This window comes from Thalassolituus alkanivorans, from assembly GCF_020447205.1.
Classification (GTDB): Bacteria; Pseudomonadota; Gammaproteobacteria; order Pseudomonadales; family Oceanobacteraceae; genus Venatoribacter; species Venatoribacter alkanivorans.
In genome coordinates, this window is sequence record NZ_JAJAEL010000035.1 from 273,471 (window position 1) to 331,141 (window position 57,671).

A 57,671-nucleotide genomic window follows, 5' to 3' on the forward strand; every position below is an offset into this window, starting at 1 on the left:
ACGCCACTGATCTCTGGGCTTCAGCTGAATAAAGGTTTCGATCATGGTTAATGGTGCCGGGTCGGTCGCCGTTTCCGCACGGCCGATTTTTCCCATAACAGTTTCCACTTCCGGAACACTGCGGATTAATTTATCGGTTTGCTGCAATATCTGCCGCGCTTCACCGATAGACAAACCCGGATAGGTAGTCGGCATATACATTAAATCGCCTTCATCCAGTGGCGGCATAAATTCGCTGCCGATTTTTGTCAGCGGATACAGGCTGGAAAGCGCCACCAGCAGCACCAGTGCCAGCAGTGTTTTCGGACGCGCAAGAACCCGTTGCAACAGCGGCAGATACAGTGCCTGCAGAGCACGGTTAAGCGGGTTTTTATCTTCCGGCTGAATATGGCCGCGAACAAAATAGCCCATTAATACCGGCACCAGGGTAATGGCCAGAATAGCAGCCGCCCCCATGGCATAGGTTTTGGTAAAGGCCAGCGGGGCAAACATCCGCCCTTCCTGCGCTTCGAGGGCAAACACCGGCAGAAAACTCAGGGTAATAATCAGCAGACTGAAAAACAGCGCCGGGCCAACTTCCTGCGCCGAGCGGCTGATCAGTGCCCAGCGTTCACTGCGTTCGGCGGGTGACTTTTGTTCTTCGGCTTCCAGATGTTTGTGCAGGTTTTCAATCATCACAATGGCACCATCGACCATGGCACCAATGGCAATGGCTATACCGCCAAGGGACATAATATTGGCGTTAATTCCCTGCCATTTCATCAGTACAAAGGCGGCCAGAATACCCACAGGTAAACTCAGTACGATGACCAGCGACGAACGCAGATGAAATAAAAACAACGCACAGACAATGGCAACCACCACAAACTCTTCGCTGAGTTTTTGCCATAAATTATCGATAGCACTATCGATCAGCCGGGTGCGGTCATACACCGTGGTAATTTCGATACCGGCCGGCAATGAGCTCTTTAAACGCTCAATACGCTGTTTAACGCCGGCAATGGTCGCTTTGGCATTTTCGCCAAAGCGCATCACCACAATACCGCCAACCACTTCGCCATCACCGTTCAGCTCGGCAATACCGCGACGCATCTGCGGGCCGGTACTGATGCTGGCAACATCTTTCAGTAATAACGGCACGCCGGCACTGTCGATACCCAACGGAATATTTTCCAGATCGATAATGCTGCGTATAAAGCCGGTGGCGCGCAGCATGGTTTCCGCTTCGGCCATTTCAATCACCGAGGCACCGCTTTCCTGATTCGATAACTGCAGCGCATTCACCACCAGCGACAGCGGAATTTTATGTGCCGCCAGCGCCACCGGATCGAGCTGAATCTGGTATTGCTTCACCATACCGCCTAATGGCGCAATTTCGGCAACACCGGGCAGACTCTGTAATTCGAATTTTAAAAACCAGTCCTGATAAGCGCGCAGATCCGCCAGCGAATGCTGTCCTGTAGGGTCGCTCAGAGCATAAATAAATACCCAGCCGACACCGGTCGCGTCCGGGCCTAACTGCGGCCGTGCCGCTTCCGGCAGGCTGGGCGCAATCTGGCTTAAGTACTCCAGCACACGTGAACGCGCCCAGTACAGATCGGTGTCGTCATTAAAAATAACGTACACATAGGAATCGCCGAAAAAAGAAAAACCGCGCACGGTTTCTGCACCCGGCACCGACATTAATGCCGAGGTCAGCGGATAGGTTACCTGCTCCTGCACAACCTCCGGTGACTGGCCGGGGTAACTGGTTTTAACAATCACCTGCACGTCGGATAAATCGGGAATAGCATCCACCGGTGTACGCGATAAGGCGTAAAAACCGCCACCAACCAGCATCAGACTGAGCAGCAGCACCAGCAGGCGGTTGCGTACCGACCAATCAATGATGGCTGTGATCATGCATCACCTCCGCTGGCTGGTTATCGCTTTCCATCTGCTCATGATTCATCTGTGAATGATCCATGTTCGAATGATCCATGTTCGAATGATCCATGTTCGAATGATCCATGTTCGAATGATCCATGTTCGAATGATCCATGTTCGAATGGTCCATCTGCGAATGATCCATCTGCGAGTGATCCATATTCGAGTGATCCATATTCGAGTGATCCATATTCGAGTGATCCATATTCGAGTGATCCATATTCGAGTGATCCATATTCGAGTGATTCATCTGCGAATGATCCACTTCATCATCAAAGCGGCTCAGGTCGGCACCGATGGCCGATTCCGAATCCAGCATAAACTGCGCACTGGTCACCACCTGCTGGCCTTCTTTCAGGCCACGCAGAATTTCGACGTTATCCTGTCCGGTGCGGCCAACCATAACCGCCTGAGAGCGGAAGCGGCCATCACCCAAAGCCAGCACAACCCGTGGCTGTACGCCGTCATCAATCAGGGCGTTACGCGGCACCTGCAGTACCGGTTCACTCTGTTTCTGCAGTTGTGCCTGGGCAAAATCCCCCGGGCGCCAGTTACCGCTCTGGTTATCCAGCTGCAGGCGCACCGTCTGGCTGCGCAGCTCGCTGTTCAGCAGTGGATACACACTGTCAGCCATAAGCTCGGCCGACACACCGTCACGCCGTTGCAGCACAACCCGATCACCAGCGCTGAGCCAGCCGGCCAGCGACCCCGGCAAACGCACGTCCACCCACAGGCGGCTTAGATCCGCGATCCGTAATAACGCCTGCTCCGGCATTACCCGTGCTCCCGGCATCAGATTCAGCTGGGTAATCACACCATCCTGCGGCGCCACGATCGCCACCTGCTGGCGCACCTTGCGATCGCGGCGCAGCTGCTGCAGCCAGCCGGCATCCACACCCAGTGCTAACAGACGGCTCTCCGCCGCGCGGATCAGCGCTGGCTGACGGGCTTCCAGTGCGCCCAAAAGTTCTTCCTGTGCGCTGATAATGCGCGGGCTGTAAAACTCAAACAGCGTCTGTCCGGCGCTGACGCGCTCGCCCACGGCAAACACCTGCTGGCGGCTGATCCAGCCTTCGCTGCGCACCTGGATCTGCTGTTCGTACTGCGGATTCACCTGAATTTCCGCCAGCGCCAGCGCCTGCTGCACCAGCGGCACCCGCTCTGCTGCAGCGCTCTGTACGCCCAGATTCTGTTCTACCGCAGGACTGATGCGGATGGTGCCCGGTGCGTCTTCGGCACCGCTGTTGTCATCGGCGTAGACCGGCACCAGCTCCATCCCCATCGGCGACAGGCCGGGTTCAGGGCGGCGATAGTTAGGGTCCATCGGCGCAACCCAGTAAAGTGGCTGCGGTTCAGCACTGGCCTGTGTTTCTGCCGCTTCTGTTTGTGGTTGCTGTACCGACATCAGGCCGGCGCCGAGACCGGTACCTACTGCCAGAGCCAGTAATAACGGCCATTGTTGTTTCATTGTCATATCGTTTTATTCCTGTTCAGTACCGTGGCCGGATGTCATGCCTGGCTGCGCAGCAGAGGCGGCAGGCGACGGTGCAGAAAATCCGGGGGCATAAAATTCAAGGCGGATTGCGGTTTTGTGCAGTTCACGCAAAAGGTTAAGGCGTTCGATATCGCCGTTGAGGCGCTCCATCACCGCACGGATCACATCGTTAAAGTCATCTCTGTCCTGGCCGTAGCTGTTCTTTACCGCCTGTAGCTGGCGGCTGATCTGCGGCAACAGAGTCTGATCGTAAAATTCCAGCCGCTGGCGCTGCAGCTGATACTGAGCCCATTCGTTGCGTACTGCGCTGAGCAGCTGGCGTAACAACAGCTGCTGCCGGGTTTGTTCGGCTTCGCGGCGGCGTACACTGGCGGCCACCTTGCGCTCGTTGCGTTCGCCGTTAAACAACGGCAGGTCGACACTGACACCAACGGAAACAAAATCCGCACGGTCGTTACCCATCGCATCATCGCCGCGATAGCCGTAGCTGGCCTGAATGCCCCACTGCGCTTTGTCTTCCTGACGCGCCAGCTCGATATCAGCGGCGGCACTGGCGACGCGGTTTTCGGTCTGTGCCCACAGCGGGTGCTGCATCAGCACGGCGGCTAACGCCTGATCGTCAGGCATTGCATTTACCAGCTCTGCTGCGGGCTCAAAGCGGGGAGCATCTTCCAGCGCCAGAGCCGTCACCGCCTCACCCGGCGGCAGCCATTCATTCAGACGCTGACGCGCAGCCTGATACTGCTGCTGCAGATTCAGCAGGCGCTCACGGATACGCTGGGTTTCCAGCTCAACGCGCAGCAAATCCTGTTGCTGTGGCCCGCTGTCAGCATTCAGCCCGCTGGCGTTACGGTAACGGCGGTTCAGTACGGCAGCCTGCTGCTGCAGGTGCTGCAGGTGTTCGGCGGTCAGCTTTTCGGCCGCCTGAGCACGGGCGGCTTCCAGCCATAACAGTGATACTTCACGGCGTAACTCACGCGCGCGCAGCGCCTGATTTTCACGGCTGAGGCCGGCCATCAGACTTTGCTTCTGCGCCTGCAGATCAAGGCTGTCACCACGCGGCAACATCTGGCTGATACCCAGCTGGATCTGGGTCATGGGTTCCTGCTCAAACGACCAGGAGTCGGTAGGAAGATTCTGCGCATTCAGCGCGATTTTCGGATTAGGCCAGTAGCGGCTGGCGGCGCTGTCCTGGCGATAGGCCTGCTCCAGCTGACGCTGACTGCGCAGCGCCGGGTCCGACTGCAGCGCGTAGCCGCGGGTCTGCTCCAGACCCAGACCCAGGCCCGGCTCCGCGGCCAGTACCCTGAGCGCAGGCCAGCACAGCAGCACAAACACAATGGCCTGCGCAGCGGGGTGGCGGCCGGTAAAAAACAACATCATGGAAATGCTCCACTTTCAGCAAATCAAAAAGACACAAAGATAGGGGGGCTGTTACCACCAATACCTGTGCGGTTCTGTAGCAATGATTCAGCTGAAAATGGGGGGACGTTGCGGCAGGGCCAGCACCACGGCAGCAGCCGGGCGTGGGTCGTAGCGGGAAAAACTCTGCTGTTTGCTGCGTATCGCACGCGGCATATCCAGCGTCATAGCAAAAGAAGAACAGGCACCGGCACAGCAGGGGCAGGATGCATCACAGTCGGCCATCGTGGCGCTACTATGTGTACCGGTGTGCATACTGCTGTTGTCTGAGACGTGCTGAGCGTCGCCGCTCATATCGCTCATCGACATCATATCGTGGCAGGCAGGCAGGCATGGTATGCATTGCTGCCGGCGCCTGAGAGTCTCCGCCCGCCGTCATCTGTACCAGCTCATTCTGCGCTGCCATTTGCCAGAGCATCAGAGCCTGACTGTTGGCACCCAGCACTACTCCAAACACCAACGACAGCACCAGCAGCCCCTGAAGAGGGCCGCGCAGCCGGCGGTTAATGGATGAAAGGCTCAGTGTCAGCAAGTTTCTGTCCTGTATTGATCAGAAATACGAAAACCAGGATACAACATTATGCGTCTTTGCCACGCCAAGAACATAGGCATAACTCAATAACGCCATAAAAAATGCACTGCGGCTGGCGCGCTTGATCGCGGCGGTGCCAAAACCGATGTACAGCAGCAGACCAATCACTTTACCGGTCAGCCAGGCATCGGTCAGCGGGTACTGAGCAATGCGGATACACAGCATAACGGCAAACACCAGCAGCAGGGTATCGAGCACATGAGGCAGTATTTTCAGCAGTTTGTTCCGGCGCCATACCGGCGCGAAATAAAACAGCATAAAGCGGCCGGCAAACAGCAGGACGGTTAAATAGGCCAGGCCTGCGTGTGAGTGTTTCAGTACAGAGTAATCCACGGCAATCTCCGTTATCGCAGCCGTTACTTGCCCGGAATCGGCAGAGGCTGGCAGCGGTCTGATAAAAAAGTGGCGGCGAGCATAGCAAGAAGTGTCCGACGATTCACCCGCACAGCCAAAGACAGAACCGATATGGCCCGATGGGCAACACAGAGCAAGCAGAAATCGCGCGCGTCTAGCAGGCTGTTGATTTTCGTTTTCGAGGCAGTCTATGCAAGGCAAAAACCGGCGAAAAAGCGCAGTTTACAGGTCGTAAATGAGCATTTTGAGTCGGTTTTTAACACTGCAGTGGCAACGCAGATAGAAAATCAACAGTCTGCTAGACCTCAAGCCAGAAGGTTACCGGGCCATCATTCGTGAGGGACACTTTCATATCGGCGCCAAAGCGGCCGCTGGCGGTGGTTACCTGTAACGCGGCCTGCCGCAGAAAATAGCGGTATAACTCTTCAGCCAGCTCCGGCGCTGCGGCGCGGGAAAAACCAGGGCGGGTGCCTTTGCCGGTATCAGCCGCTAACGTGAACTGCGACACCACCAGCAACTCATAACCACAATCAAGCAGGCTGCGGTTCATACGCCCCTGCTCGTCGGCAAAAATACGGTAGTTCAGTACTTTATTCAGCAGCTTATCGGCACTGGCGCTGCTGTCGTCACGCTGTACACCAAGCAATAACAGAATGCCTTCACCGATGGCACCAGTGGTTTCGCCATCCACCACCACGCTGGCGTTGCTGACGCGCTGAATCAATCCGATCATACAAACCCTGCCCTGCAAACAAAGGCGCAGAGAATAACCGCTCAGCCTGCGCGCGCAAACCTGCACGCGCTGGCGTCAGTGACGGCTGATGGCGTGCAGACGCTGCGCCACGGCGGTGTAATCACGGCTCATATCATTCAGATGGCTGGCATCCTGTGCATTCTGCTCCGACAAATTGCGGATACGCTCGGCCAGCTGATGAATTTCCTGCGCAACCCGCGTCTGTTCATCCACGGCGGTGGCAATGGTCGCCGTGCGGCCCTCAATATTACTGAAGGCGCTGACAATATCGGCAAAGCTGTCGCGCGCTTCCTGCGCCCGTTCGATTGACTGACGCGACAGCTCACGGCTGTTTTCAATCACCTGCACACCAGAGCCTGCGGCCTGCTGCAGCTGGGTGATCATCTGTTCGATCTCGCTGGCGGAGGCCTGGGTTTTACCGGCCAGAGTACGTACCTCATCGGCCACCACGGCAAAACCGCGCCCCTGCTCGCCGGCCCGGGCCGCCTCAATAGCAGCGTTCAGGGCCAGCAGGTTGGTCTGTTCAGAAATCGCCTTAATCACCGCCAGTACGGCTCCGACCTGCTGCGAATCGGTGGCCAGACGCTCAATCACCTGCGAAGCATTGCTCAGCGCATCGGCCAGCCGGCCAATGGCTTCACTGTTTTCGGTGACCACCCGCTGCCCCTGATCAACCACGGTGCGCGCTTCGCTGGCGGTCTGCGCGGCAGTGGCGGTGTTCTGGGCCACTTCTTTGGCGCTGGAAGCCATTTCACTGACGGCGGTTGCCAGAGTGTTATTTTCATCCAGCTGGGCATGGGCGCGGCGGGTCAGGGTATCGCTGAGACCATTCAGACCATCGGCACCTGTGCGGATACCTTCGGCTTCGGTGCTGATGTTACGGAGGATGCCGCCCAGATAATCGGCGTAATCATTTACCGCCTGACGTAAGCGCCCGACTTCGTCATCACGGCTGACGGTAAGACGGGTGCTGATCTGACCGTTCACCAGGCTGCGGACCTGCGCCGTGGTTTCTTCCAGCCAGCCGATAATCTGCCGGCCAAAGACAATCATCACCAGCACAAACAGCAGAATCAGCGGTACCAGACTGGAATACAGCATCAGCGACAGTGCACTCATGGTCTGCAGAGCAACACCCTGCGGCAACAGCATGCCCACCTGCCAATGCTGTTCCTCCAGACTGCTCAGAACCAGCAAAGCCTCGTCGTCCGGCACCACGCCGGCAGGTACAGCAACGCCACTGCGGCCGGCACTCAGCAGTGTTTTCAGCGGTGCCAGACTGCGGTCTTTGGAGGCCAGTTCATCCAGTGTTTTCATGTCCAGAGACTGCGCGCGCAGACCCGGTGCAGCGACCACGGTACCGGTCTGATCAACCACGAAGGGATAAGCCTGAGCAATTTCGCGATGCCCCTGCAGTAATTTACCCAGACCGCTGAGCATCAGATCGACAGTGGCAACACCCCAGAATTCTCCCTGACGACGAATAGCCACGGTGCAGGTGACCATTGGCGTGCCGGATACCGGATCGGCATAGGCTTCCGACCAGGCACACTGCCCCGGCGCCAGCGTGCGCCCGATGCTGTACCAGCCCTCGTTGTGATAACCCGACCCCGCCGGATCGTTATAATCGTTCAGCAGTTGCAGACGACCCTGACTGTCACGCGCCCAGAACAGCGAGGCACGCTCCCGCGCCGGGTCCAGACGTTGCGGCTCTGGCCAGATACCGCCACCGGCAATGGCACCATTACCAAATTCGTCCACCAGATCGCGTAAATGAGTGATAAATGTTGTCTCATCCAATGGCAGTGTTGCACCCAGTGCCGCCATACTGCGCGTCAGTGATGCTGTGGCCTGCAGTACGCCATGGATTTCGGCAGCAATGCCCTCGACCCGCAGCTGCGCACTATCCTGCGCTTGCTGATACAAACGTGGCTCGGCAAGATAGTGGGTAAGAAGGTAGATACAGAGAACAGCGCCCAGCAGCAAAGATGCACCGGCCAGCCAGAGTTGTTTACGAATTAACATAGAATACGCCCGGAAGGTGATTATTTTCAGTCTAGTGAGAATTCCTGACTCTTCCGGATAACCACCCTCAGCACAGCAGGATTACCATGACAAAGAAGACACTGATGTCACTCATTCTTTTATTAACAGCCTGCACCAGTCTGGCGACCGAGGTGTACATCAGCCGCGACGCTAACGGTAACGTCATCTTCAGTGATAAGCCGGGACAGAACTCCGAAAAACATGCGGTAAAAGAGCTGCCGTCCATTCCAGCCTATGTGCCTCCTCCCAGTGCGCACCAACCAGCCAAGGTGAACGAACCCAGCTTTAACTACACCAGTCTGAGTATTATCACCCCAAGCAATGGTCAGGATATTCCGACCGGTTTCGCCGGTAATGTTGAGGTGTCCGGCGTACTCAGTCCCGGCCTGCGCGAGGCCGACACACTTTATCTGCTGGATAACGGCGAAGTGTTACGTCAGGGACGCCAGACATCCTTCCAGCTCACCAACCTCAGCCGTGGCGAGCATGGCCTGCAACTGGTCGTGCGTGATAAAGCCGGCAACACCATTATCAGCAGTAACCTGGTGACCATTTATGTTCAGCGCGCTTCGGTTCTGAACCGTTCAGGCCGTTAAGGCCTGTTAACGCGGCCGGCACTGGCCTTAAAACCAAAGCACCAAATTCGAGCACAAAAATACTGCAAAGCACTGTTTTTGTGCGCTTAATTCTCCTGTATGTTCGTTCATGTTCGACTTAGCAACATGAATCGCCTACCCCGGCGCTAATATTGTGCATCCCTCCCATAACCTCTGATATATGGCTCAGTTTTTGCTGAAAGCCAGTTGCACAATGTTTTAGCGGCCTGACAGATGGCCACGACTGCCCTCTGGATAAGTACTGGTGGTGCGGTCTGACCCACGCCTCACGCGGCGTTTTTACAGGCAGCAAACGGAGACAAGCATGCTGGCCAGCCCGATCATCAATCAACGCTTACTGGAACACCTGAATACCGGTGTTCTGCTGCTGGACGCCGATCTGACCGTTCTTTATATGAACCCCGCAGCCGAAGCCCTGCTGGAAATGAGTGGCAAGCGCTGTCTGGGCGTGCCCTTTTTTGAACTGGCCATCGAATCTGAAGAAGCGACCAGCGCGCTGGAGCAGGCGATTATTACCGGCCACTCCTATACCAAACGTGAAGCCACTATTCAGCTGCACAATCAGCAACAAATGACGCTGGATTACAGTGTCAGCCCGGTATCCCATCCGGAAAGCCGCCTGCCTTCGCTGCTGATCGAGCTGCAGGGGCGTGACCGGCTGATGCGCATCAGCCGCGAAGAGCAGCTGATCGCCAAACAGGAAACCACCCGCTCTTTGGTTCGCGGGCTGGCCCACGAAATTAAGAACCCTCTCGGTGGTATCCGCGGTGCCGCGCAACTGCTGGAGCGTGAATTACCTTCGGCCGAGCTGAAGGAATACACCAACATCATTATCGAAGAAGCCGACCGCCTGCGTGATCTGGTCGACCGTCTGCTCGGCCCGCGCCAGATTCCGAAACAGGAACAGGTTAATATTCACGAAGTGCTGGAACGTGTCTGCCAGCTGATCGATGTTGAATCGGCCGGCCGCATCAATATTGAGCGCGATTACGATCCATCCATTCCGGAGCTTGAGGCCGACAAAGGTCAGCTGATTCAGGCCCTGCTGAATATCTGCCGCAACGCCATGCAGGCAATGCTCGAAGCACAGCCGCCACTGGCACAGCCACAACTGAGTTTACGCACCCGCACCGTACGCCAGTTTACCATTGGCCATCATCGTCACCGTCTGGTCGCACAGATCGATATCAGCGACAACGGCCCGGGCATTCCCGAAGAATTACGCGAAAATCTTTTCTACCCGATGGTCAGCGGCCGCGCCGACGGCACCGGGCTGGGATTATCGATTTCGCAATCCATTATCAATCAGAAGAACGGCATCATTGAGTTTGTCAGTGATGCCAGTAAAACCGTCTTCTCTATTTATTTACCTCTGGAATAACTATGAGCACTGTCTGGATTATCGACGACGACAAATCAATCCGCTGGGTTCTGGAAAAAGCTCTGGAACAGGCCAATATCACCACCCGCGTCTTTGAACAGGCGGAGCCGGCACTGGCAGCGTTAAAGCGAGAACATCCGGATGCCATTATTTCCGATATCCGGATGCCCGGCATGGATGGTCTGGCGTTATTACGTCATGCTCATGAAGCTCACCCGGATTTACCGGTGATTATTATGACCGCCCATTCCGACCTGGAAAGCGCGGTATCGTCCTATCAGCAGGGTGCGTTTGAATATTTACCCAAGCCATTCGATGTGGATGAAGCAGTCAGCCTGATTCATCGTGCGATTGCACACTTCGCCGAATTAAATGCCAATGCGCCGCAAAGCGAAGAAGAAACCGAAGAGCATGAAATTATTGGCGAAGCGCCGGCCATGCAGGAAGTTTTCCGTGCCATTGGCCGCCTGTCGCAATCCAATATTACCGTATTAATTAACGGTGAATCCGGTACCGGTAAAGAACTGGTTGCCCATGCCCTGCATAAACACAGCCCACGTTCGGCGCAGCCGTTTATTGCCCTGAATATGGCGGCTATTCCCAAAGACCTGATCGAATCAGAATTATTCGGCCACGAAAAAGGCTCCTTTACCGGTGCCGGCGGTCAGCGTCGCGGACGCTTTGAACAGGCTAATGGCGGTACTTTATTTCTCGACGAAATCGGTGATATGCCGGCCGATACCCAGACCCGTTTATTGCGTGTTCTGGCCGACGGTGAATTTTACCGCGTAGGTGGCACCACGCCGGTCAAAGTGAATGTACGGATTATTGCCGCAACTCACCAGAACCTTGAAGGCCTGGTTAAAGAAGGACGTTTCCGCGAGGATTTATTCCACCGCCTTAACGTTATCCGTATTCATCTGCCACGTCTGGCGGATCGTCGTGAAGATATTCCGAAGTTACTGTCACACTTTTTAAAGCGTGCCGCCGAAGAGCTGGAAGTCGAAGCCAAAACCCTGCGCAGTGAAACCGAAGATTATTTAAGCTCGCTTGACTGGCCGGGTAACGTGCGTCAGCTGGAAAATACCTGCCGCTGGATTACCGTCATGGCGTCCGGCCGTGAAGTATTAATCAGCGATCTGCCTCCGGAACTTTTGGAACAGCAAGGCAGTATTCATACCTCCGGCAACTGGGAACAGGCTTTACGCTACTGGGCAGATCAGCAACTGGCCAACGGTGTTACCAATCTGCTGGATACCGCCGTACCGGTGTTTGAACGCATTATGATTGAAACGGCACTTAAGCATACCGCCGGACGCCGTCGTGATGCCGCCAACCTGCTGGGCTGGGGACGCAATACGCTGACCCGTAAAATCAAAGAACTGAATATGGATGGCCACGGTTCTGATGATGACGATGACAGCGACGAATAACGTCGCTTTGCAGTCAGGCCTCAGGGCCTGACTTCGCGCCAGTAAATCACCCGGTCATGGCCACGGTAAATACCAAAGGTGGCCGTCGCCTGCGGATCGTCCAGCGAACCATTATTATCAAAATCATCCTGCAGCCATACAGGCACATTAAAGCCAACCGTTGCCGTGCCGGTATCCGGTGTACCGGCGTGTAAAACCGGTGCCTGCAGTAACACCGCATCCGTATTACGGCCACTGATTAACGTACGACTATTACCCAGCACACTGGTCAGCGTTGACGGCAAGACACTGGCATCAACGCTGCTGTCGTAACTCCAGCAACTGTCATCGCTGTTCTGCACAAAGCGTCCGCCAGAAAAATATTCTGCCCGTGCCGGTATCCGCAGAGTTTGCGTTTCCGGGCCGTAGCTGTCTTCCAGCCATAAACGCCCGTAACGCAGCTCAAAACCAGAAGAAATATTAAGCGTTAATGAACCAGTCATATTAACCTCATCGGTATCTTTAAAATCGCTCAAGGTTAAAATCGGCTTCGGTTGAAAAGGGGACACTTTTGCTCTTAGTTCTTTACTGTAGGTAAAGGTATCATTCAGCACATCAAGGGTATAATTCAGAATACCTGCCGAAGCGGTAGTCAGGTTTCCGGCATTAATCACCGCTGACAGCGAAACAGGCAAACCATCATTGGCCAACGCGCTGCTGTCTGTGGCCGGCAGAGAAAGTATGGCCGGGTTCAGCGGTAACTTCATAAATCCGGCCCGGGTATAATTCTGCGTCAGATTATTCAGCGCATTCCGGGCCTGAATTTCCAGCACTGGGGCAAGATCCCAGTGAATATCCTGGCCGCTGTAAGCAAAACCAGAAGCCGTACTGCAATAGGGCTGCAACTGTCCGGCGACCAGTTCAGTGACGTTAAAATGATGTGGATAAAAACGTCCGGTCGGAGTACTGACCGCCGCTGATAATGTTAGGCCATGATAATTACTGCCCGGTGTTAAGCGGATATTAAATACACCGACTTCTGATACATTCGCTGCCAGAATGTTTTTATTATCCGTGGCGGCACTGTGATTATATTGCGCCGGATTTAATACAGCATTAACGCCTGCCGAAGGGGCAACCAACTCCGTACTCAGAGTCATATTATTCATTGCAAAGCTTGGGGTTGGTGTATTGTTACAAAAATCAGAATCACTAGCCGTCTGCCAGCCGACGGCGGAAATATTCAGATTAAAATTATCTCCGGCTTTGGCGAAGGCATCACAGTCACTATAGACAGGAAGACCACATTCACCATTGTTGCCATTATTGTCATCTGCCTGAATACAGAAGCCCGCCGGGTAACTGACAAAACGGTCGTTGCCGCTCATGGTTAATCCGCTTTCCGTTCCCGTTCCGCTGTATTGCACGTTCAGCTGCATCAGCCCGGCATCGGCATAGTTAATCGTCAGCGGAGTCTGTCCATTGGCATCAAAACTCAATGTTAAGGTTACTGCTGGTGCAGAAATATCGGCGATATTATTTCCGTTAACACTGACCGGCCAGGACACTACACGGGAAGTATTATCAGGATCAATATATTGTGAGCTGAAAGCGATATCGCGACTGACACTGGCAAATCCTGGCACACAGGCCCTGGTCACATCGTCTTTTTTAACGGCTTTCAGCAATACATCACTGGCGCCAAGCCCTGCAGGAAAATCCGGAATATCCAGCACAAAACCAGAGTCTGCAAAGGTCATACTGCAGTTGGTCGATAATGCCCCACCGTCACGCGAGCAAAGATTAGACGTAAACGCCTGCGATACCGGTACCGATGACAACACCTGAAGATTAACCGTTGCCGCCGTATTCTGGCGTAAAGAAAGCGTGGCAGAACCACCACTGAAGGTTTGTACATCGCCCCCTTCCCAGCCGGAAGGGCCAAGTGTGACGGTCACCGGATCGGTATATAAACTGGAACAGCTGGCATTGGCGCAGGCTTTAATCTCTACTTCCTGTGGAGAACAGGTCAGTGCACTGCTGGCGTAGCTCATTTCAAAATGATGAACGATGGGGCCAATCGGATTAATGGTATTGGCACACACCCTTAGCAGATCTATTTCGTGATAATTACTGGAGGCTCCGGTTGATCCTGTAAATGAGAGTAATAAATTCTGTGGAATCGTCGCCTGGCCATTCAGGTTCGCAACATTAACCGGCGCGACCAGAGGTACAAAACCAGCACCACTGTCGCGCTCGACACTGACGATGGACTGCCCGGCGATACGGGAATCAATAACAAAACGATAACGGTGAGCCGGGCCACCAGCTGAGGATGTTGGCCGTTGATCCACTCCCGGAGATAAGCTGCTAGTGCCGGTCAGATAACGATAGCCACTGCTGCCACTGCCCGAACCACGAATGGTTACGCTGTCGGGTCTGGCACCCGGCCCCCCAATCCGGCCTTCGGTCGGATTGGAAAAGTTTCCGTACTCATCCAGACCAATCCCCAGCCAGCCACCGGCAAAACCGGGGTCACCATTATCCCGCTGGGCATACCCCAAAGAACCACCAAAGCTACCGGACTGCGGGGTAATAGTGGCATCGGAGAAGACCACCGAAATACCATCAGCACCGGTACCAAAAAAGGAAGTTGACCAGGCGTAATGGGTGAATTCAATCACCACTATATTATCTGCCGCCGGAAATAAACGCTGTAATGTCGATGCTGTGGATTGGTAGGTAACATCCTGCGTCAGACGCAGACGGTTATTCACTAATGAGGGGGTAAAACCACCGGCCACCGCTGATGTGATCCAATCGCTGCCATTGCCGGTGCGATCAAAATCATCATTAAAACAGGTTAAAGCAGCACTGTCTGAGGTGATACGCAGGTCATCCAGATGGAAGTAATCATTTCCTCCGCTGCTGCCGCCGGTCTGGCGAAAACGGAACTGAAAATTACTGCTCAATGCCCCGGAAGGGAGAGCAAAAATACTGTTACCGCTCGCACCCGCGGTACCATTTCCGCTAATAGTCTCCAGTGGCGTCCAGCCTCCGGAACCGGTACGGAATTCTGCAACCAGATCCTCGCCGATATCAGGGTCTTCGCTGAAAGAATCAGCTCCCCGCCGCCACCAGTACTCAAGAGTAACGCCACTGTACACACTTAAATCCAGGGTTTTTAGCTGTACATTGACCACACCACTGCTGGTATAGAGTGAGCGCGTCGGACTACTGGCTGTCGCAGAAGAAATTCCGGCATCACCACCAGAAGACGTCGTCACACTCCAGTCGCTACCAAGAAAATTGCGCTCAAAATCGTCGCAGAAAATAATATTACTGCCACCACAATAACCTGCAGTCTCCGTCAGTTTAACGTCATCGATATGCCAATAGTCGTTATCCGGACCATTTCCCCGGTCAAGCTGAAAGCGGACGCGTAAACCGGTATACATAGCCGCTTCGGGTAATTCGTATTCAGCCAGCCCTGATTCTCCGGGAGTACCATTACCGTCAAAGCGCTCCAGCTCTACCCAGGTAGTATTATTTAATAAAATCTGTACTGTCAGATCTTCATTACTGTCAGGGTCTTCACTGAAACTGTCATCGCCACGCCGCCACCAGAAGGATAACGTAGCACCGGCTTTACCCGCCAAATCAAACGCCAGCGTATCGACCGTTACCGTATCCCAACGCAGGAATAAACTGCGGGAAGGTGAATTTGCTGTTGCATTGCTGATGCCGGTGTTCGTGCCGCTGCTGGCAGCCCAATTGCCACCCAAAGTGGTACGTTCAAAATCATCACTGAAAATAACATCGCCGGGAGCAGCATAAACTCCGGCACTGCACAGTAAAAAAAACAGCCGTAAAATAATCTGCATTATTTCACTCTCACTTCAGTGGTACGTTGTGCGCTGTCAGTGCTACTGCCACAAGTTCCCGTCGAGGTCAGCGTAAAATATACCTCACTGTCAACCGTAACCGGCTGGCATTCAACACGAACACTGCAGTTGCTCAATCCGTACAAAGAATTCGTTGAAGAAAAATCATGAGCATAGAACGGTACTGATGCACAGCTTCTGCCTGCACTCCCATCCGGAGGCAGAAGTAAATTAAGGCTGAGCTGTAACCCGGATTCGGCCGCATAAAACGCACGCTGCGACTGTAACTGCAGGCTGCTGCCCTCACTGCTGCTTTGCTGTAATTGCGCCATAGCAGCGATAACCAATGCCAGCACCGTGATTACAAACACAGCCATTGGTAAGCCAAAACCCGACTGCCTGGCCGTTATTCGGGCATTTAATATTCGCTCAGGGCACATTACGGAGCTGTACCTCCTGTGTCTGTTGCAACTGGTCATCAGAGGATGGGTTTTCCAGAATATAAGAAAAGGCAACCAGACCATTGCGCCGCAGTGTCGGGGGTAAATAACGGAAATTCAGCGAGTTATTTTGCAGGGGATAAGCCAGAACATCCCGCCCGGCGGCCTGCGATGCTGGCAGCGACGACTCCAGCGAGGCGATATTGGCAATAAAACCGTAATTCCGGAAATGATAAAGAAAGCTGCCCTGCTGACAAACCGCTTCCGGCGTAGTAACCAGATAAAAGCGCCTGACGGGCGAATCCGATAAAAATTCGTGAGCTGACGACAGGCTTACCGTTACCGCAGCAGTGCCAGCCGGCAAGGTAGCAATGGCCTGCGTTAATGCACCACTGGCAGACGGACTGTAAAGTTCGTTCTGATTGATAGGATAAATAACTGCGTAGCCACTGTTAACTTCTGATGCCGAAACCGGCACGGCAGAAAAATCGGTAATTGCCATATTCAGGGCAAGACTTGTGTAAACGGAGGCAACCTTTACCGGAATAAACTCAATACAGCGGCCATTGGCTGTTACCCGGATACTCCCGGGCAACGCCGGGCGTAATAACCGGCTGATCTTTTCATTGATGACACTGCCTGTCGCAGCCAACTGCTGACGCGCGCCACTGTCGAGCAGCATGCGACCACTTTCGCTGATAAAACGTACAGAAATAATGGCCAGAACACTGCCGACAACAAGTACAATCAGCAATTCAATCAGAGTAAACGCCTGTAATCTTGATCTGGCCGGAAGCAGCATCAGAAATTACCTTTATAAGCGGTAAAACGGCTTACCTGCCCATTGGGTGCCATAATACTCAGATCAATTCTTTTTGCGCCTTCAGCATTAATACCCAACGAATTATCGCAATGAACCTCAATGCTGACGCTATAGCCGTTATACAAACCTGCCAGGCTCTGGTCCATTAATGCCGGATCTTCGGCATTAATACCGTTGTAGTCATCCACATCATCGTATTGAGCACGGCTTTCGCTATCATCGGTGATACGACATACGCCATTATAAGGCGGTACACCGGCAGGCCCGGTTGTTTCGTCAAACTGACGGGCGAGTATTTCGTCCAGATAAATTTGCGCCAGATTGGTTACACGGCTTTGCAACAGCGCATCAGCACTACGGCCGGATAGCAGCGAAAATACCCGCAAGCTACCCACCAGTGCCACGCTGATAATAATCAGCATGATCACCAGCTCGACCAATGTCAGTCCCTGTTGCCTGTTCATATTATCGCGCCTGAAATATTAGGGCCTGTTAACACTGAAACTACCTTCTAAGTTTAGCTGATCAGGGCTGACAGGTTGCCGGATAAGCAAAACCACTGGCAGCCAGGCACAATAGATGAGTCGTTTCGGAAGAGAAGACAAACTGATAGTTGCTGCCTACAGAGGTATCGCTGGCAAAGGTAAAGCTGCTGGTCTGACCATTGCTGAAGGCCGAGCCATTAAGGCTGAGAGTAGCGTTATGACGGGGAGCCTGACGCTCCTTAAATGACACCGTTCCCTGACTGAGATTAAACCGCCAGTTCGCATTGTCCTGCATCACGCTAAGAACAACCGCAGAATTACTGGTATTGGCCAGTGCACGCTGCTGGGCCAGTAAAATCATAGCCTGTAATTGATCACGCGCACTTAACGCAGAAAAACTATCCGGGCGGGCAAAAAGACTGCTGCCAATCGCACTGAGCACCCCCAGCAGAACCAGTACCATCACCAGTTCTACCAGGGTAAAGCCCGAGACATGCGGCTTCATTGCAGAAGCGGATTAGCAACCACTGGCAGTAACCACGACTACCGGAGAGGCGGTAATCGGGGCGGTATTATCGGTTGCTGCAGTTGCTGCGGTATAGGCAGCGGTGCAGTTTGCACGCAAAGTATATGTCAGGGTACTGCCACCTGTTGCACCACCACCGCTGACCACATAATCCACAGTGCCAGCATCAAAAGCAGCCTGAAGACCCGCCGAAACCTGAGCAGCTACCGTAATACCGGCGGCATCGGCAGTCGGATAACCGTTCACCATAGTAATGGCACTGCCTTCCAGTGTAACGCTGGCGCCCAGTGCTGCCCCATTCGCCAGTTGCTGAGCGTGGGCAATATTTGCTGCCGAGCGCAGTGCACCTGCCAGCGCATTAACACTGGCCGTACGCGCGTCACCGCCAAAATCTGCGAAGCGGGGCAAAGCAAAAGCCGACAGCACGCCGAGAATCACAATTACCATGATCAGTTCGATCAGTGTAAAACCTGCTTGTTTCTTCATATTCCGACTCCTGCTTGCTTATCGGATAAACCAAGTGACCCGGCCATTGGCCGCGTTATATTCAATGTAAGACTGACTTCCGTTTTCTTCCTGCCCGCCGGCGTCTTTGCCTGCGGTTTTTCCACTGTTTGCCGCCGTTACTTTTACGTAGCGACAAACACCGGAGATCCAATACACACGATAGCTGTCTGCCGGCGCGTGCTCATAAGCGGTATACAACGGTGGTACCGGGTCCTGCAGCAATGCCCGCCAAAGGCGGATACAAGGTGCTGTTGCGGCCACCACATCTGACGATACCGGCGTATTCTGCTGTTCATCAAAACCCGCGTCCGCTGAGGTTACTGCTGCATCCACCGGCCAGCCGGAAACCGATACGGCAATATCATTACGTCCAAAACCGCTCAGCCGTTCGACAGCTCCGGGCTGACCATCCAGAAACCAACGTTCATGCACTTTCATGACGGCTGCTTTTAAGCTACTTCCCTGGGCAATAACTTCTGCCCTTCTGGCATCATCCAGCAAACGGTTATAACGCGGTAACAACAGCGCAGGCAGTAGTGCCAACAGAGCGACCGCCGCCGCAAATTCCAGTTTGGTATAAGCATGTAAAGAACAGATGCGGCCATCATTCATAAGCCTACTGAAACCTTAGCTCAGTGATTTTTTTTTGCCGTTTATATTTACGAAACAAAACATAAATCCGCCTGTTTTCAGTAATTTAATGCGCCGGATCAAAGAATCCTAACGCCCTGTCGCCACACGGCTGAGATCCCAGATAGGCAGGAAAACCCCCAACGCCAGAACCAGCACCATTAAGCCGAGAAAAACCAGCAGAACCGGCTCAATCGCATCAGCCAGGCGCTTCAGATCGTAATCAATTTCCTGCTCATAAAAATCCGCAACCTCATCGAGCAAACTATCAACCGAACCGGTTTCTTCTCCCACCGACATCATCTGTAAAACCAGTGGGGTAAACAGCCCGGTCGCAATTGCTGTATTCGTCAGGCGATCGCCGCGCTCAATACCATGCTGCATACTCTTAACCGCTGCACCGATAAAGCGATTACCGACACTCTCGGCAACAATGGAAAGTCCCTGCAGAATTGGCACCCCCGCCGCCATCAGCATGGCGAAAGAGCGGGAAAACCGCGCCAGAGCAATACGCTCGAAGATGCCGCCCAATATCGGAATTTTCAGCTTTTTCTCATCCCAGAACAGGGCACCCTGCGGTGTTCTTACGTAGCCCCGGAATGCCCAAAAGGAAACGCTCAGCATCACCAGTAAGAACAACCAGTAATCCTGCATAAATTGTGATGTGCCCATTAACACGCGGGTAGCCCAGGGAAGCTGGGCGCCAAGATTATTAAACACCCCACTGAAGCTGGGTATCACAAACATCGTGATCACGACCATCGCAATACTGATACTGCCAACAACCATGGTTGGGTAGCGTAATGCGGCTTTAATCCGCTTACGGGTTTCACGCTCCATTTCCAGGTGCGAAATCAGTTTCAGTAATGCATCCGCCAAATGCCCCGTAGTTTCACCAATATGCACCATACTGATAAAAATGGGAGAGAAGTACTGCGGGTATTGGCGGAAAGCAGTCACCAGATCCGACCCGGATACCAGAGAACGATTGATACCATTCAGTGTATTTTTTATGGCGGGATTTACCGATGACTCTGCCAGCCCGGTTAAAGCACGGATAATAGGAACACCTGCTTTAGTCAGCGAGTAAAGCTGCCGTGTCAGCAGAATTAATTCGTCCGCACTGATACGCTCGCGCGCCCACAACTTCATATTTAAGCCGGATGATTCCCGGACCTCTTCGGCCTCATCCAGCGCAAGTACAATGATCTGCTGTTGCTGCAGCTGATCCAGCGCCGACTGGCTGCTGCCGGCAGCAATAATTCCATTCACCGCCTGGCCACGGTTATCACGGCCACGGTAAATAAATTCAGCCATTGGCCAGATCCTCTTCCAGAGTTGCCGACACCCTGAACACCTCTTCCAGCGAAGTCACTCCGGCACGGGCATAATCCAGTGCGCACAATGCCAGGGAACGGAATCCGCTCTGGGTAGCAGCTTGTTCAGCAAACAACTGCGCATCATCATGACGCAATGATGCAACCAGCTCGGGAGTCATTTCCAACAGCTCGTAAATACCGATACGTCCCTGATAACCGGTATTGTGACAGTGATGACAACCACGGCCACTGAGGTAATTGTGAGCCGAAGATCCCGGTTCCAGTACATCCAGCCAGGCCTTTTCCTGTGCGTCCATGACATGCGGCTGCTGGCAATGGCGGCATAGCTTTTTGACCAGACGCTGAGCCACCACTGCGCGCAGCGATGATGCCACCAGATAGCGGTCTACCCCCATATCCATTAAGCGTGCGACCGTTGATACCGCATCATTGGTATGCAACGTCGATAACACCATATGGCCGGTCATGGCCGCACGCAGACCAATTTCAGCCGTTTCGTGATCGCGGATCTCCCCGACCAATACAATATCCGGGTCCTGACGTAATGCGGCACGTAATACCGTAGAAAACTCCAGGCCGACTTTACTGTTCACCTGCACCTGATTTACCCGCGGTAAGCGGTATTCAATCGGGTCTTCGGCGGTAATGATCTTTTTTTCCGGCTGATTCAGCACACTGAGAGCAGCATAGAGGGTGGTGGTTTTACCACTACCGGTCGGGCCTGTGACCAGTATCAGGCCATGGGGCCTGTGAATCAGATATTCAAAACGCTTCTGTAGTTTTTCCGGCATCCCCAGTGTTTCCATACTGAGAATTCCGGCACTCTGATCCAGCAAACGCATCACCACCGATTCACCGAACTGCACAGGCATGGTCGAGACCCGCACATCAATATTTTTATTCGACACGCGGATATTAAAACGCCCATCCTGTGGTAAACGTTTCTCAGAAATATCAAGACCAGACATAATTTTCAGGCGTGATACCAGCGCGGAGGCAACACGTTTTTCTTTCATAACCTGTTCCTGAAGTTCACCATCGACGCGCAGACGAATACGCAGCTGGTTTTCTTCCGGTTCGATATGAATATCCGATGCTTTAATCTGTACCGCATCTTCAAACAGGCTTTGCAGTAAGCGTACAACCGGCGCTTCATTAACATCGGATGACTGTGCCATCTGATCAATATCAAATTCACTGCCACGCAGCTCGCCTTCCAGCTCACCGGCGATGGTCGCCATCTGCTCCTGACGGCGGTAAACCGTGTCCAGAATAGAGAGGAGCTCCTGCTCACGGATAAACGCAGGGAAGATCGCTGTCTTGAGGATTCGCTGCAGATCATCGATCACCATCAGATCGGTAGGGTCTGCCATACCGATCAGTAAGCCATTATTTTCCTCAGACAAAACCAGACAGCGATAACGCCGGGCATGGGTTTCCGGCAGGCGCTGCACCAGATGATTATGAATACGGAAACGGGCCAGATCGATAAACGGATAATTAAAAAAATCGGCCAGTGTTCTCAGCAGTTCATCTTCTTTAACAAAACCCAGATCAGTAATCGCCCGGCCCAGCTTTTTCCCGGTTTTTTTCTGCTCTGCCAGAGCCTGATGCAACTGATCTTCGCTGATCAGGCTCTTTTCCAGCAGCAGATCTCCGACACGGACACGTTTACGACTCGGCGTTTCCATAAATTACCTTAAGCTTTTTAATTTTTGCTCAACCCAGCGCTGCTGATCAGGGGTCAGACGATTCTGCTCATAAAGACCCTCCAGCACGCTACGTGCCTGCTGATTTCGCCCGGCAGAATGCAAAGCCTGAGCTAACGCCAGTGGCCAGTTAACAACATCCGGCTGCGCAAGGATCAGCTGCTGGTAAACCCGGACAGCATCGTCATAACGGCCAAACAAATGCAGACCCGGTGCTGCAACAGCAAGCCAGTAAGAATGGAGAACAGAGGCATGCTGCGCATAAAACTGCAGAAATTGCTCCCGTTCCTTTTGTTCAAGGTAAATACGCAGCTTGATGGCGAGATAGTCTTCCCGCCCGGCCAGAGCCAGTGCCTGATTTATATGCTCCAGTGCCATGGAAAACTGCTGACTGGCAAGATCATCCAGCGCCTGCAAATAATGTTGTTGCGCTTCCTGATCGCTGCGCACCACCGAGGCAGCACCTGCTGACGCAGCCGGCTCTGCTTTCTCTTTTACAGGTTTTTCTGCAGCAGTGAGGACTGACGGCTGAGGCTGAGGCTGATTATCCTCTGCAAAAGTATTCTGCGCTCCGGCCCGAATCTCATTATTTGAAGTAATGACAGCCGTAATCTCTTCTGCTGCGGCCGGCTGAGTATTTTCAGTATTGGAATCCGCCGGAATATCTGCATTTTCCGGAATATCTGCGTTTTGTATTGCAGCAGGCGCTGCAGCCTCTGTTATAACCTTTTCAGGGCCGTTTTCTGTTAACCGCTCAGACAGATAAAAAAAGACCGGAATTAAAATCAGCAACAGCCAGAACACAGGCTGATAACGGCGAAAACGTAATTGCGCCGGGAAATAGGCTGCAGCAGGCGTTTCATGATCCAGCTGCAAAGAGGGTGGTAACACCGGCTGTACGGCGTCACGTTTATCGATATCCTGCAGAACCTGATGCAGCAAGCTCATATAAGCACCAGAACCACAGCGGCAAACAGAGTAGAAAGGCGCAGCCATGACCAGTCCGGCGCAGATGGGTAAGCACCTTCGGTATCGGCCACCGCTTTCGCCACATGACGGGATTCCAGCTGATGGCTGCCATTGCCATACCCCACCAGCAATGTTTTTGCCGCAAGAATATTAACCAGTCGCGGAATTCCGCGGCTGGCCTGCCACAGATGCTTAAGCGCCGATGCCTGAAACAGCGGCATGCCACGATACCCGGCAATACTCAGGCGTTGTTGCAGATACACCGCCAGAGCTTCGCTGTTATTTAACGGCCGCAGATCTGCGCTGTAAGTAATACGCTGTAATAATTGGCGAAAGCGGGGCTGAGCAAGCGTCAGATTAAGCTCAGGCTGGCCGAATAAAACAATCTGAACCAGCTTCTGCCGTTCGGTTTCCAGATTGGAGATCAGCCGCAGTGCTTCCAACGTATCCTCCGGCATGCACTGAGCTTCATCAATAATCAGCACGACCGGCTGAGCATTCAGTGCAAACTGCAGCAGACACTGCTGAATATCTTCCTGCACCTGAAGATCGCTTTTATTTTCCGTGTTTAATCCAAGCTCACAGGCAATGGCGCGCCATAACCCTTCTGCGCCTAATGCCGGATTGGGAATATAAGCAGTGCGCACGCCATCAACACTGAGAGCATTGAGCAGACGGCGGCACAATAATGTTTTGCCGGTTCCGACTTCACCGGTAACTTTTATAAACCCTTCACCAGACGACAATGCAAACAACAGCAGTTCGAAGGCCTGCTTCTGACTGGGCAATTCCACATAAAATTCGGTATTGGGCGTCAAGCCAAAGGGTGGCTGTTTAAGGCCATAAAATTGCTCACAGGCCTGGGTCAGCTGAGTCATATCCATACTCACCTCCGGGCGGGCATCAGCCGTGAATAGCGCCGGTTAAGCTCATCCACCTGCTCACGACTCAGTGCGGAATCAATGACCTTGGGCTGAATCAGGATGACCAGTTCGCTCTGCACAATTTCTTCCCGGGTCTGACGGAAGAACCAACCCAGAACAGGAATGCTCCCCAACCAGGGAACGCTGGCATCTGTACGCACTTTGCGGTTCTGCATCAGGCCACCAATAACCACCACCTGACCGGAGCGGGCACGGACAATTGAATCGGTTTCGCGCACGGTACTGTACGCCAGAGGCAGTGTGTAATCGTCGTTATTCAGCTGCACTGTTTTTACTTTTTCTTCCACCTCGGTCACGGTGGGGTGTACGTGCAGAGTCACTTCCTGATCGGAACCAATCTGCGGTGTAACGTCCAGAGCAATACCGGAGAAGAATGGCGTCAACTCAATATCCGGTGTATTGGAACTGCCGGTTGTTGTTGACGTTGTTGTGTTGCTGACGTTGGTAACAAAAAACTCGTCTGATCCTACTTTAATGACCGCTTTCTGATTATTAACAGTGGCAATGCGCGGGCTGGACAAAACTTTTACATCACCCTGTGTTTTTAATAACTGCAGCGCTGCAGTAAAGTCGGTTGCCGTAATATTGAGCGAGAAAATACCATCAATTAAATCGGGGTTGGTTAATGCGGTCGCAGACTGAGTCGCATTGTAGGTATAGCGACTTCCCTGCTTACCAAAGGCTCCCCAGTCAATACCCGACTGAAAGCCATCACTCAGTGTCACTTCAACAATTTTTGCTTCAATCAAAACCTGTTTCTGTACGCTTAGCTCCGCTTTTTCCAGATAACTGGCAATATGATTTAACGTTCCCGGCATGGCTTTTACCACCACGATACCGGCATGAGCATCAACCACCACCTGTGCATCGGTTTCCTGAGCCAGCATCAGTTGCAGGGTATTTTTTAATCCCTGCCAGAAATCAGCATTGGACTCGGTATTAACTTCACTGCTGTTAATGGTCTGCGAGCTGCTGCCAGAGGTAGTGGTATTGGTCTGGGTACTGCTTTGACGCGAGTCGGTCGATGTCACCTGGCCGCTGCTGACATGCATGCCGGAACGTCCGGCACGTTTTACGTTGAGGTAATTAATCGGAAAAATACGCGTTTGCTGCTGACGCGGTAAAATCTGCACCCCATAGGCTGACTGCACAAAATCAAAGCCGTAGATATCACGCACGGCCTGCAGGGTTTCCAGCAAAGTTACGCTTTTTAAATTCAGACTGATATCGCCGCTGACTTCGGGATGAACCACCAGGTTATAACCCGTTCCATCCACCAGGCTGTTAAAAAAGGCGGTGGCCGGTGTACGGTCGGCCAATACGTCAAAACGCTGCGGTGGCGAAGACGGCTGCTGATTCAGCGGTGGCAGCAGTTGCTGCAGATCGAGATCAGCCTGCACAGGTTCCGCTTCAGTCTGCAGCAGCAGATTATCAGCCGTTTCTTTATCCTGCTGGGTTTTAGGCGCAGACGCAGCGCAGCCACTCAGCCACGGCATAAATAAAGCCAGAGTCAGCAGAGAAAGAATGCGCAATGGTGCAGAACGACTGGCAATGACAACAGACAAAATAAATACCTATTCAGAAATACGTCGTGTATTAACAAGTAAAGACAGTTCATGCCGTTTCTGCCGGATTTTCACCACAACCTTATCCGCATAAATCGCCATAACCTGAGCTCCGTCAACAACATCGCCGGCTTGCACCAGACGGTTATTAATAACAGCGCGGTTATCGCCTTTACGGATCAGGATCTGCTGTACCCGCAGAGGTACATCCGCTGCTGCTGCCGAAACCGGCGCCTGCTGCAGCCAGGGCGGTGGCTGCGTCGGATCGGCGGCAAAGACGGCAGCAGCAAACCCCAGCCAAAGCATCGGTAACAGACGAAACTGCTTTTTCAGCATGAAAGAATATTCAGCCACCCAGTACCTCCTCACGCATACTCAGGGTATATACCTCAAGCGTCAGTTCGCCACGGGGATGCTGATCAACGGTAAAATTCAGCTCTTGCCAGAACAATCGCCAGGGCATGGCATCCAGCCGCTGCAGATACGCCAGCAAGCCATCGTAGCTGGCATCAAGCGTCAGGCGCAGGCCGTGACGGTAGAGCTGCACATCGGCAAATTCCTCCCCCAGACCCAGACGCTCACGCGGCAGATTCACCAGACTTTTCAGTTGCAGGCGCTTGTCCTGCTTCAGCATTTGCTCCAGCAGGGGCACCATCTGCGCCGGAGATACCAGGGCATCGGTCAGGGTAGCGATACGCCGGTTCATATCAGCCTGCTGCACCTGCAAGCGGGCAAGCTCATCCCGTAAAGGCTGGTTGGGATCGGTCATCACCTGCAGCTGCAGCTGCGCCAGCTGCTCCTGTAATTGTTGATTCTGTTGCTGCTGGCTGGCGGTTGTTTGCTGCAGCACTTCGCTGCGCTGCCACAAAGGTTGCAGCAGGAATAAGGAAAACAGAGCAAGAATGACGGCATGCAGAATAATCTGCAGCAACAGCTGCTCACGCGGGAGCAGTTTTTTATAAGCAGTAATAAGCTTTTGCGCGAGCGGATGACGCCACCAGTACACTTTGTTGCGGGAACTCATAAACGCCCCCCGCTACTTATCTGTTGCTGACTGCGAGTGAGATTCTGTCTGGCTGTTAACTCTGCAGTGCCCTGCTCTGCTGCGGGAGCTTCCGTATCCAGCACAAAGCTAAGCCAGCGCTGTTCGCTGCGCTGTATATCAATCTGACTGAATGATTTACCCGCATAGGCGCTGCGCTGAAGCAGCTCAACCACATAACGGGACAGTTTCTCTGGTTCATCAACAAACCCCCGCAACTGTATCTGCTGACCGCCTCCACGCACGCTGAAGCCCTGCAGCCAGACACCGCGAACCTGCTGTTCTCCCAGCTGAGCAACCAACGGGGTAAACGACTGGCTTTGCTGCAATTGCTCGCGCCCCAGATAAAGCAAAATTTTCTGACTGTCAGCCAGCTGTCGCTTTGCCTGTTCAAGCTGCTGCTGCAAACCGTTATCGACCACCAGTGGCGGGTGACGTGCCATTTCGTCTTCCAGCTGCCGGGTCAGATTCTGCGTAAACTGGTTTATCTGCTGCTGTTCGTGCTGCAGCCACCGGGAGTACCCCAGCAGCACAAGTGCAGCCACCAGCAGCAGTACAGCAGTCAGCCCGAGCTGCAGTAACAGCTGCCTGATATCACGCGGCAAAGCCGGTGGACGGAATTCTTCAAGGTAAAAATTAACCCGCTGCCGAATCTGCCAAGTCATCAGGCCACCTTTCCGGCAACAGGCAATGCCGCGTCGTTCTGTTCAAAAGAAAGAGCATTACCCAGAGCAATAGCGAGTGAAGCGGTCAGTGTTTCCTGGCCGCTGTTACTGAATGCCGACTCCAGCAACAGGCTGCGTACCGGAATATTCACGCTGCGCTCCAGCTCCGGTAATAACTCACTGACATCAGCATTATCAGGCACCAGAACCCAAAGCTGACCAACGATACCCATGCCCAGTTGGCTGTCGAAATAATCCAGAGAGCGTTGAATATCCAGTGCCAGAGCATCAACCCGGCTGTCGGTTTCCAGGCTGAGTTCACCTTCACCAGCGGAGGCTAAACCCAGCGCGCGGGTGCCGGTATTCAGCCTCCGGGAAAGATACAGTCCGCCATCGCGGTAGAGATAAATCATGCCGTCGTCAGCATCCAGACGCAGCACACCAACGGCGGTTTCCGGCTCCATTTCAGCCACCAGATGCAGCAGACTGAGCTCCGGAATGATAATGCTGTGCAACTGTAACTGCTGATGTTTGCACCAACGCACAAGTTCTTTAATCCGGCGATGATCGACCACCACCGCAAAGGCCATCTCCAGCCGCCGGCGATAAGCATCAGCGGGCATACGAAAACCCTGAATGATTTTTTGTTCTGAGCCTTGCGGCAGAAGATCACGCATGCGGAAACGCAGAGCATCGCCGAGTTCGTCATCACTCACTGCCGGCGCCTCGACCAGATGCAGTTCATAATCCAGAGCATCCAATGACAACACCACCGGAACCCCCTGCAACTGCTGACGGCCAACCCAGGCTGCCAGACCATCCAGCCCCTGCTCTGTATCTGCAGGACGGTAACACTCCCGCACAACATCCGCTTCACGCAACACAGCAAAGCCTCTGCCCTGATGCAATTCGATGCCCAGACAGCGTGAATCCTGAAGACTTTTTTTCTGCCAGGGCCAGCGCATCGCCACCTCTTTAAAACAAAATAATCTAAAGAGAGTGTAGACCATGATTCTGGCGCAGGATGGCCAATGTCTGTATTCAGTCAGAGCCGGGGAATCTATAATGCCCGACTGTTTTTAAGGCCAGGTACTATGTTTAATATCGTTCTGTTCGAACCCGAAATTCCGCCTAATACCGGCAATATCATCCGCCTGTGTGCCAACACAGGCTGCCGCCTGCATCTGATTGAGCCTCTGGGCTTCAATATGGAAGAAAAGAGCCTGCGCCGTGCCGGACTGGATTACAGCGAGTGGGCCAGTGTAAAAATCCACCCCAACTATGACGCCTTTCTCGAAGCCGAACAGCCACAGCGCCTGTTTGCCCTGACCACCAAAGGCCGCCGCACCCATTCCGATGTCGCCTTCAGCGCTGGCGACTACCTGATGTTTGGCCCGGAAACCCGCGGCTTACCGGAAGATGTGCGCATAAGCCTGCCGTTTGAACACTGGCTGCGACTGCCGATGATGCCCGACAGCCGCAGCATGAACCTGTCCAACGCGGTGGCTGTGATGGTTTATGAAGCCTGGCGGCAACTTGGGTATACTGGCGGCTCCTGATCCGGGAGTACCGCCATGAAATTCCTGCTGCTGATCGCTACCCTCCTTACCCCGCCGCTGCATGCAGCAAGCACCCACGAAGTACTCACCGACAAGCTCAGCCGCCCCTGGGGCATGGCCTTTGTCGCACCCGGCCAGCTGTTAATCAGTGAACGCAGCGGCCAGCTTAAATTATTCGATACCGGACAGCGGCAACTGCAGGCAGTACAGGGGGCCCCTGAGGTGTGGTTCGATGGTCAGGGAGGGCTTTTGGACGTTGCCACTGCCGCCGACTATCAGCCCGGCGGCTGGATTTATTTCACCTGGAGTGCGCCGCTGCCAGAGAATCGGGCCGCCACCGCGCTGGGCAGGGCCCGTCTTGATGTCAGCCAGCAGCCCCTGCACCTTACAGACTGGCAGACACTGCTGATCAGCCAGTCAGCGAGCAGCAGCGGCCAGCATTTTGGCAGTCGCATTGCCTTCGATGCACAACACGTATTTTTCAGCATCGGCGACAGAGGCGAGCGCGACAACGGCCAGCGCCTGGACACACACGCCGGAAAAATTCTGCGCCTGACCCATAACGGCAATATCCCCGCCGACAATCCCTTTATCAATAAACCCGGAGCCCTGGCAGAGATCTGGAGTTACGGACACCGCAATCCGCAGGGCCTGGCATACGATGCTGCCAACCAGCGTCTGTGGGCGATTGAGCACGGGCCGCGCGGCGGGGATGAAATCAATCTCATCATAAAAGGCCACAACTACGGCTGGCCGGTTGTGTCGTGGGGAAAGGAATACTGGAACCCAATGTATGTCGGCGAGACCCGCAGCCGCCCGGATATGACCGACCCGGTCAAGATGTATGACCCGTCAATCGCGCCCGGTTCGTTGCTGTTTTATCAGGGAAAAGCTCACCCGCAATGGCAGGGCAATCTGTTAGCCGGAGCGCTTAAATTAACTCACCTGAACCGCATCACACTGGCCGGAACCCCGAACCAGCCACAGGCCGTGGCCGAAGAGCGGCTGCTGACCGATCTGAACGAACGCCTGAGAGCGCTGGCAACCGACAGCAGCGGCAAGCTCTATATCGCCACCGACAGCGGCCGTCTGCTGCGCTATTAATAGCAGCGGTAATCCACACCACCATAAACAATAAAGGCCGCACCCTGACGGGTTGCGGCCTTTATTTCTGCTGCGCAGAATTATCTGCGTAACGGCAACCACTCAGCTCAGTGAGTCGTTTCCTGCTCGGCAGACTCTGCCTGAGCCTGCTGAGCTTCCTGCTGCATACGCTGCTGGAACAGGGCATCGAAGTTAATCGGTGCCAGCATCAGTGCCGGGAAGCCACCTTTCACCACCAGGCTGTCGATGCTTTCACGCAGGTAAGGGAAAAGGATGTTCGGGCACATGGCACCCAGCATCGGCTTCAGCTGTTGCTCAGGAATGTTCACCATGGCAAACAGACCGGCCTGTACCAGCTCAACCAGGAAAGCGGTTTCGCCATCATTGGTCGCGGTAACGGTTACCTTAACAGACACTTCGTAGTGGTTATCATCGAGCTTACGCGCACCGCTGTTCAGATCCAGTTTGATCTCTGGCTTCCACTCTTTGGTGAAGGCCTGTGGTGCATTAGGAGCCTCGAAAGAAGCATCTTTGATGTAAATACGTTGCAGAGCGAACTGCGGCTGTTGATTGTCGGCCATGTCGTAACGTCCTTCTGATTATTATGCGCCGGAGCAGCCTCAGCTGCGTACCACCGGCAGGTTCTGATTAGTCCACTCCATCATGCCGCCACTCAGGCGCACAGCGTTGAAGCCCTTTTCGCGCAGCATCTTGCCCGCCACACCGACAGTCTGGCCGGTCTTGCACACCAGAATGATCGGGCGCTCTTTATGAGCATCCAGTTCATTCAGGCGGCTGGCCAGATTGCTGTACGGAATATTCATGGCATTGGCCAGGTGACCAGCGCTGAAGTCTTTCTTGTCGCGGATATCCAGCACGACGGCGTTTTCTTTATTGATCATTAATGTGGCCTGAGCGGTCGATACCGTCTGGCCGCTGCGCCGGCTGTTGTCCCACAGCAGAGCCGCCAAAAATGCGCCCCAGATAGCCACCAGCTCGATGTGGTTGCCCACAAATTCAAATAGACGATCCATAACTACTCATCATCACCCGAAAAAAGAAGGCGGCAGTATAGCGTCTGCCTGCCCGCGGAACCACCGGACTGTTCAGGTAAGTAAAGAAGGTCAGAAAACAGCACCTGCCCGCCCGCGGAACCACCGCCCAGACCGGCCATTGCACACAGACCGGCTCTGCCTGCCGCCGGCACTATCGCAGCGAGAGATAAAATCAATGGCTGAGCACGATTTTTGCCTGCTCAGCAGGGCGACGAGCGCCGTGTTTTTTAGGTACAATGGCGGACTTTCGTGGCAACGTAACCGAGTCTGTTTTAATGAAATCGCGTCCTGTACCTACTGCTCTGATCATTCTCGATGGCTGGGGCTATCGTGAAGAAACCGCCAACAACGCCATTGCCAACGCCAATACCCCAACCTGGGACCGTCTGCTCAAGCAGTACCCTAACGTACTGATCCAGACCTCCGGTGAAGCCGTGGGCCTGCCCGACGGCCAGATGGGTAACTCCGAAGTGGGCCATATGAATCTGGGTGCCGGACGCATCGTTTATCAGAATTTCACCCGCATCAACAAAGCCATCAAAGACAACGAACTGGCGCAGAACGAAGCGCTCTGTGCCGCCATCGATAAAGCCGTTGCCAAAGGCGGTGCCGTACACTTTACCGGCCTGCTGTCACCGGGCGGCGTGCACAGCCATGAAGACCATCTGGTAGCCCTGCTGGAAATGGCCAAAGCCCGTGGCGCTGAGCGCGCTTATGTACACGCCATTCTTGATGGCCGTGATATGCCACCACGCTCTGCCGCGCCTTCCATTAAAAAGATTGAAGACACCTTTGCCCGTCTGGGTAATGGCCAGATCGCAACTGTGATCGGCCGCTTCTTCTCGATGGACCGCGATAACCGCTGGGAACGGGTACAGGCCGGCTACGATGCCATGACCCTGGGCAGCGCCGAATTCCGCGCCGCCTCCGCCAGCGAAGCTCTGGCCAACGCCTACAGCCGTGACGAAAACGACGAGTTCGTGAAAGCCACCGTTATTGAGGGTGCCGACGGCCGTGTACAGGATAACGACGCGGTGATCTTCTTTAACTTCCGCCCTGACCGTGCACGCGAACTGACCCGCGCCTTTGTCTCCGGCGATGAATTCAAAGGCTTTGAACGCGCTGCCCGTCCGCAGTTAACCGACTTTGTCATGCTGACCGAATACGCCGCCGATATTAAAGCCAGCTGTGCCTTCCCGCCGGCCACGCTGAGCAACGGCATTGGCGAATACGTATCCAATCTGGGCCTGAGCCAGCTGCGCATTGCCGAAACCGAAAAATACGCCCACGTTACCTTCTTCTTCTCCGGTGGCCGCGAAGAAGAATACGCCGGCGAAACCCGCATTCTGGTGAAATCCCCGGATGTAGCCACCTATGATCTGCAGCCTGAGATGAGCGCCCCGGAAGTGACCGACAAACTGGTCGCCGCGATTAAAAACCGCGAATTCGACCTGATCGTCTGCAACTACGCCAACGGCGATATGGTTGGTCATACCGGCGTTTACGACGCCGCAGTAAAAGCCGCCGAGTGCATCGATGAATGCATCAGACGCGTGACCGACGCCCTGCTGGAAGTGGGTGGCGAATGCCTGATCACCGCCGACCACGGCAACGCCGAACAGATGCTGGATGACAATGGCGAAGCCATGACCCAGCACACCACAGGTCCGGTTAACCTGATCTACGTGCATGACCGTGCCGAAGCCGTACAGCTGAATCCGGGTCGTCTGTGTGACGTGTCACCAACCCTGCTGAGCATGATGGGTCTGGAGCAGCCGGCAGAAATGGACGGCAACAGTCTGGTCAGCTACGGCAACTGATATGAAATCACTGTTGCTGAGCGGCTTCTGCCTGGCGCTGTTGTGTCTGCCGGCGCAGGCCGACGACGAAGCGAAACTGGATGCGCTGAAAACCGAAATTGCCAAGCTCGAACAGTGGCTGAACTCAGCAAAAGATGAGTACAGCCAGCTGAACGATGCGCTGCGTAAATCGGATAAAGACATTGCTGAGCTGAGCAAGCAGATCGAGCAGACCCGTGCCCGCCTGCAGGAGGAGAAAGACCGCCTAAAAAAGCTCAGACAGGAGCAGGGACAGCTCCGTCAGCTACAGGACAAACACCGTCTGCACCTCGCTGAGCAGCTGCGCGCCGCCCAGCGTATCGGTTCAGAAGGGCCGCTCAAACTCCTGCTTAATCAGGATGATCCGCAACAGGCGCAGCGTATGCTGCGCTACTTCAGTTATTTCAATAACGCCCGCATTGAGCATATCAACCAGATTCTGGCCGAACTTGAACGGTTGGATAATCTCGCCGAGCTGATTGCACAGCAGGAACAGCAACTGCTGAGCACCGAAAAAAAGCTGCTGGATAAAAACCGCGAAATGGCAGCCAGTAAGCAGGAACAGCAACAATTACTGGCTAAACTCGCCGGGCAGATGAAAACCGAACAACAGCGCCTGAGCCAGAAACAGGCCGACCGCAAACGTCTGGAAGCCCTGCTTAACGAAGTTCAGACCCTGCTGGTCAACAGCCCGCGTAAAGAAGATGCCCGGCCGATTACCGCTCTTAAAGGCAAGCTGCCGCGCCCGGTCGATGGCCGTGTACTGCATGCGTTTGGCAACCGCAACAATGACAGCATGACGCGCTGGGAGGGCTGGGTGATGAGTGCACCGGAAGGACTGCCGGTGCGTGCCATTCATCATGGCCGGGTGGTGTATTCCGACTGGCTGCGCGGCTTTGGTTTAATCACCATTATTGATCACGGACAGGGATACCTGAGCCTGTATGCCCATAACCAGACACTGCTGCGCGATGTCGGAGCCTGGGTCAATCAGGGTGACAACATTGCCACCATCGGCCGCAGTGGTGGCAGTACGGAACCGAATCTGTATTTTGAGATCCGTTATAAGGGCCGCCCGCAAGACCCGGCTGCCTGGCTGAAACGATGATGTCAGCGGCGCTGCAGCCGCCTTAACAGGTTCTGACTTTTGTGCCATTCTTCAACGCATTGACCTGAATTGAGTATCCCCATGTCGTTATCTTCTGTTCTGCCCCGCCGTATTTTTCCCTGGTTTGGTTGTACTGCGGTCTGCGTACTCGCACTGGGGCTGACGCCGGTTAATGCTCAACCCGCCGAAGACAGCGCCGCCACGCCTGCTGGCAGCGAGCAGGTACAGCGTCCACAGGGCCAGCTGCCATTGCAGGAACTGCGTAATTTCACCGAAATTTTTGAGCGTATCCGCACCGCCTATGTTGAAGAGGTGGATGATAAAACCCTGCTCGAGTACGCCATCAACGGCATGCTTACCTCCCTTGATCCGCATTCGGCCTATCTGCAGCCTGAGGCTTTTTCGGATCTGCAGGAAAATACCTCGGGTAAATTCGGTGGCCTCGGTATTGAGGTGGGCCTTGAAGATGGCCTGATTCTGGTAGTCACCCCGATTGACGACACCCCCGCGCAAAAAGCCGGCATCCGTGCCGGTGATTTAATTGTTTCGCTGGATGGCGAAGCCGTGATGGGCATGAGTCTGAACGATGCTGTGGAACGTATGCGCGGCGCACCGGGTTCTGAGATTACTCTTGAAATCCGCCGTAAAAATGAAAAAGAACTGCTGACCTTTACCCTCGCCCGAGCCGAAATCAAAGTTGCCAGCGTACGCACCGATATGCTCAGCGGTAACGTCGGCTATGTGCGTATTACTCAGTTTCAGGAACACACTGGCAGTGAGCTGGCCGCCGCTATCGAAGACTGGCGCGCCAAAGGCAATCTGAACGGCATTATTCTCGACCTGCGCAATAACCCGGGTGGTGTTCTCGATGCTGCCGTAGAAGTGGTCGACAGCTTCGTCAGCAAAGGTCTGATTGTGTACACCAAAGGCCGCACGCCAAGCGCCGAAGTCAGCTATTCCGCCACCAATCACACAGCTGCAGGCGACGTGCCGGTGGTGGTACTGATTAACGGCGGTTCGGCATCCGCTTCAGAAATTGTTGCCGGTGCACTGCAGGACCATCAGCGTGCCGTGATCGTCGGTACTCAGTCGTTTGGTAAGGGCTCAGTACAGAGTGTGCTGCCAATCACCGAAGACCGTGCCGTTAAGCTGACCACCGCGCGTTATTTCACCCCCAATGGCCGCTCTATTCAGGCACAGGGCATCAAGCCGGATATCTGGGTGGAACAAAGCGAAGTAACCCCTTACGAACAGCGCTTTTATAAAGAGGCCGATCTTCCCGGCCACCTGAGCAACCCGACACGTAAAGAAGAAAAAACTCAGGATAAAAACGCTAAAACCGCCGATACAGCGACCAGTGCAGACGCCAGCGGCGAGCTGCTGAAAAAAGATTTCCAGCTGTACGAAGCTCACACCCTGCTGCGCGGCGTTACCATTCTCAGTCCCCGTCCGGAGGCCTGATTGCTGCAACGCTGCTCCCGGCTGGCTACGGCCAGCCTGCTCACCCTGCTCAGCCTGATTTCAGCCTCTGCAACCATGGCCGCTCCCCCACAGGCCAGCGCCGAGTTATTGCTGATTATTGACGATATCGGCAATAACCACCGCCTGGGTAAGCGCACGGTCAGACTGCCCGGACCGCTGAATCTCGCGTTTCTGCCGCATACGCCTTATGCCGCAGCACTGGCCGAGGATGCCTTCAGTGCGGGCCATGGCATTCTGCTGCATGCCCCGATGGCCAATGAAAAAGGCGCCCGCCTTGGCCCTGGTGCCCTGACCAGCGGTATGGATCAGGCCAGCCTGCAACAAACCCTGACCGACAATCTGGCGGCCATCCCTCATGTCCAGGGGATGAATAACCATATGGGCAGTCTGCTCACCCAGCAGCCCGATGCTATGCGCTGGGTGATGCAGATCGCCCAGCAACAGGGACTGTTTTTTATCGACAGTTTGACCAGTCCGAAAAGTGTGGCTCTGGAACAGGCCAAAGCGGCTGGCATTCCCGCTCTGGAGCGCGACGTTTTTCTCGATAATGACATCCGCCCACAGGCACTGCAGCGTCAGTTCGGGCAAGCTCTGCATCTCGCCAAGCGTCGCGGTTATGCCGTTCTGATCGGCCACCCTTATCCCGAGACACTGGACTTTCTTGCCCGCGAGCTGCCGGCTCTGGGCATCCGGAATATCCGCCTGACCCGTATTGATGAGTTTTTGCAGCAGCGTCTGTGGCAACCACTGGAAAGCCCGGCTCTGGCTCCGTCACGCTACCTGCTGCGTACCAACGGCAGCAGCCTGCAGCCCTGATAATCTTCTCCCGGCAAGACTTCCGACCGTAAAAGACTGTAAATAGCCGTGTTTTGGTACGCCACGATACTTGTACGTTAGTTTTGTTTTGGATAATCTGGGCAGGATTTTGTGAGGGGCAAATAATGATAAAAAAACTCAGCACCGGCCTGCTGCTTGTAATCGCCTGCAGTGCCAATGCCACCGATGACTACAGCAAAGAGCTGTATGATATTTATTGCACGGCCTGTCATGCCGTCGCCGCCTCCGGCGCACCACAAGCATTTACCTCCGAATGGGACGACCGGCTCGACAAGGGCATCACCACCCTGGTCAATAACGCCATTAATGGTATCGGCAATATGCCACCCATGGGGACCTGTGCAGAGTGCAGTGCCGAAGATCTGGAAGACATCATCCGTTATATGGCACAGGAGCAATAGCCGTGAATTTTGACCGTATTCAACTTAACCGTCGCAACCTGCTGAAAGCCGCCGGCGCAGGTCTGGTTGCCGCCGGTACTGCTGGCTGCAGCTCCAGCGTAAAACCTCAGGAAAACCCAGGTATCATAGGCAAAGACGGCAAGCGGGTGCTGCCATGGAGTAACTGGTCCGGTAATCAGCACTGCCAGCCGAACGAGCGCCTGGTACCACGTAACGAAGACGAACTGCTGAACATTCTGCGTAATGCCACCCAGCCTATCCGCAGTGTTGGCTCTGGTCACAGCTTCAGTGCACTGGTACCAACCGATCAGACCCTGCTGTCTCTGGCACGCCTGCGTGGTGTCGAAAACATCGACAGCGACGCGATGGAAGCCGACGTCTGGGCCGGTACGCGTTTGTCGCAGATCGGCGACAAGCTGTGGGAACACGGCTTATCCACCATCAATATGTCTGACATCGACACCCAGGCCTTTGGTGGCGCACTGGCGACCTCAACCCATGGTACGGGTAAAGAACTCGGCACCCTGTCGACCCATGTTAAAACCCTGCGCATCGCCAATGCCGCCGGTGAAATGCTGGAATGCAGCGCCAGCCAGAATGCTGACCTGTTTAATGCCGCCCGTAACAACCTGGGTGCTCTGGGCGTTGTAACCAAAGCCCGTATTCATGCCGACAAAGCCTATTATCTGAAAGAACACAGCTGGATGATGTCGGAAGACGAAGGCCTGGAACGCGCCGAAGAATTGCGTGATGCACACCGCCATTACGAAATGTATGCGCTGCCGCACAGCGACTATATGCTCGGTATTGCCATCGATAAAATTGATCCGTCCGAAATTCCGGCCGATCAGCCGGAACCCAGCGGCGATGCTTATGAAGCCTTCCGCATGATGTCGAACCTGATCGACTATATGCCATTCGCCCGCAGCTGGCTGGTGAACTTTGGCGCCGGTGGCGTGGAACCTGAAACCCGTTACGGTAAATCGCACGAGATTTTCGGCAACCTGCGCGATATCCGCTTTAACGAAATGGAATACACCGTACCGGCTGAAGTGGGGCCACAGTGTCTGCGCGAAATTCTGCAGACCATTAAAAAGCAGAATATTCCGGTGATTTTCCCGATCGAAGCCCGCTACATTAAAGGCGACGATGTCTGGCTGAGCCCGTTTTATAAGCGCGATGGTTTTGCCATCAGCTGCCATAATTTCCACGACAAGGACTACAAAAAGTACTTTGCCGCGATCGAACCGATTTTCTGGAAGTACGATGGCCGTCCACACTGGGGTAAAATTCATACGCTGAAAGCCGCTGAATTTGCCGCCCGTTATGAACGTTTCAATGACTTCCTGCGCGTACGTAAAGAAATGGACCCACAGGGACTGTTCCTGAACGACCATCTGCGTTCAACGCTGGGGATCAGCTGATTTAATAATTGCAGTAATTAATCATCCGATAACAAATAAAGCCGGCAACTGCCGGCTTTATTGTTTATCCCATCAGAAACAGATAATCCCCAGCCGAATGCGGATTTATATTCATCAATCACCCCGGGGCTGCTATACAGGCTCGCCACTTCTTATCTCCGGCACACTTCTGGTAAGCTTGGCCGATGAAATTCGTGCTATTCCGTTTATTATCAAAAATCTTTTTACCAGTGTTCAGGCTGTTATGCCCTGTTGCGCTTTTACTCACCTTTTCATCGTTAACGGTTGCGGCTGAAGTTAATCAGGAGACAGGGCAAGCCATACCGCTGGTCGTGACGTCAACGGTTCAGCCCTGGGGATTTTCTGATACAGAGAAAGCCAATAAAGGCATTCTGGTGGATTTTCAGAACTCGCTGTTTGCCCGCGCCAATATTAAGTTCAACAACCAGCTGGAGCCCTACCCTCGGGTAATTCAGGATATTGAAAAAGGCGACGCCGACATTGCTGTTATGTTTGTCAGTCCACAGGCTGAGCGTATTGCTCACTCACTGGGGTTCGTGCTCAACGAACGCATCGTTATCGTGGTAAAAGCCGGCAGTAAAGAATACCGCTCGCTGGATGATTTTAATGGCCAGAACATTGGTCAGGTACGCGGCTCAAAATATGGCCAGGCCTTTGATACTCATCCGGGCATTACCCGGGTAGCTCTGACCGATGTTGAACAGGGATTAAAAATGCTGCTGGCCGGGCGTCTGGATGCCATGGCCAGCACTGAGCATTCGCTGCTGTTTGCCATGTACAGCGCCGGTATCGATGCCGCCGCCGTTCAGCTGGCGTTGCCATTATTTACCGCCCGCGCCGACCTCTATGTCGCCCATCATGCGCTGCAGGCAGAATGGGTCAAACCATTGCGGCAGACACTGGAGGCGATGCGCCGTGATGGCAGTCTGACAAAAGCGCTGTATCAGCATAAATACTGGCCTTACGACAGCTACTGTTTCAGCGGCGGTGACTGCCTCAGCGGCCATCAGGTCAGTGGCGACTGAAACGCCCGCCAGCCTTTCAGTGGCCGTCGTACTCCGCACCAAACAACGTGCTCATCTGCCGCTGTGGCTTTTCATTAGGGCCTGTTAACACTAATTAACTAGGTCTGTTATCGGCTAAAAATTCCTCAGGCAAGGCGCTGAGAGTGTGGCCTAACGGGTTAAGCGAACGAACAGCAACGCTGGATGAGGGATTTTTAGCCATAACCCTTCGGGCTGAGGCCAGTTTTCCCCATTAACATCGTCGTTCGTCATTCATTTAGCCCGCTAATATCACTCCTCTCTCCTTGTTCTGAGAAAAACTGGCTCTCAGCAGGCATATTTACTTAGTGTTAACAGGCCCTAATATTGGCTTTACCGGCTAAATAACGCTCACGGAAAACTGCAAAATACTCTGCCAGCGCCTGCGCGGCGGCGTGGTCTTCGGCCAGTTTTAATATCTCCACACCGACCTCAGCCGTGCATAACTGATGCAGATGTGCGGCTTCGCGCAGCTGATATTCCGAACCTTTTTCCGGCTGAATACCGAGCACCGGCAGATTCTGTAAATAGGGGCTGCGGAACATTTTTTTCGCTTCACGCCAGGTGCCGTCGAGCATCACAAACAACGGAATTTTGCCCTGCTGCACGGCTGGTAATTGCGCCGGAGAATGAATACAGCGTTCGGGCTCCGCATACTGATGCGGAAACACCACAATCGGGGCATAACGCTCATCCTGCAGCAGCGCCAGTAACTCAGGGTCATGCACCGTCCGCTGCCACTGGTAGGCGTAATTATCGGCCACCACATCGGCAATCAGCCGCCCGGTATTACTCGGTTTAAAGACTTCACCGTGATACATGATAAAAACAAACGCGCTGCGGCTGCTGACTTCTGGCCGCTCGGCACAGATGCAATGGCTGACGCCCAGCAGACACTGCGGACAACGCACGGTTTTGCTGCCACGCGCCAGGAAAGCACGGCGGGATTTCGCCAGTTCCTGCAGGCGCAGGTCAGCGACAGAGTTACGATGCATTGGCGTTGTTACCCACAGGCAAATAAAGAAAAGGCGCGCATTCTACCCTGCACAGGGGCTAACGCGAAGATGGCTACAGGCTGCGCCAGAGCTCGGGTAAACCCGCTACAGAATCCAGCAGGTATTGCGGCTGCAATCCGGCACTGTCGGCGTCTTCGTCACCCGGCCGGTATTTGCCGGTACGCACCAGTGCGCCGTGAATGCCACAGGCCTGAGCGCCCAGCACATCACCGAGGCGGTCATCACCGATCATCAGGGTTTGCTCTGCCGTAACATTAAGCGCCGCCAGCGCCTGCTGAAAAAACGAGGCCGCCGGTTTCCCCATCACCAGCGCCTGCCGCCCAGTCGCGTATTCCAGTGCCTTAACAAAGGGGCCGACATCCAGCTGCAGTCCATCGGCGGCAGCGAAATAGCGCGTCATTCCTAATGCCAGCAAGGGAATATCAGGATCAGCCACCAGCACCCGGAACGCCTGATTCAGCACCTCAAAGGTAAAACCCGTACCCATATCACCGATCACCAGCGCCTCGGCATCGTCACCACCGCTCAGATCAAACATACCGAACTCGCTGTACACCGCCTGCGGTAACAGCACATGCAGACGCTGCTTACGCTGTTGCTGCAGCCACAGCCGCGCGGCAATCGGCGGGGTAAGAATATCGGCTTCGTGCGCAGCAATGCCGGCTGCCTGCAGATCGGCTGCAATACGGCTGGCGGGTTTGGAGGTGGTATTGGTTAAAAACCGGTAAGGAATGCCCTGCTGCTGCACCCAGCGCAGGCTTTGCGCAGCACCGGGCAGTGCTGCGCCTTTAAATAACAGGACACCATCGATATCAAAGAGAACCGCCTGCATAACGCCTCCTCTGCTGTTCTGTCTGCCCGTTCATCTGCGACAGAATCATCACCTGAATAAACAGACTACTACAAGCTGCAGCAGCCGGCAGAAAACTGCGTTTATCTGCTCAGCGCTTCTCAGTCACACAAACCATCATCCGGCAACAAATGTTCATAGCGGGCGTCGGTCAGGGTGCGCAGGAAGCACACCAGTGCAGTGACTTCTGTTTCCGTCAGGGTACGCGCCTGCTGCAAATCGTCGTTACTCATGTTGGCACTGATTTCCGGCTCAGCCCAGGGCAGCCCGGTTTCCGGATTTTCCGCAAAATCCGACCCGGTCTTAAAGTGATCGTAAAACTGTACCACCGTCGTCAGATCAGCAAACACGCCGTTGTGCATATAGGGGCCGGTAACAGCGACGTTTCGCAATGTCGGGACTTTAAATTTACCGCGCTGCATCTCATCCGTGACGTCCGGATTCGCCAGCAAGCCATCATCGCTGCCGCTTACTCCGCTCAGCTCACGGGCAGCGGCATTCACCGGTACGCCAATGTTGTGGTACTCGTAATTACTGAAGGTTTCCCCGCGCTGGCCCTTGGCTTTTAACTGATGACAGGCGCCACAGTTAGTGAACTGACTGAAAAACAGCGATTTTCCCTGCGTGGCTTTATCCAGCGCATCGTAAACATAGCGATTGGCATCCCCAAGCGGCAATAACGAGCGGTCGTATTTCGAATCGAAAGGGGCAAAGGTATTACTGCGCTCAAAAGCCGCAATGGCATCGGTCATTGCCGCATAGGCGGCATCAGCATCAGCGGTCAGATCCAGTCCGTACAATTGGCTGAAAGCTTCTGTGTAGTCATTATTTTCCAGCAACCGGTTAACCACGGCCGCTTTGTTTTCCATGCCCATTTCAATCGGGTTCAGTGGTGGCCCGGCAGCCTGCTGTGCCAGACCACTGGCGCGGCCATCGTGAAACTGACCACCGATATAACCGCTGTATTCCTTCAGACTGCCCGGCACAGTTTCCGCTGCGCGGGTATGGCTGCCCTGACTGAACGCCGGACTGAAGCGCGCATAAGCTGCGGTCGGAGCATTGCGATCACCAAAAGACGTGCCGTTATCGCCACGGGATACCGGGCTCACCTTGCCATCTGCGCCACTGCGGTTATCAACAAAACCATGCTCGGGGTTGTGGCAGGTCGCACAGGACTGAGTGCGGTTGGCTGACAGGCGGGTGTCATGAAACAGGCTTTCACCCAGCGCTTCTTTGCTGACAAAGGCCGGACTCTCAGAGCCGCCACTGCTGCTGCCACCACAACCGGTAATGGCTAACACAACGACAGCCAGCGATACATGTAACGGAAAAAACAACGCTTTATTCATAACCCAATCAGCCAGGTAGCAACAATTCAGACGGCAATGCTACTACAGAGAGTGTGGATATAAAATACGAATCACTCACATATAATTTCACAGTTGCAAATCATTAGCATTTACACTAGATTGCGGCCCCTGACGTTTTTTTACAGATGCGCGACAGCCAGCCCAACGTGTGTTGCCCGGCTTACAACTGTCACCGCCATTCATTTCTGCTCAAACAGGACCCGATCATGAAACTGACACAGCTTGCAGCCTGTATCGCCACCGCCACACTGTTGACCGCTTGCGGTGGATCATCCAGCGACTCAGACTCCTCCGTTATCAACCTGCCGAATGTGCAGAAGGTTCTGAATACCAATGCCGATATCGCCCTGGCCGTTTACAGTGATGCCGTCGATACCGCCATCGACCTGAAAACTGCACTGGCAACCTTCCGTGCAGATCCGACTGAAGCCAACCTGGAAGCGGCGAAGAAAGCCTGGCTGGTTGCGCGCGAACCTTACGGCCAGAGCGAAGTTTACCGTTTCCGTAACAGCCCGATTGACTCAACAGACTACAGCAGCGAAGACGGCCCGGAAGGCGATATCAACGCTTGGCCATTGGGCGAAGCCCTGATCGATTACGTCAAAACCAACAGCAGCGACTTTGGCACCGACCAGATTGGTGTCACCGCTAACAGCGCCGGCATTAACGGCAACGGCGCCATTGATGCGACCCACGCCACCAACAATGATGCTGACAATATCATTGGCAACACCAGCGTCGTGATCAACGCTGATCTGCTGGCCAATACCGCCACCGCCGATGATGAGCACGATGTGATTGCCGGCTACCACGCCATCGAATTTATGCTGTGGGGTCAGGATCTGAACACCACCGGCAACACGACTGACGGTACAGACCGTGACAGCGCCGTGAAATCTTATGTGTTTAACCACGGTGGCCAGCGTCCGCTGGGCGATTTCGTTCCGGGTTTTGATGGCACAAACACAGACTACAACGCCAACACCCTCTCCCACCGTCGTCATCAGTTTATGGCCGTTGCGGTGGATAAACTGATTGCCGATCTCGAAGCCGTACGCGATGGCTGGAAAGCCGGTGCGGCTTACCGTACAGCCTTCACCACGGTGACCACCGAAGCACAGGCCAAACAAAAACTGGCAGAAATTCTGACCGGTATGGGCACGCTGTCCGAAGGCGAACTGGCCGGTGAGCGTATGCAGATTGCCTTCAGCGCCAACTCTCAGGAAGACGAACACAGCTGTTTCTCCGATAACACTCACCGTGATATCTGGCTGGATGCAGAAGGCGTAGCCAACAGTTACTACGGTGCCTATGCCGGCTACGACAGCACACTGGACGGTACCGATAACGTCACCACCCGTGCCATTACCAATGGCTATGGTATCGACGATTACCTGCGCGATGCCGGTAAAGCAGAACTGGCCACCCGGGTCGAAACAGCGCTGACCACCACCGCAACCCACTACACGGCCATCGATGCCAAGGCCCGTGCCGGAGAACCCTTTGACGTGCTGATTATGGCCGCCAATCAGACCGCCAATAACCCGGTCTACAAAACCATCACCGCACTCAACACCCAGTCGGCACTGATTGCAGAAATTGCCACCACCCTGGGTATCAACGGTTCTGTTGTTGATCCTGACGCATCCGCCTGTGATACCAAGGACCCGCTGGCATCCTGTGACGAATAATCACCAGCCAATGAATGCATTATCGATGCTCAGCCAGCCGGGTTTTACCCGGCTGGCTTTTGTCTTTTCAGCCGTACTGAGCCTGAGTGCCTGCCAGCCTGCTGCGCCATCCGCAAACACGGCAAAGGCAGCAACACAGTCAGCTGTACCTGCATTAAGCGACAGCGAACGCCTGCCCGGTGGCATTGGCAGCAGTGCCATCATGCCTTTTGCCAGCTACGAAAAACCCGTCACTAATTTACCCGTCAATGCCAAAGCCGACTTTTTTGCCGGTAAAGCGCTGGCGCACCAACCCTGGGTAAAAGCGCCGACCGCCACCACCGCACGCGATGGATTGGGCCCGCTGTATAACGCCCGCACCTGCCTGGCCTGCCACATTAACGGCGGCCGTGGTTCGGTTCCGGCCGATAACAACAGTCCGCTGTTTAATGCCTTCCTGCGGCTAAGCCTGCCGGGGTCTGATCCGGTTGCCGGTGTCATTCCCGAACCTGTGTATGGCGATCAGCTGCAAAGCCAGTCAACCGCGCTGTCCCATCAGCTGCGCAGCAGTCAGAACGATCTGCTCAGGCCCGATGAGGTAGCACCGGAAGCCTACGTTTATCTCAACTGGCAGACCCGTTGGTTCACCTATCCCGACGGCCAGCAGATTGAATTGCGCTGGCCCGAAGCTGATATCCGCAATCTGGGTTATGGCCCGCTGCACGAGCACACACTGTTCAGTCTCAGGGTCGCGCCGCCGATTCATGGCATGGGTTTGCTGGAGTTAATTGATCAGGCCGATATTGATGCCCTGGCCGATGAACACGACCGCAATCAGGATGGTATTTCCGGCCGGGTCAATCAGGTCTGGGATGTGGAACAACAAAAAACCGTCCCCGGTCGTTTTGGCCTGAAAGCCAACCGCCCAACCATGGCGATGGTGGTCGCCGGTGCCTTTGCCAACGACGTTGGCATCAGTAACCCGCTGTTTCCGGCCCAACCCTGCACCAGCGCGCAGAGCATCTGTTTACAGCAAGCCACTGGCAACGATAAACAGGGCAATGATCAACAGGGGACCGAGCTGCCGCAAAAACTGCTGCAGCTGGTGATCAATTTCAACCGCAATCTGGCGGTGCCACAACGCCGGGATGCCGATCATCAGGACGTTATTGCCGGGCGCTCGCTGTTTTATCAGAGCGGCTGTGCGGGTTGTCATCAGCCATCGTTTGTCACCGGCGAAAGCCGCGAATTTCCTCATCTGAGTAAGCAGATTATCTGGCCATACAGCGATCTGCTGTTGCACGACATGGGCGAAGAACTGGCCGACCACCGCCCGGACTACGCCGCCAATGGCCGCGAATGGCGGACACCACCACTGTGGGGACTGGGCCTGAGCCAACAGGTCAATGGCAGCACCACCCTGCTGCACGATGGCCGTGCCCGTTCAGTCGAAGAAGCCATTGTGTGGCACGGCGGTGAAGCCCTTGGTGCACGCCAGGCCTTTGTTAATCTGCCGGCCGATGAGCGCAAGGCTCTGATCCGCTTTGTCCAATCGCTGTAAGTGGAATGTGTATGAAATCCAGATCTTCAGCTTCAACGGCGACTGACCTGCATGAACAGGGTCAGCAACGCCGCCAGACCTTAAAAACACTGCTGGCTCTGGGCCTTGCACCGGCAACCGCCGGCTTGCTCAGCGCCTGCAATAAAGCACCGGATACATCCGCTGCAGCACAGGAATTCTGGGTATCCGCCCAGGGCCGTGATAGCAGCCAGTTCGGCCTGGGCTGGGTGCAGCCCGAGGCAGGCTATGCCAGTCAGAGCGCTCATACCGCAGTCAGTGGTTTCCGCGGCCATGGCGCAGTACAGCATCCATTGCGTCCGGATTCCGTGCTGATGATTTCACGCCAGCCCGGCACCGAGTGCGTGGAAGTTAACCTGCTCAGTGGTGAGGTAACGGCCCGCTTTGCCTGTCAGCCCGGACGCCATCTGCATGGTCATGCCTGCTTCAGTGCCGATGGCCGACAGCTGTTTACCACAGAGTCTGATTTTGTCTCCGGCCGGGGAAAAATCGTGGTACGTGATGCCAGAACCTATCAATGGCTGGGGGAGTTCGACAGCCACGGCATTGGTCCGCACGAATTAAAAATGATGCCCGACGGCAACACACTGGTCGTCGCCAATGGCGGCCTGCGCACCCACCCGGACAGCGGGCGTAAAATTCTTAACCTCGACACCATGCGTTCCAGCCTGAGCTACCTGCGCGCCAGCGATGGTGCATTACTCGACGAACAAACCCTGACCGAAACCAAAGCCAGTATCCGCCATCTGGATATTGCCGCCGACGGTACCGTCGCCGTGGCCACTCAGGTGCAGCGTGCCGCCATGGCAGACAACCATATTGTTGCTCCCGGTGCAGTCCATTCTCCGGGTAAAACATTGCAGCCGCTGCCAGCCCCCGTGCCGCTGCTCAGTCAGTTTAACGACTACATGGGCAGTGTTGCCGTGCATAACGGCGAGCGCATTGCCGGCTTCAGCAGTCCGCGTGGCAACCTGGTCGCGTTCTGGCATCTCGACCGTCATGAATTACTCGGTTATCACGCTTTTCACGATGTTTGCGGCCTGACGGTAAGCCATGACCAACGCTATTTTGTGTTGTCCAATTCCGCCGGCCAGCTGCGCCGTATTAATGCCAGAACACTGCAGGAACAGCCCGACATGCGGCTGCAGATTTCTGCAATGCACTGGGACAACCACATGATTTCTTTAACCCTGAACACCACCAGTTGAGCAATCCATGAATTTTTTATTGTTTCGTTCACTCGTATTTTCTGCTGCTGCCGGATTGTTATTAACCGCCTGCGGTGGTGAACGCGTTAATGATCCGGTCACCGTCACGCAATCATCACTGGATAAAGCGTTGCAGGAACTGACCGACAACAGCATTATTCCGGCGGTTAATGATTTTGCCAGCCAAAGCGCTGCATTAACCAGCCAGACTGCGGCTTTCTGCAGCGCCCCGGATGCCGCCGGACTAACGACTCTGCAACAACAATGGCGTACGCTGGCCGACAGCTGGTATCACTTATTACCATTAAATTTCGGCCCGGCCGACGATGATCTGGTATTTCCGCCATACATTTATATCGATTCCCTGCGCCAGCGTGGTAATAACTACAGCGCCACGGTAAGAAATGAAATCAATACCCTGCTGGGCAACAGTACAGAATTAAACAGCAGCTACTTTGATAACCGTAATTTTCAGTACGTGGGATTACTGGCTCTGGAAATTGCCGTCTTTGAACGCGCTGCCGATGCCAGCAAAAACGCCACCGATATTGTTGCGGAATATCAGGCCCAGCCGCGCAAATGCGGAATTCTCACCGGCCTCAGCAACGCCCTGCAGGTGAAAGCCGATTACATCCGCAATGGCTGGACGCAGAGTCACAAAGCCACCGGCAAACCTTACCGTGAGTTATTTCTCAGTAATCAACTGGATGATGGCACCCCCGCCCTGACCCAGCTGCTGACCAGTGCGCAGGAATTTCTCGATTATTTACAACAACGCAATGTCGCCACCGTTGCCGCACAAAGCAGTGGTTACAACTGGCCGTTAATGGCCACCGCTATCGATAGCATTGAAGAAATTTTACAGGGCAACAGCGCCAGCACCCTGAGCCTGTTCTCGCTGATGACGGCCGCCGGTTACGACGCTGCGGTCAGTGCTGTACGCTCGAATATTGCAGCCGCACGGGACAACATCAGCAATCAGGATGCCCTGTTATTCAAATCCTCGGCAGCACAGCTGGATGGCAATTTTAAACGTGAAATTCCGGACGGGCTGGAAGTTGATCTGGGCATCAACTTTACCGACGGCGATTAATTATTAAATTATTTTATAAGGGCAGATAGTCAATGAAAGCCAACCTGAAAAAACACGCCGCCCTGTTAGCCGGTGCGGTCTTACTGGCCAATACACAACTGGTTCAGGCGGATGATCAGCAAACCATTATCGAGCTGCAGAAACGTATCGAACAGCTTGAGCAAAGTATGAACGAGCGCCTGAATGCGATGGCTGACAGCATGGACAGCACCCAGCAATCGTCCGGCGCGGCTAAAAAAGTGCATATCGGCGGTTATGGCGAAATGCATTACAACCATCTGGATGCCGATGGCACCGATACCCGCCAGATTGATTTACACCGTATGGTGCTGTTTTTTGGCTACGACTTCAGCGACCGCGCACGCTTTGTGTCTGAATTTGAAGTGGAACACACGCTGGTCAGCGATGGCGCACGTGGCGCGGTAGAAATCGAACAAGCCTATGTTGAACTCGACCTGATGAGCAATATGCAGTTCCGCAGCGGTGTGATGCTGATGCCGGTGGGTATGATTAACGAAACCCATGAACCACCAACATTCTACGGTGTTGAGCGTCCGGTTATTGAAACCACCATTATCCCGACCACATGGTATTCCGCCGGTATCAGCCTGACCCATCAGCTGGATAATGGCATCAGTTACGACCTGATGATTTCCGAAGGTCTGAAAACCGACGACCCGACCTACAACAGCGACGCCGATCCGTTTGATCTGAAATCCGGCAAACAAAAAGCATCTTTTGCCGATGCCTTCGATCTGGCCGTGACCGGGCGTGTCGTTTATCGCGGCAGTGCCGGTCTGGAACTGGCGGCTTACGCGCAGTATCAGCCGGATCTGGATCAGAGTGCAGAAATCTCTTATGCCGACGATGCGACACTGGTTGGCACCCATGTGATTTATCAACTGGGTGATATCACCACCAAAGCGCTTTACGCACGCTGGGATTTAGGTGGCGATGCCGCTGACGCTGCCGGTAAAGCCGTACAGGATGGTGGTTACGTTGAAGTGAATTACCGCCTGAACGAACAATGGGGATTTTTTGCCCGCCAGAGCGCCTGGTCACAGAAGGATGATATGAACGCCAGCCAGAGCGATGCCGGTGTTAATTATTATCCGGTTGAAGGCATTGTGTTTAAAGCGGATATCCAGCAACAGAGTAAAGACGCCGGTAACGCCGATGGCTTTAATCTGGGTATGGGTTATATGTTCTGATAAGAGCATCCGTCTAAAGTAAGTTCTTATAAAAATGCCGGTGCGTTTCCGCTCCGGCATTTTTTACATCCGTCAGATGGGTTCTGACGCTGCAATTCCGACTCAGAGCCAGCGCATACGCCGGAACAGCCAGAGTAATCCAACCGCCAGAAATCCCATAAAACCGAGCAGGATAAAATAGCCATCCTGAAATTTAAGCTCAGGAATATATTCAAAGTTCATACCGTAAAGCCCGGCGAGAAAACTCAGTGGTACAAAGATCGCGGTAATCACCGTCAGTACGCGCATGGTACTGTTCAGCTGATGCGAGGTAATGGAAATATAACCATCCACCAGATCACCGCAAAGATCATAAAACATCTGAGTCAGACTGTGCAGGCGCTCAAAACGATCATGCAGATCGTTAATCACATGACGCATGTTTTCATCGTCCGGGAAAAAGGCATATTCCCCGGTGCGTAACTCGTCGGTGATGTTTTTATGGTAATTAAAGGTACGGCGTAACTTCACCAGCCGTGATTTATAATTCATCAGCTCGCGCATATGCTCATCACTGCCCGCTTCTGACAGTTCATCTTCGAGCTCACCCAGACGTTCTTCAAAGGCCAGAATATTATCCAGATAGATCCCGGCCGAGGTGTGCATAATTTTCAATGCCAGCTGTGCCGGACTGCGCTGCAGATAAATACCGCCATTATCGGCCAGCAGACGATCAATACTCTGGGCAGCCTGAGGATGACGGGTCAGCAAAAAACGTTCACCGACAAAAAACGACAGCGACTGGCCGGTATAATTCAGGCCGGCATCAAAACCTGCAATACCACGGTAGAGAATAAAAATATGATCGGAAAACTCTTCCAGTTTCGGCGGATGACGGTCACGCAGGGCGTCTTTGATGGCCAGTGGATGACAACCAAAGGTCTGTAATATATCGCGTTCCTGTTCGGCATCGGCCTGCTGACTGTCAACCCAGATACGGCTTTCAGGCTGCGCCAGCCAGGCATCAATCAGCTCGGCACCGCCACTGCTGATCTGGCCCTGTGCGTTAATTAATATTGTCCTGATCACAGGTTTCTCCTTGCCGATAGGGCGATACATAAGCGTCAGAGACAAAGGTCGGGGAAAACCGCTGCTCAGTCAATGCTGTTACTGCTAGTGCCTTGTCAGAACAAAGCCATCTGCTGTCCGGCCAGGGCGGTAAAATCATCGTCGATGTAATGAAAAATAGCATCCGCCGTGGGTTTCAGCTGTTTTTCCAGATAATGATGATAATCCGCCGCAGCACCTGCACTGCCATCCGGCCAGACCGGTTCCGGGCCGTTAACCGTCCAGCGATAGGTAATCCAGCCGCCACGCTCAGCAAAACGCGAAGGTAACCCTTTTAATGCCAGCCATTGCTCCAGTTTGGCCGCGGCCTGAGCATGAGGCGGAATATTTTTCTGATACGCCGGTAATGGCCGGCGCAGACGCCGGCGATAAGTCAGCAGATGATCCAGCTTGCCGCTCAACAATCCCTGAACCTGTTCGCGCAGCCAGTCCTGATACGGTTCCTGCAAAAAAATACGGCGGTATAACTCTGTCTGAAACTGGCGCGCCAGCGGTGTCCAGTCAGAACGGACCGCTTCCAGTCCTTTAAACACCAGTTCGCTTTCGCCGCTGTTATTTTTTATCAGGCCGGCATAGCGCTTTTTGCTGCCGGTTTCTTCCCCGCGGATAGAGGGCATAAAAAAGCGCCGGTAATGGGTTTCGTATTCCATTTCCAGAAAGCTGTCGATGCCAAATTCCTGCGGCAAACGTTCAGCCCACCACTGATTCAGTTCGCGTACCAGACGCTGACCAATAACGTCCGCTTCGGCATCGCTGACACTGCGCTTGAGCCAGACAAAGACCGAATCGGTATCGCCATAAATCACATCAAAGCCCTGCTCTTCAATCCAGGCTGAGCTCTGCTGAATAATCTGATGGCCGCGCAGGGTAATGGAACTGGCCAGACGGGTATCGTAAAACCGGCAGCCATCGGAACCCAGTACGCCATAACAGGAAGCCATAATCACTTTAATAGCCTGACTCAGGGCTTTATTACCGGCTTTTTTCGCCTGCTCGCGCTTATCACCCAGTACCCGGATAAGTTCCGGCAGAATATGTTGCTCTTGATGAAACTGCGCACCAAAAAAGCCGGGCACAATATCGCGGGCTTCGGTGCTTTTTTCCGCCAGGCGCAGGCCTTCAGCCAGGCCCATAGGATCAATTTTAAAGGTGCGGATAATCGACGGGTACAGACTCTTAAAGTCCAGTACCAGCACATGCTCAAATAATCCGGGGCGTGAATCCATCACATAACCACCAGGGCTTTTTTGCGCGTGGTAACCTTCGCCAATATTCGGCGCCACAAAACCTGCGCGGTGCAGGCGCGGCAGATACATATTTTCAAACGCAGCAACCGAGCCCCCCATACGATCCATGCTGAGGCCGGTCATATGGGCACGTTCGATGGTAAAGTTCAGCAGATCAGCCTTTTCAAAAATCCGCCAGACCAGTTCGCAGTCTTTCAGGTTATAAGCCGCCAGAGCGGCTTTATCATGAATAAATAAATATTCGATATCACCGCCGCGGTCATCGCTCTGCAGCAGCTTGCTGTCACCGAGAAAATACTGGGCAACATCATTCAGGGCAAAACTCTCAAACTGCCAGGTGGCATTACGCAGCAGGTCGATGCCGTCGAGCACAACCCGGCCGGCAATATGCAGAAAAATCCGGTCAGGGTTATTGGTACTGACCCGCCAGCTTAACTCGCTACCGTCGCGGCCAATAGTGAATGGAATGTTGTGCTCGGCGCATTTGCGCCGTAAAAAATCAAAATCGAACTGAATAACGTTCCAGCCCATGATCACGTCCGGATCGTATTCGGCAATTAATTGCAGAAAACGCCGCAGCAGCGCCGCCTCATCGGCCACTAATTCAGGAGAACCGCTGTCGTCAGTAGTGGCGGCAGCATCTGAATCGCCAACCATTACCACCTGTTGCCAGTCATCGGCATAGAAGCCGATGGAAAACAGCCGGTCAGGCTCTCCGCGGCGCGGAAAAGAGGTTTCTATATCCAGTGATACGCAACGGAAAGTTGGCAGCGTGGCAAACGCCGACTGCCCGGCCGGCAATGCCCGTAAACGTCCGCTCTGCTCATGTGAAAACGATCGTTGTTCATCCGCGACCAGCCTGTCTGGCAGCTGTGCTGCGCCATAAATAAAGCGTTCCATCAGATAACGGTCGGTGGGGCGGATATCCACCTCGCGGCAAATAATGCCCTGCTCAAGTAAAACATCACGCCAGCGGTAGGTATAAGACGACGGCAGATAACAGGCGCTGGCCGGCTGTGCGGCAAAACTGTGCAGCGGCACATCGGCAATGCGCACCGGCCAGTTGAGGGTACGGGCAATATCGGCAGCACGTGCCGCATGTTCACGGTCAATAAAACACACCGCCGGCTGACGGATCTGCTGACGCACAGGTCCGCGCGCGGTATGCCACCAGAACGTCAGTACGGTGTGCAGGCCATCGTCTTGCTGCAGGTCGGTCCAGCTGCTGGTCAGCAGAAAAGCGTTGTTCATAGGGCGATCTATACTTGAAAGAACGGAGTTTACCGTAATTAAGGAATAACCTATGCCTACTCCCATCATAAGTCAGGATCCCATGTACCAGCTGCTGCGCAACGACGATGTGCAGGGCTTTAATAAAGCGCGGGAAAGTGGCAAAACCTGTGACCTGCGGGGCTGTGATCTGCGCGGCCTGGATCTGCGCAATATCAACCTGAAAGGCATCGATCTTACCGACGCCTACTTCCGCGGCGCCGACCTGCGCGGCATTGATTTCCGCGGCTGCCGTATGGATGGTGTCAGCCTCGCCAATGCCAAAATCAGTGGCTGTTATTTTCCGCCCAGCATTCCGGCCGAGGAAATTCTGCTGTCAGTCAGCCACGGCACCCGGCTGCGCGATCAGGCACAATAAACGCATTGCCGCCCGGCCTCCTGCCGACAATTCAGCCAGTTATAAACCGGAGGTTGATCTGATCGTACCTTTTGCGCAAATTCCGCAGCCGCAGGTTCAAGCCCGCGGGGTTTTGCTGTACATTCCTGAGATCAATGACAGGATTGCCCGAAGAGGCAAAATGTGGGGGATAGCATGTTTCTGGTCGGCAAACCATCAGACACCATCGAACAGCTAATTAACCGGATTTCACATCTGGTAAGACTGCTGCTGGAAGGGTTTGAACTGAGTAATACGCCCATCACACTGGAGGGTGTCGACGATCTTTATGAGCATTTCGACCGCGACCAGTTTTTTCTGATTCAGGACGGCATGCTGCATCTGAGTAAAAACGGCCAGAATCTGGTCAGCTTTGACGAAGGTGACCTGATTGGCATCATCCACTCCTTTGATCTGCCTTTACCAGTACTGCGTACCGACGAATACGTTGAACTGATCCCGATTGACCGCGACCGCTTCCTGCGCCACGTCTATTCCGATAAACGCCGCCAGCATTACTGGAGCCACTTTCTGGTGTGCCAGAACGCCCTGCTGCTGAACTATCTGGCCGATACCTTCAAAACCCAGGTACGGCCAACCGCCGGTTTTCAGAATATTCAGCCCGGCGATGTCATTATTCAGCAGGGTGATCCCGCTGAGCATGTCTACACCATCATCAGCGGTGAAGCGGATGTGTTTGTTGATGGCGTCAAAGTCGGCGATATCGGCGAAGAAGAAGTCTTCGGTGCCATGGCGGTATTTACCGGCGAGCCACGCAGCGCCACCGTCATCGCCCGCACGCCCTGCACCATTATGGCGGTGCCACAGCATGACTTTATTCTGCTGATCGAAGCTCAGCCTAAAGCCGCGGTGAATCTGATTGAAAACCTGGCGCGCCGCATCACACTGATGAATCAGCAGCTGATCGACAAAGAATAAGCACCACGCTCAGCGGGAAACAAAAAAGCCGTGACAGTTTCTGCCACGGCTTTTTTGTGCCCTGCATATGCTCAGGAAATATTTTCAAATATAAATGAGAATTATTATTGACAATGTTTTTGAGAATTATTATTGTTTGACCATCGACGTCAGAGATGGCGCCGGTGTTCTACACCTCATTCTGTTGTCGGGGTGAAGATCTCTCTCATCAAGCTAATCACGGTTGCTTTGCCCCTCTCTCTTTAAGAGCCGAGGGGCGTTTTTTTATCTGCTGTCCACGTCTGCTTATTCACACCCAATGCAGGTAATCACCCTCAAGCACCGTCTCAACGCGGAAGGTGTCACTGACCTGCGCCGCCGTTAATACCTCCCGCGCCGGCCCGTCCGCTACCAGACGACCACAACAAAGCAACAGAACACGGTCGGCATAGCGCCGCGCCAGATTCAGATCGTGCACCACTATCAGCACGCTCTTACCCGCGGCCGTCAGCTGGCGGATATGGCTCATACACTGCTGCTGATGGCGCAGATCGAGTGCACTCAAAGGCTCATCCAGCAGCCACAGCTGACTGTCGGCCTGATTCACCTGAATCCAGCTGCGCGCCAGCTGACAACGCTGTTGTTCTCCACCGGACAACAGACGCACATCGCGCCCGGCCAGATAAGCGATATCCCAGACCCGTAAGGCATCCTGCACCTGAGTACGCAGCGCCACCACCGAGTCGCTGTGCGCCAGGCCACCCAGCTGCACCACCTCGCTCACCGACAGCGGAAAATTCATCGGGCTCAGCTGCGGCACCAGGGTGACCCGTTGCGCCCAGTCACGACGCTGCCAGTTACAGGTATCCTGCTGATTAAACTGCAGCATGCCACGATCAGGCTGCAGCATACCGGCCAGCATGTTCATCAGCGTCGATTTACCCGCCCCGTTGGGGCCCACCAGCATCACCAGCTCACCGCGAGCCAGTTGAAAACCGACATCATCCACAATGGCGGCACCAGCGCGGCTTAAGCCCAGCCCGGAAGCCTGAATCAGAATGTCAGGGCTCACCATGCCAACCTCTTCTTCTCGCGGATCATCAGCGCAATAAACAGTGGCGCACCCAGCAATGTGGTGACGATACCAATCGGCAGCTCCGCCGGCGCCACAATCACCCGTGACAACATATCCGCCGCCACCAGCAAACAGCCGCCCAGCACCACCGCCAGCGGCAATACCCGCTGGTGCGCAGCACCGGTTAACAGGCGGGCGATATGCGGGCTGATCAGGCCAATAAAGCCGATCACACCACTGGCCGATACCGCCAGCGCCACGCAGAGCGCAACCCAGATAACGACCTGCCACTGCAGGCGGCTGACCGAAACACCCAGCGAGCGGGCCTCCACTTCGCCCAGCAACAGCGCATCCAGATTGCGTAAACGTTTTGGCCAGAAGATCACCGCGCCCAGCAGCACCGCGCTCATCGCCCCGACCCAACCCCAGTTGGCGCCGGATAAACTGCCCAGCGACCAGAAGGTAATCTGGCGCAGCGCATCATCGCTGGCCATATACGACAACAAACCAATTAAAGCTCCGGCAAGAACATTAACCGCTATCCCGGCCAGAATCAGAAAGCTCATGGCGTGCAGGGAATTACCCTGCAGGCCGAGACGCAATACCAGCAGCAGTGCCACCACACCACCGGCAAAGGCGGCGATGGGCTGCGCCCAGTAAGGCAGCGCCAGACCCGCGGCCTGCAGCACCACAAACACGGCTGCCGCCACCGCCGCACCACCGGATACACCGATCAGCCCCGGATCGGCCAGCGGATTGCGCACCATGCCCTGAATCAGTACCCCGGCCCAGGCCAGCAAAGCCCCCACCAGAAAGGCCATCAGCACCCGTGGCAGGCGGATCTGCCAGAGAATGGTCTGGCCAACATCGGTATACAGCAGCCAGTCCAGACTCTGGCTGCCACTGGCCAAGCCAAGCAGAATAAAGATCAGTGGTAGCAGCAGGCATAACAGCAGGATATGCTTGCGCCGCTTCAGGGCGGTGTTCATCGCAGGAATTAACTCAGGCTGCAGGAAAGAATATGCGGGCATTGTGCCACACAGACACAATTGCGGAAGGACAGAGTAAAGGTTTTGAACTCGAAGGCCAGTCGGTCTTTGTTGTGCACAAACAGGGACAGTTCTTCGTATATCACAATCAGTGCCCACATCTGGGCATTAATCTGGAATGGTTACCGGACCAGTTTCTCGACAGCGATGGCTGCCTGATTCAGTGTGCCATGCACGGTGCGTTGTTTCTGATTGAAGATGGTCAGTGCATCGCCGGCCCCTGTCAGGGCCAGCGTTTAAGAGCCGTTGCGCATGAAATCCGCGATGGACGGATCTGGGCCGATCTGTAACGCCGCAAGCGGCCGTTACTTTTTCAGTTTATCGATACCGTCCTGCAGTACATCCTTACCGCCTTCCAGTAAGTCGGAGCCACCGTCTTTCAGGCGATCCATCAGCGCATCGGATTTAAACGGGTTGGCGAACGGATCACGGTCACGGATCAGATTGGAACCAATCCAGGCGCCCAGCAAAAGACCAATAATGAGAATAATAAGATTGCGTTTCATCGTACTTACCTTGTTTTTGTAATCAGTTGTGCCATTTGTTCCAGTATCAGCCAGCAATATCCACCGGCAAACACTGCCCCAGTTCCAGGCCGCTGACATCCGCATAAAACTGCGCCTGATAAGCCAGTACCTCAACGCCCTGTGCCACCACCTCGGCCAGTGCCGCGGCATAAGCCGGATCAATGGCCCGCGCCGGGCGTACCCGCTTAATGCCCTCGTGCGGTACGCAGAATAACAGCAGGGTACGATACCCCTGCTGACGTAACTCGGCCAGACGGCGCAGATGCTTCAGACCACGGGCGGTCACCGCATCCGGAAAACTGCCCCAGCCATCACTGGCCTGCGGCTGATCGGGCTGAGGGTAATCAAGCAAAGTAACACTCTTAACCTCAACATACACCGGGGGTTCTTGCGGCTGCTGTGGCTGCAGCAGAAAATCCAGCCGCCCGTCTTCAACTTTAGGCTCCGGCAGAATCTGATAATCCCCCGCCAGCTCAGCAATGCGCCCGGCGGCCAGTGCCTCAGCCACCAGCTGGTTCGGGCGGGCGGTGTTGATACAGGCTTTATAACGCCCGGCAACTTCCACCCATTCCCAGCTGTAACGGTATTTGCGTTTGGCCGCGGCGCCGGATGGCAGAGAGTCCCACAACCATACGCGACTGCCGGGTTCTGCACAGTGTTTCATCGAGCCGGTATTGGGGCAGTG

53 protein-coding genes (1 of these 53 only partly in view) are annotated in these 57,671 nt (G+C 54.4%); 20 read left to right on the forward strand and 33 right to left on the reverse strand.

The genetic code is table 11. The features are described from left to right. The 7 genes from LGT44_RS11790 to LGT44_RS11825 form a co-directional block, all read right to left on the reverse strand. A partial coding sequence (locus LGT44_RS11790) for an efflux RND transporter permease subunit (protein ID WP_230333614.1) occupies positions 1-1,902 on the reverse strand: 1,902 nt, incomplete at its 3' end. Beyond that, positions 1,883-3,400 (reverse strand): efflux RND transporter periplasmic adaptor subunit, encoded by a 1,518-nt coding sequence (locus LGT44_RS20030; RefSeq protein WP_268866450.1) that lies wholly within the window; start codon positions 3,398-3,400, stop codon positions 1,883-1,885. The genes LGT44_RS11790 and LGT44_RS20030, both read right to left, overlap by 20 nt. A 6-nt stretch (positions 3,401-3,406) precedes the next feature. Then, complete coding sequence (locus LGT44_RS11805; RefSeq protein ID WP_230332674.1) at positions 3,407-4,804, reverse strand: TolC family protein; 1,398 nt, start codon at positions 4,802-4,804, stop codon at positions 3,407-3,409. Positions 4,805-4,891: 87 nt separating this feature from the next. Next, positions 4,892-5,146: a hypothetical protein gene (locus LGT44_RS11810; RefSeq protein WP_230332673.1), complete on the reverse strand. Its 255-nt coding sequence runs from the start codon at positions 5,144-5,146 to the stop codon at positions 4,892-4,894. A gap of 247 nt (positions 5,147-5,393) precedes the next feature. Further along, positions 5,394-5,768: a SirB2 family protein gene (locus LGT44_RS11815; protein ID WP_230332672.1), complete on the reverse strand. Its 375-nt coding sequence runs from the start codon at positions 5,766-5,768 to the stop codon at positions 5,394-5,396. A 319-nt stretch (positions 5,769-6,087) separates the two neighbouring features. Further along, entirely contained in the window at positions 6,088-6,522 is a 435-nt protein-coding gene (dtd, locus tag LGT44_RS11820) for a D-aminoacyl-tRNA deacylase (RefSeq protein WP_230332671.1), read from the reverse strand. A 75-nt stretch (positions 6,523-6,597) separates the two neighbouring features. Beyond that, positions 6,598-8,568: a methyl-accepting chemotaxis protein gene (locus tag LGT44_RS11825; RefSeq protein WP_230332670.1), complete on the reverse strand. Its 1,971-nt coding sequence runs from the start codon at positions 8,566-8,568 to the stop codon at positions 6,598-6,600. A gap of 104 nt (positions 8,569-8,672) precedes the next feature. Between LGT44_RS11825 and LGT44_RS11830 the strand changes: the two genes are divergently transcribed. The 3 genes from LGT44_RS11830 to ntrC all read left to right on the forward strand — a co-directional run bounded on the left by LGT44_RS11830 (position 8,673) and on the right by ntrC (position 12,020). Next, positions 8,673-9,185: a DUF4124 domain-containing protein gene (locus tag LGT44_RS11830; protein WP_225692165.1), complete on the forward strand. Its 513-nt coding sequence runs from the start codon at positions 8,673-8,675 to the stop codon at positions 9,183-9,185. A gap of 325 nt (positions 9,186-9,510) precedes the next feature. Beyond that, positions 9,511-10,587, forward strand: a complete 1,077-nt coding sequence (glnL, locus tag LGT44_RS11835; RefSeq protein ID WP_186435967.1) for a nitrogen regulation protein NR(II) — start codon at positions 9,511-9,513, stop codon at positions 10,585-10,587. Positions 10,588-10,589: 2 nt separating this feature from the next. Beyond that, positions 10,590-12,020: a nitrogen regulation protein NR(I) gene (ntrC, locus tag LGT44_RS11840; RefSeq protein ID WP_145469798.1), complete on the forward strand. Its 1,431-nt coding sequence runs from the start codon at positions 10,590-10,592 to the stop codon at positions 12,018-12,020. 20 nt (positions 12,021-12,040) lie between these two features. On the opposite strand, the gene LGT44_RS11845 is transcribed toward ntrC, so the two are convergent. From LGT44_RS11845 to LGT44_RS11915, 15 genes are all read right to left on the reverse strand, one after another. Further along, the gene (locus tag LGT44_RS11845) at positions 12,041-15,883 is read right to left on the reverse strand and encodes a DUF6701 domain-containing protein (protein WP_230332669.1); all 3,843 of its coding nucleotides are present in this window, start codon (positions 15,881-15,883) and stop codon (positions 12,041-12,043) included. Positions 15,884-16,312: 429 nt separating this feature from the next. Then, positions 16,313-17,125 carry a type II secretion system protein gene (locus LGT44_RS11850; protein ID WP_230332668.1) on the reverse strand — a complete coding sequence of 271 codons (813 nt, stop codon included), beginning with the start codon at positions 17,123-17,125 and terminating at the stop codon, positions 16,313-16,315. Beyond that, complete coding sequence (locus LGT44_RS11855; RefSeq protein ID WP_230332667.1) at positions 17,125-17,610, reverse strand: type IV pilus modification PilV family protein; 486 nt, start codon at positions 17,608-17,610, stop codon at positions 17,125-17,127. Before LGT44_RS11855 ends, LGT44_RS11850 begins: the two co-directional genes overlap by 1 nt. Positions 17,611-17,671: 61 nt before the next feature. Beyond that, complete coding sequence (locus LGT44_RS11860; RefSeq protein ID WP_230332666.1) at positions 17,672-18,136, reverse strand: prepilin-type N-terminal cleavage/methylation domain-containing protein; 465 nt, start codon at positions 18,134-18,136, stop codon at positions 17,672-17,674. Positions 18,137-18,148: 12 nt separating this feature from the next. Continuing rightward, on the reverse strand, positions 18,149-18,643 hold the full coding sequence (locus LGT44_RS11865) for a type II secretion system protein (RefSeq protein WP_145469804.1): 495 nt from the start codon (positions 18,641-18,643) through the stop codon (positions 18,149-18,151). Between the two features lie 18 nt (positions 18,644-18,661). Beyond that, positions 18,662-19,276: a hypothetical protein gene (locus LGT44_RS11870; protein WP_225692160.1), complete on the reverse strand. Its 615-nt coding sequence runs from the start codon at positions 19,274-19,276 to the stop codon at positions 18,662-18,664. Between the two features lie 108 nt (positions 19,277-19,384). Continuing rightward, entirely contained in the window at positions 19,385-20,611 is a 1,227-nt protein-coding gene (locus tag LGT44_RS11875; RefSeq protein ID WP_225692159.1) for a type II secretion system F family protein, read from the reverse strand. Beyond that, positions 20,604-22,325: a GspE/PulE family protein gene (locus LGT44_RS11880; protein ID WP_230332665.1), complete on the reverse strand. Its 1,722-nt coding sequence runs from the start codon at positions 22,323-22,325 to the stop codon at positions 20,604-20,606. The genes LGT44_RS11875 and LGT44_RS11880 overlap by 8 nt, the downstream gene beginning before the upstream one ends. A 3-nt stretch (positions 22,326-22,328) precedes the next feature. Further along, entirely contained in the window at positions 22,329-23,291 is a 963-nt protein-coding gene (locus LGT44_RS11885) for a tetratricopeptide repeat protein (RefSeq protein ID WP_230332664.1), read from the reverse strand. Further along, positions 23,288-24,196, reverse strand: coding sequence for an ExeA family protein (locus LGT44_RS11890; protein WP_230332663.1), 909 nt, complete (start codon positions 24,194-24,196; stop codon positions 23,288-23,290). Before LGT44_RS11890 ends, LGT44_RS11885 begins: the two co-directional genes overlap by 4 nt. A gap of 2 nt (positions 24,197-24,198) precedes the next feature. Then, positions 24,199-25,821 (reverse strand): pilus (MSHA type) biogenesis protein MshL, encoded by a 1,623-nt coding sequence (gene mshL / locus LGT44_RS11895; protein WP_230332662.1) that lies wholly within the window; start codon positions 25,819-25,821, stop codon positions 24,199-24,201. Positions 25,822-25,830: 9 nt separating this feature from the next. Continuing rightward, positions 25,831-26,175, reverse strand: a complete 345-nt coding sequence (locus LGT44_RS11900; RefSeq protein ID WP_230332661.1) for a right-handed parallel beta-helix repeat-containing protein — start codon at positions 26,173-26,175, stop codon at positions 25,831-25,833. Continuing rightward, entirely contained in the window at positions 26,168-26,845 is a 678-nt protein-coding gene (gspM, locus tag LGT44_RS11905; RefSeq protein ID WP_230332660.1) for a type II secretion system protein GspM, read from the reverse strand. The genes LGT44_RS11900 and gspM overlap by 8 nt, the downstream gene beginning before the upstream one ends. After that, positions 26,842-27,528, reverse strand: coding sequence for a hypothetical protein (locus LGT44_RS11910; protein ID WP_230332659.1), 687 nt, complete (start codon positions 27,526-27,528; stop codon positions 26,842-26,844). The genes gspM and LGT44_RS11910 overlap by 4 nt, the downstream gene beginning before the upstream one ends. Beyond that, positions 27,528-28,493 (reverse strand): hypothetical protein, encoded by a 966-nt coding sequence (locus LGT44_RS11915; protein WP_145469813.1) that lies wholly within the window; start codon positions 28,491-28,493, stop codon positions 27,528-27,530. Before LGT44_RS11915 ends, LGT44_RS11910 begins: the two co-directional genes overlap by 1 nt. A gap of 129 nt (positions 28,494-28,622) precedes the next feature. Between LGT44_RS11915 and trmL the strand changes: the two genes are divergently transcribed. Together trmL and LGT44_RS11925 are read left to right on the forward strand one after the other, a co-directional pair. Beyond that, positions 28,623-29,087, forward strand: coding sequence for a tRNA (uridine(34)/cytosine(34)/5-carboxymethylaminomethyluridine(34)-2'-O)-methyltransferase TrmL (gene trmL / locus LGT44_RS11920; RefSeq protein WP_230332658.1), 465 nt, complete (start codon positions 28,623-28,625; stop codon positions 29,085-29,087). Between the two features lie 15 nt (positions 29,088-29,102). Then, a complete protein-coding gene (locus tag LGT44_RS11925; protein ID WP_230332657.1) occupies positions 29,103-30,191 on the forward strand; it encodes a PQQ-dependent sugar dehydrogenase in 1,089 nt (362 codons plus the stop codon). A 107-nt stretch (positions 30,192-30,298) separates the two neighbouring features. Here the strand turns inward: LGT44_RS11925 and secB are convergent, their stop codons facing one another. Together secB and LGT44_RS11935 are read right to left on the reverse strand one after the other, a co-directional pair. Further along, positions 30,299-30,772, reverse strand: a complete 474-nt coding sequence (gene secB / locus LGT44_RS11930) for a protein-export chaperone SecB (protein ID WP_145469816.1) — start codon at positions 30,770-30,772, stop codon at positions 30,299-30,301. 39 nt (positions 30,773-30,811) lie between these two features. Further along, entirely contained in the window at positions 30,812-31,225 is a 414-nt protein-coding gene (locus LGT44_RS11935; protein WP_145469817.1) for a rhodanese-like domain-containing protein, read from the reverse strand. 296 nt (positions 31,226-31,521) lie between these two features. Here LGT44_RS11935 and gpmI point away from each other — a divergent pair, with 296 nt between their 5' ends. From gpmI to LGT44_RS11970, 7 genes are all read left to right on the forward strand, one after another. Beyond that, positions 31,522-33,066, forward strand: coding sequence for a 2,3-bisphosphoglycerate-independent phosphoglycerate mutase (gpmI, locus tag LGT44_RS11940; RefSeq protein ID WP_230332656.1), 1,545 nt, complete (start codon positions 31,522-31,524; stop codon positions 33,064-33,066). Between the two features lies 1 nt (position 33,067). Beyond that, a complete protein-coding gene (locus LGT44_RS11945; protein WP_186435969.1) occupies positions 33,068-34,192 on the forward strand; it encodes a murein hydrolase activator EnvC family protein in 1,125 nt (374 codons plus the stop codon). Between the two features lie 81 nt (positions 34,193-34,273). Further along, positions 34,274-35,653 (forward strand): S41 family peptidase, encoded by a 1,380-nt coding sequence (locus LGT44_RS11950; RefSeq protein WP_145469819.1) that lies wholly within the window; start codon positions 34,274-34,276, stop codon positions 35,651-35,653. Further along, positions 35,654-36,490 (forward strand): divergent polysaccharide deacetylase family protein, encoded by an 837-nt coding sequence (locus LGT44_RS11955; RefSeq protein WP_230332655.1) that lies wholly within the window; start codon positions 35,654-35,656, stop codon positions 36,488-36,490. It begins immediately after the preceding gene. Positions 36,491-36,615: 125 nt separating this feature from the next. Continuing rightward, positions 36,616-36,912 carry a c-type cytochrome gene (locus LGT44_RS11960; RefSeq protein WP_145469820.1) on the forward strand — a complete coding sequence of 99 codons (297 nt, stop codon included), beginning with the start codon at positions 36,616-36,618 and terminating at the stop codon, positions 36,910-36,912. 2 nt (positions 36,913-36,914) lie between these two features. Next, positions 36,915-38,336 (forward strand): D-arabinono-1,4-lactone oxidase, encoded by a 1,422-nt coding sequence (locus tag LGT44_RS11965; RefSeq protein ID WP_230332654.1) that lies wholly within the window; start codon positions 36,915-36,917, stop codon positions 38,334-38,336. A 332-nt stretch (positions 38,337-38,668) separates the two neighbouring features. Continuing rightward, positions 38,669-39,382: a substrate-binding periplasmic protein gene (locus LGT44_RS11970; RefSeq protein WP_230332653.1), complete on the forward strand. Its 714-nt coding sequence runs from the start codon at positions 38,669-38,671 to the stop codon at positions 39,380-39,382. A gap of 329 nt (positions 39,383-39,711) precedes the next feature. Here LGT44_RS11970 and LGT44_RS11975 read toward each other — a convergent pair whose 3' ends face one another. The 3 genes from LGT44_RS11975 to LGT44_RS11985 all read right to left on the reverse strand — a co-directional run bounded on the left by LGT44_RS11975 (position 39,712) and on the right by LGT44_RS11985 (position 42,615). Continuing rightward, positions 39,712-40,395, reverse strand: a complete 684-nt coding sequence (locus tag LGT44_RS11975) for a tRNA-uridine aminocarboxypropyltransferase (protein ID WP_230332652.1) — start codon at positions 40,393-40,395, stop codon at positions 39,712-39,714. A 73-nt stretch (positions 40,396-40,468) separates the two neighbouring features. After that, a complete protein-coding gene (locus LGT44_RS11980; RefSeq protein ID WP_230332651.1) occupies positions 40,469-41,248 on the reverse strand; it encodes a TIGR01458 family HAD-type hydrolase in 780 nt (259 codons plus the stop codon). Positions 41,249-41,367: 119 nt separating this feature from the next. Further along, on the reverse strand, positions 41,368-42,615 hold the full coding sequence (locus tag LGT44_RS11985; RefSeq protein WP_145469825.1) for a cytochrome-c peroxidase: 1,248 nt from the start codon (positions 42,613-42,615) through the stop codon (positions 41,368-41,370). A 227-nt stretch (positions 42,616-42,842) separates the two neighbouring features. Between LGT44_RS11985 and LGT44_RS11990 the strand changes: the two genes are divergently transcribed. Genes LGT44_RS11990 through LGT44_RS12010 form a run of 5 tightly spaced genes read left to right on the forward strand, consistent with a single transcriptional unit; the run spans position 42,843 to position 49,397 of the window. After that, the gene (locus LGT44_RS11990) at positions 42,843-44,327 is read left to right on the forward strand and encodes an imelysin family protein (RefSeq protein WP_230332650.1); all 1,485 of its coding nucleotides are present in this window, start codon (positions 42,843-42,845) and stop codon (positions 44,325-44,327) included. Continuing rightward, positions 44,317-45,867: a di-heme oxidoreductase family protein gene (locus LGT44_RS11995; RefSeq protein ID WP_230332649.1), complete on the forward strand. Its 1,551-nt coding sequence runs from the start codon at positions 44,317-44,319 to the stop codon at positions 45,865-45,867. Before LGT44_RS11990 ends, LGT44_RS11995 begins: the two co-directional genes overlap by 11 nt. Positions 45,868-45,878: 11 nt before the next feature. After that, complete coding sequence (locus tag LGT44_RS12000) at positions 45,879-47,093, forward strand: DUF1513 domain-containing protein (RefSeq protein ID WP_230332648.1); 1,215 nt, start codon at positions 45,879-45,881, stop codon at positions 47,091-47,093. 7 nt (positions 47,094-47,100) lie between these two features. After that, positions 47,101-48,186 (forward strand): imelysin family protein, encoded by a 1,086-nt coding sequence (locus tag LGT44_RS12005; protein ID WP_230332647.1) that lies wholly within the window; start codon positions 47,101-47,103, stop codon positions 48,184-48,186. A gap of 32 nt (positions 48,187-48,218) precedes the next feature. Next, positions 48,219-49,397 (forward strand): porin, encoded by a 1,179-nt coding sequence (locus LGT44_RS12010; RefSeq protein WP_230332646.1) that lies wholly within the window; start codon positions 48,219-48,221, stop codon positions 49,395-49,397. A 102-nt stretch (positions 49,398-49,499) separates the two neighbouring features. Here the strand turns inward: LGT44_RS12010 and LGT44_RS12015 are convergent, their stop codons facing one another. Together LGT44_RS12015 and LGT44_RS12020 are read right to left on the reverse strand one after the other, a co-directional pair. Continuing rightward, positions 49,500-50,465, reverse strand: a complete 966-nt coding sequence (locus tag LGT44_RS12015) for a magnesium transporter CorA family protein (RefSeq protein WP_230332645.1) — start codon at positions 50,463-50,465, stop codon at positions 49,500-49,502. Between the two features lie 95 nt (positions 50,466-50,560). Then, the gene (locus tag LGT44_RS12020; RefSeq protein WP_230332644.1) at positions 50,561-53,002 is read right to left on the reverse strand and encodes a DNA polymerase II; all 2,442 of its coding nucleotides are present in this window, start codon (positions 53,000-53,002) and stop codon (positions 50,561-50,563) included. A 52-nt stretch (positions 53,003-53,054) separates the two neighbouring features. Between LGT44_RS12020 and LGT44_RS12025 the strand changes: the two genes are divergently transcribed. Beyond that, the gene (locus tag LGT44_RS12025; RefSeq protein WP_145469832.1) at positions 53,055-53,399 is read left to right on the forward strand and encodes a pentapeptide repeat-containing protein; all 345 of its coding nucleotides are present in this window, start codon (positions 53,055-53,057) and stop codon (positions 53,397-53,399) included. Between the two features lie 162 nt (positions 53,400-53,561). Beyond that, positions 53,562-54,356, forward strand: coding sequence for a Crp/Fnr family transcriptional regulator (locus tag LGT44_RS12030; RefSeq protein ID WP_145469833.1), 795 nt, complete (start codon positions 53,562-53,564; stop codon positions 54,354-54,356). Between the two features lie 289 nt (positions 54,357-54,645). Here the strand turns inward: LGT44_RS12030 and LGT44_RS12035 are convergent, their stop codons facing one another. Next, positions 54,646-55,410: an ATP-binding cassette domain-containing protein gene (locus LGT44_RS12035; protein WP_230332643.1), complete on the reverse strand. Its 765-nt coding sequence runs from the start codon at positions 55,408-55,410 to the stop codon at positions 54,646-54,648. Continuing rightward, positions 55,404-56,399, reverse strand: a complete 996-nt coding sequence (locus tag LGT44_RS12040; RefSeq protein ID WP_186435974.1) for a FecCD family ABC transporter permease — start codon at positions 56,397-56,399, stop codon at positions 55,404-55,406. The genes LGT44_RS12035 and LGT44_RS12040 overlap by 7 nt, the downstream gene beginning before the upstream one ends. Positions 56,400-56,431: 32 nt before the next feature. Between LGT44_RS12040 and LGT44_RS12045 the strand changes: the two genes are divergently transcribed. Then, positions 56,432-56,749 (forward strand): Rieske (2Fe-2S) protein, encoded by a 318-nt coding sequence (locus tag LGT44_RS12045; protein ID WP_145469836.1) that lies wholly within the window; start codon positions 56,432-56,434, stop codon positions 56,747-56,749. A 15-nt stretch (positions 56,750-56,764) separates the two neighbouring features. On the opposite strand, the gene LGT44_RS12050 is transcribed toward LGT44_RS12045, so the two are convergent. Both LGT44_RS12050 and sfsA read right to left on the reverse strand, forming a co-directional pair. Beyond that, positions 56,765-56,965, reverse strand: coding sequence for a hypothetical protein (locus tag LGT44_RS12050; RefSeq protein WP_230332642.1), 201 nt, complete (start codon positions 56,963-56,965; stop codon positions 56,765-56,767). Positions 56,966-57,011: 46 nt separating this feature from the next. Continuing rightward, positions 57,012-57,671, reverse strand: partial view of a DNA/RNA nuclease SfsA gene (sfsA, locus tag LGT44_RS12055; protein ID WP_230332641.1) — the 3' portion only. 99 nt of this gene lie beyond the right edge of the window; only the last 660 of its 759 coding nucleotides appear in the window; its start codon lies off the right edge, out of view — the gene reads right to left on this strand; its stop codon occupies positions 57,012-57,014.

Bases quoted from the DNA above. Each gene is read 5' to 3' on its own strand.
- LGT44_RS11890 (WP_230332663.1), bottom strand. From the start codon at position 24,196: ATGGATATGACTCAGCTGACCCAGGCCTGTGAGCAATTTTATGGCCTT.
- gspM (WP_230332660.1), bottom strand. From the start codon at position 26,845: ATGAGTTCCCGCAACAAAGTGTACTGGTGGCGTCATCCGCTCGCGCAA.
- LGT44_RS12050 (WP_230332642.1), bottom strand. From the start codon at position 56,965: ATGAAACGCAATCTTATTATTCTCATTATTGGTCTTTTGCTGGGCGCC.
- dtd (WP_230332671.1), bottom strand. From the start codon at position 6,522: ATGATCGGATTGATTCAGCGCGTCAGCAACGCCAGCGTGGTGGTGGAT.
- LGT44_RS11915 (WP_145469813.1), bottom strand. From the start codon at position 28,493: ATGCGCTGGCCCTGGCAGAAAAAAAGTCTTCAGGATTCACGCTGTCTG.
- LGT44_RS20030 (WP_268866450.1), bottom strand. From the start codon at position 3,400: ATGACAATGAAACAACAATGGCCGTTATTACTGGCTCTGGCAGTAGGT.
- LGT44_RS11910 (WP_230332659.1), bottom strand. From the start codon at position 27,528: ATGACTTGGCAGATTCGGCAGCGGGTTAATTTTTACCTTGAAGAATTC.
- LGT44_RS12045 (WP_145469836.1), top strand. From the start codon at position 56,432: ATGCGGGCATTGTGCCACACAGACACAATTGCGGAAGGACAGAGTAAA.
- LGT44_RS11810 (WP_230332673.1), bottom strand. From the start codon at position 5,146: ATGAGCGATATGAGCGGCGACGCTCAGCACGTCTCAGACAACAGCAGT.
- LGT44_RS11805 (WP_230332674.1), bottom strand. From the start codon at position 4,804: ATGATGTTGTTTTTTACCGGCCGCCACCCCGCTGCGCAGGCCATTGTG.
- LGT44_RS11825 (WP_230332670.1), bottom strand. From the start codon at position 8,568: ATGTTAATTCGTAAACAACTCTGGCTGGCCGGTGCATCTTTGCTGCTG.
- LGT44_RS12000 (WP_230332648.1), top strand. From the start codon at position 45,879: ATGAAATCCAGATCTTCAGCTTCAACGGCGACTGACCTGCATGAACAG.
- LGT44_RS12005 (WP_230332647.1), top strand. From the start codon at position 47,101: ATGAATTTTTTATTGTTTCGTTCACTCGTATTTTCTGCTGCTGCCGGA.
- LGT44_RS11870 (WP_225692160.1), bottom strand. From the start codon at position 19,276: ATGAATGATGGCCGCATCTGTTCTTTACATGCTTATACCAAACTGGAA.
- LGT44_RS11850 (WP_230332668.1), bottom strand. From the start codon at position 17,125: ATGCTGCTTCCGGCCAGATCAAGATTACAGGCGTTTACTCTGATTGAA.
- LGT44_RS11935 (WP_145469817.1), bottom strand. From the start codon at position 31,225: ATGGATCGTCTATTTGAATTTGTGGGCAACCACATCGAGCTGGTGGCT.
- LGT44_RS11880 (WP_230332665.1), bottom strand. From the start codon at position 22,325: ATGGAAACGCCGAGTCGTAAACGTGTCCGTGTCGGAGATCTGCTGCTG.
- LGT44_RS11860 (WP_230332666.1), bottom strand. From the start codon at position 18,136: ATGAAGCCGCATGTCTCGGGCTTTACCCTGGTAGAACTGGTGATGGTA.
- secB (WP_145469816.1), bottom strand. From the start codon at position 30,772: ATGGCCGACAATCAACAGCCGCAGTTCGCTCTGCAACGTATTTACATC.
- LGT44_RS11990 (WP_230332650.1), top strand. From the start codon at position 42,843: ATGAAACTGACACAGCTTGCAGCCTGTATCGCCACCGCCACACTGTTG.
- LGT44_RS12010 (WP_230332646.1), top strand. From the start codon at position 48,219: ATGAAAGCCAACCTGAAAAAACACGCCGCCCTGTTAGCCGGTGCGGTC.
- LGT44_RS11975 (WP_230332652.1), bottom strand. From the start codon at position 40,395: ATGCATCGTAACTCTGTCGCTGACCTGCGCCTGCAGGAACTGGCGAAA.
- LGT44_RS11830 (WP_225692165.1), top strand. From the start codon at position 8,673: ATGTCACTCATTCTTTTATTAACAGCCTGCACCAGTCTGGCGACCGAG.
- trmL (WP_230332658.1), top strand. From the start codon at position 28,623: ATGTTTAATATCGTTCTGTTCGAACCCGAAATTCCGCCTAATACCGGC.
- LGT44_RS11980 (WP_230332651.1), bottom strand. From the start codon at position 41,248: ATGCAGGCGGTTCTCTTTGATATCGATGGTGTCCTGTTATTTAAAGGC.
- glnL (WP_186435967.1), top strand. From the start codon at position 9,511: ATGCTGGCCAGCCCGATCATCAATCAACGCTTACTGGAACACCTGAAT.
- gpmI (WP_230332656.1), top strand. From the start codon at position 31,522: ATGAAATCGCGTCCTGTACCTACTGCTCTGATCATTCTCGATGGCTGG.
- LGT44_RS12025 (WP_145469832.1), top strand. From the start codon at position 53,055: ATGCCTACTCCCATCATAAGTCAGGATCCCATGTACCAGCTGCTGCGC.
- LGT44_RS11945 (WP_186435969.1), top strand. From the start codon at position 33,068: ATGAAATCACTGTTGCTGAGCGGCTTCTGCCTGGCGCTGTTGTGTCTG.
- LGT44_RS11950 (WP_145469819.1), top strand. From the start codon at position 34,274: ATGTCGTTATCTTCTGTTCTGCCCCGCCGTATTTTTCCCTGGTTTGGT.
- LGT44_RS11985 (WP_145469825.1), bottom strand. From the start codon at position 42,615: ATGAATAAAGCGTTGTTTTTTCCGTTACATGTATCGCTGGCTGTCGTT.
- LGT44_RS11875 (WP_225692159.1), bottom strand. From the start codon at position 20,611: ATGGCTGAATTTATTTACCGTGGCCGTGATAACCGTGGCCAGGCGGTG.
- LGT44_RS11960 (WP_145469820.1), top strand. From the start codon at position 36,616: ATGATAAAAAAACTCAGCACCGGCCTGCTGCTTGTAATCGCCTGCAGT.
- LGT44_RS11925 (WP_230332657.1), top strand. From the start codon at position 29,103: ATGAAATTCCTGCTGCTGATCGCTACCCTCCTTACCCCGCCGCTGCAT.
- LGT44_RS11885 (WP_230332664.1), bottom strand. From the start codon at position 23,291: ATGAGCTTGCTGCATCAGGTTCTGCAGGATATCGATAAACGTGACGCC.
- LGT44_RS11855 (WP_230332667.1), bottom strand. From the start codon at position 17,610: ATGAACAGGCAACAGGGACTGACATTGGTCGAGCTGGTGATCATGCTG.
- LGT44_RS12035 (WP_230332643.1), bottom strand. From the start codon at position 55,410: ATGGTGAGCCCTGACATTCTGATTCAGGCTTCCGGGCTGGGCTTAAGC.
- ntrC (WP_145469798.1), top strand. From the start codon at position 10,590: ATGAGCACTGTCTGGATTATCGACGACGACAAATCAATCCGCTGGGTT.
- LGT44_RS11845 (WP_230332669.1), bottom strand. From the start codon at position 15,883: ATGCAGATTATTTTACGGCTGTTTTTTTTACTGTGCAGTGCCGGAGTT.
- LGT44_RS12020 (WP_230332644.1), bottom strand. From the start codon at position 53,002: ATGAACAACGCTTTTCTGCTGACCAGCAGCTGGACCGACCTGCAGCAA.
- LGT44_RS11865 (WP_145469804.1), bottom strand. From the start codon at position 18,643: ATGAAGAAACAAGCAGGTTTTACACTGATCGAACTGATCATGGTAATT.
- LGT44_RS12040 (WP_186435974.1), bottom strand. From the start codon at position 56,399: ATGAACACCGCCCTGAAGCGGCGCAAGCATATCCTGCTGTTATGCCTG.